The organism is Streptomyces sp. NPDC050704 (genome assembly GCF_040654355.1).
Lineage (GTDB): Bacteria > Actinomycetota > Actinomycetes > Streptomycetales > Streptomycetaceae > Streptomyces.
Map to the genome: position 1 here is coordinate 1 of NZ_JBFAHW010000091.1, position 42,933 is coordinate 42,933.

The 42,933-nt window shown below is 69.5% G+C and carries 36 protein-coding genes; 22 read left to right on the forward strand and 14 right to left on the reverse strand.

Annotated features, from left to right (window positions below; translation table 11 throughout):
• Positions 1 to 185 precede the first annotated feature (185 nt).
• The 6 genes from AB0I18_RS37605 to AB0I18_RS37630 form a co-directional block, all read right to left on the reverse strand.
• Positions 186 to 1,175: a zinc-dependent alcohol dehydrogenase family protein gene (locus AB0I18_RS37605; RefSeq protein WP_363110195.1), complete on the reverse strand. Its 990-nt coding sequence runs from the start codon at positions 1,173 to 1,175 to the stop codon at positions 186 to 188.
• The gene (locus tag AB0I18_RS37610) at positions 1,172 to 2,023 is read right to left on the reverse strand and encodes a carbohydrate ABC transporter permease (RefSeq protein WP_363110196.1); all 852 of its coding nucleotides are present in this window, start codon (positions 2,021 to 2,023) and stop codon (positions 1,172 to 1,174) included. Before AB0I18_RS37610 ends, AB0I18_RS37605 begins: the two co-directional genes overlap by 4 nt.
• Positions 2,020 to 2,961 (reverse strand): sugar ABC transporter permease, encoded by a 942-nt coding sequence (locus AB0I18_RS37615; protein ID WP_363110197.1) that lies wholly within the window; start codon positions 2,959 to 2,961, stop codon positions 2,020 to 2,022. Before AB0I18_RS37615 ends, AB0I18_RS37610 begins: the two co-directional genes overlap by 4 nt.
• Complete coding sequence (locus AB0I18_RS37620) at positions 2,958 to 4,328, reverse strand: sugar ABC transporter substrate-binding protein (protein WP_363110198.1); 1,371 nt, start codon at positions 4,326 to 4,328, stop codon at positions 2,958 to 2,960. Before AB0I18_RS37620 ends, AB0I18_RS37615 begins: the two co-directional genes overlap by 4 nt.
• A gap of 123 nt (positions 4,329 to 4,451) precedes the next feature.
• On the reverse strand, positions 4,452 to 5,222 hold the full coding sequence (locus AB0I18_RS37625) for a DeoR/GlpR family DNA-binding transcription regulator (protein WP_363110199.1): 771 nt from the start codon (positions 5,220 to 5,222) through the stop codon (positions 4,452 to 4,454).
• A gap of 288 nt (positions 5,223 to 5,510) precedes the next feature.
• Positions 5,511 to 6,335: an NAD(P)-dependent oxidoreductase gene (locus tag AB0I18_RS37630; RefSeq protein WP_363110200.1), complete on the reverse strand. Its 825-nt coding sequence runs from the start codon at positions 6,333 to 6,335 to the stop codon at positions 5,511 to 5,513.
• 274 nt (positions 6,336 to 6,609) lie between these two features.
• Between AB0I18_RS37630 and AB0I18_RS37635 the strand changes: the two genes are divergently transcribed.
• Together AB0I18_RS37635 and AB0I18_RS37640 are read left to right on the forward strand one after the other, a co-directional pair.
• A complete protein-coding gene (locus tag AB0I18_RS37635) occupies positions 6,610 to 7,560 on the forward strand; it encodes a 5-dehydro-4-deoxyglucarate dehydratase (protein WP_363110201.1) in 951 nt (316 codons plus the stop codon).
• Entirely contained in the window at positions 7,557 to 8,726 is a 1,170-nt protein-coding gene (locus AB0I18_RS37640; RefSeq protein ID WP_363110202.1) for a hypothetical protein, read from the forward strand. The genes AB0I18_RS37635 and AB0I18_RS37640 overlap by 4 nt, the downstream gene beginning before the upstream one ends.
• Here AB0I18_RS37640 and AB0I18_RS37645 read toward each other — a convergent pair.
• Positions 8,660 to 9,922 carry an MFS transporter gene (locus tag AB0I18_RS37645; protein WP_363110203.1) on the reverse strand — a complete coding sequence of 421 codons (1,263 nt, stop codon included), beginning with the start codon at positions 9,920 to 9,922 and terminating at the stop codon, positions 8,660 to 8,662. The genes AB0I18_RS37640 and AB0I18_RS37645 overlap by 67 nt on opposite strands.
• An 82-nt stretch (positions 9,923 to 10,004) precedes the next feature.
• Positions 10,005 to 10,973: an NAD(P)-dependent alcohol dehydrogenase gene (locus AB0I18_RS37650; protein WP_363110204.1), complete on the reverse strand. Its 969-nt coding sequence runs from the start codon at positions 10,971 to 10,973 to the stop codon at positions 10,005 to 10,007.
• A 171-nt stretch (positions 10,974 to 11,144) separates the two neighbouring features.
• Here AB0I18_RS37650 and AB0I18_RS37655 point away from each other — a divergent pair, with 171 nt between their 5' ends.
• The 18 genes from AB0I18_RS37655 to AB0I18_RS37740 all read left to right on the forward strand — a co-directional run bounded on the left by AB0I18_RS37655 (position 11,145) and on the right by AB0I18_RS37740 (position 32,486).
• Positions 11,145 to 11,747, forward strand: coding sequence for a TIGR03086 family metal-binding protein (locus AB0I18_RS37655; protein ID WP_363110205.1), 603 nt, complete (start codon positions 11,145 to 11,147; stop codon positions 11,745 to 11,747).
• A 101-nt stretch (positions 11,748 to 11,848) separates the two neighbouring features.
• Complete coding sequence (locus tag AB0I18_RS37660) at positions 11,849 to 12,625, forward strand: MBL fold metallo-hydrolase (protein ID WP_363110206.1); 777 nt, start codon at positions 11,849 to 11,851, stop codon at positions 12,623 to 12,625.
• A 149-nt stretch (positions 12,626 to 12,774) separates the two neighbouring features.
• Positions 12,775 to 13,431, forward strand: a complete 657-nt coding sequence (locus AB0I18_RS37665; protein WP_363110207.1) for a GntR family transcriptional regulator — start codon at positions 12,775 to 12,777, stop codon at positions 13,429 to 13,431.
• Positions 13,428 to 14,345, forward strand: a complete 918-nt coding sequence (locus AB0I18_RS37670; RefSeq protein WP_363110208.1) for a dihydrodipicolinate synthase family protein — start codon at positions 13,428 to 13,430, stop codon at positions 14,343 to 14,345. Before AB0I18_RS37665 ends, AB0I18_RS37670 begins: the two co-directional genes overlap by 4 nt.
• 32 nt (positions 14,346 to 14,377) lie before the next feature.
• A complete protein-coding gene (araD, locus tag AB0I18_RS37675; RefSeq protein ID WP_363110209.1) occupies positions 14,378 to 16,120 on the forward strand; it encodes an L-arabinonate dehydratase in 1,743 nt (580 codons plus the stop codon).
• A gap of 200 nt (positions 16,121 to 16,320) precedes the next feature.
• Positions 16,321 to 17,256, forward strand: a complete 936-nt coding sequence (locus tag AB0I18_RS37680) for a sugar ABC transporter permease (protein WP_363110210.1) — start codon at positions 16,321 to 16,323, stop codon at positions 17,254 to 17,256.
• Positions 17,253 to 18,155: a carbohydrate ABC transporter permease gene (locus AB0I18_RS37685; RefSeq protein WP_363110211.1), complete on the forward strand. Its 903-nt coding sequence runs from the start codon at positions 17,253 to 17,255 to the stop codon at positions 18,153 to 18,155. The genes AB0I18_RS37680 and AB0I18_RS37685 overlap by 4 nt, the downstream gene beginning before the upstream one ends.
• The gene (locus AB0I18_RS37690) at positions 18,152 to 19,492 is read left to right on the forward strand and encodes a pectate lyase (protein ID WP_363110212.1); all 1,341 of its coding nucleotides are present in this window, start codon (positions 18,152 to 18,154) and stop codon (positions 19,490 to 19,492) included. Before AB0I18_RS37685 ends, AB0I18_RS37690 begins: the two co-directional genes overlap by 4 nt.
• A 38-nt stretch (positions 19,493 to 19,530) precedes the next feature.
• A complete protein-coding gene (locus tag AB0I18_RS37695; RefSeq protein ID WP_363110213.1) occupies positions 19,531 to 20,706 on the forward strand; it encodes a Gfo/Idh/MocA family oxidoreductase in 1,176 nt (391 codons plus the stop codon).
• Positions 20,703 to 21,548, forward strand: coding sequence for a PmoA family protein (locus AB0I18_RS37700; protein ID WP_363110230.1), 846 nt, complete (start codon positions 20,703 to 20,705; stop codon positions 21,546 to 21,548). Before AB0I18_RS37695 ends, AB0I18_RS37700 begins: the two co-directional genes overlap by 4 nt.
• The gene (locus AB0I18_RS37705; protein WP_363110214.1) at positions 21,545 to 23,131 is read left to right on the forward strand and encodes a family 43 glycosylhydrolase; all 1,587 of its coding nucleotides are present in this window, start codon (positions 21,545 to 21,547) and stop codon (positions 23,129 to 23,131) included. Before AB0I18_RS37700 ends, AB0I18_RS37705 begins: the two co-directional genes overlap by 4 nt.
• A gap of 34 nt (positions 23,132 to 23,165) precedes the next feature.
• Positions 23,166 to 25,226 carry a pectinesterase family protein gene (locus AB0I18_RS37710; RefSeq protein ID WP_363110215.1) on the forward strand — a complete coding sequence of 687 codons (2,061 nt, stop codon included), beginning with the start codon at positions 23,166 to 23,168 and terminating at the stop codon, positions 25,224 to 25,226.
• 56 nt (positions 25,227 to 25,282) lie between these two features.
• Positions 25,283 to 26,641 (forward strand): sugar ABC transporter substrate-binding protein, encoded by a 1,359-nt coding sequence (locus AB0I18_RS37715; RefSeq protein WP_363110216.1) that lies wholly within the window; start codon positions 25,283 to 25,285, stop codon positions 26,639 to 26,641.
• 213 nt (positions 26,642 to 26,854) lie between these two features.
• Positions 26,855 to 27,655: a rhamnogalacturonan acetylesterase gene (locus tag AB0I18_RS37720; protein ID WP_363110217.1), complete on the forward strand. Its 801-nt coding sequence runs from the start codon at positions 26,855 to 26,857 to the stop codon at positions 27,653 to 27,655.
• Between the two features lie 132 nt (positions 27,656 to 27,787).
• Positions 27,788 to 29,104, forward strand: a complete 1,317-nt coding sequence (locus tag AB0I18_RS37725) for a pectate lyase (protein WP_363110218.1) — start codon at positions 27,788 to 27,790, stop codon at positions 29,102 to 29,104.
• A 2-nt stretch (positions 29,105 to 29,106) separates the two neighbouring features.
• On the forward strand, positions 29,107 to 30,216 hold the full coding sequence (locus AB0I18_RS37730; protein WP_363110219.1) for a pectinesterase family protein: 1,110 nt from the start codon (positions 29,107 to 29,109) through the stop codon (positions 30,214 to 30,216).
• 1 nt (position 30,217) lies between these two features.
• The gene (locus tag AB0I18_RS37735; RefSeq protein ID WP_363110220.1) at positions 30,218 to 31,282 is read left to right on the forward strand and encodes a pectinesterase family protein; all 1,065 of its coding nucleotides are present in this window, start codon (positions 30,218 to 30,220) and stop codon (positions 31,280 to 31,282) included.
• Positions 31,269 to 32,486 (forward strand): alpha/beta hydrolase family protein, encoded by a 1,218-nt coding sequence (locus AB0I18_RS37740; protein ID WP_363110221.1) that lies wholly within the window; start codon positions 31,269 to 31,271, stop codon positions 32,484 to 32,486. The genes AB0I18_RS37735 and AB0I18_RS37740 overlap by 14 nt, the downstream gene beginning before the upstream one ends.
• A 92-nt stretch (positions 32,487 to 32,578) precedes the next feature.
• On the opposite strand, the gene AB0I18_RS37745 is transcribed toward AB0I18_RS37740, so the two are convergent.
• A complete protein-coding gene (locus AB0I18_RS37745) occupies positions 32,579 to 33,115 on the reverse strand; it encodes a hypothetical protein (protein ID WP_363110222.1) in 537 nt (178 codons plus the stop codon).
• Between the two features lie 147 nt (positions 33,116 to 33,262).
• Positions 33,263 to 35,503, reverse strand: a complete 2,241-nt coding sequence (locus AB0I18_RS37750) for a family 43 glycosylhydrolase (RefSeq protein ID WP_363110223.1) — start codon at positions 35,501 to 35,503, stop codon at positions 33,263 to 33,265.
• 224 nt (positions 35,504 to 35,727) lie between these two features.
• Here AB0I18_RS37750 and AB0I18_RS37755 point away from each other — a divergent pair, with 224 nt between their 5' ends.
• Positions 35,728 to 36,882, forward strand: coding sequence for a right-handed parallel beta-helix repeat-containing protein (locus tag AB0I18_RS37755; RefSeq protein WP_363110224.1), 1,155 nt, complete (start codon positions 35,728 to 35,730; stop codon positions 36,880 to 36,882).
• A gap of 121 nt (positions 36,883 to 37,003) precedes the next feature.
• Here the strand turns inward: AB0I18_RS37755 and AB0I18_RS37760 are convergent, their stop codons facing one another.
• The 4 genes from AB0I18_RS37760 to AB0I18_RS37775 all read right to left on the reverse strand — a co-directional run bounded on the left by AB0I18_RS37760 (position 37,004) and on the right by AB0I18_RS37775 (position 41,105).
• Entirely contained in the window at positions 37,004 to 38,686 is a 1,683-nt protein-coding gene (locus AB0I18_RS37760) for a rhamnogalacturonan lyase B N-terminal domain-containing protein (protein WP_363110225.1), read from the reverse strand.
• Between the two features lie 22 nt (positions 38,687 to 38,708).
• Positions 38,709 to 39,539, reverse strand: a complete 831-nt coding sequence (locus AB0I18_RS37765; protein ID WP_363110226.1) for a pectate lyase — start codon at positions 39,537 to 39,539, stop codon at positions 38,709 to 38,711.
• Positions 39,540 to 39,696: 157 nt separating this feature from the next.
• A complete protein-coding gene (locus tag AB0I18_RS37770) occupies positions 39,697 to 40,542 on the reverse strand; it encodes a hypothetical protein (RefSeq protein WP_363110227.1) in 846 nt (281 codons plus the stop codon).
• Positions 40,539 to 41,105, reverse strand: coding sequence for a SigE family RNA polymerase sigma factor (locus AB0I18_RS37775; RefSeq protein WP_363110228.1), 567 nt, complete (start codon positions 41,103 to 41,105; stop codon positions 40,539 to 40,541). The genes AB0I18_RS37770 and AB0I18_RS37775 overlap by 4 nt, the downstream gene beginning before the upstream one ends.
• 272 nt (positions 41,106 to 41,377) lie before the next feature.
• Here AB0I18_RS37775 and AB0I18_RS37780 point away from each other — a divergent pair, with 272 nt between their 5' ends.
• Positions 41,378 to 42,829: an NCS2 family permease gene (locus tag AB0I18_RS37780; RefSeq protein WP_363110229.1), complete on the forward strand. Its 1,452-nt coding sequence runs from the start codon at positions 41,378 to 41,380 to the stop codon at positions 42,827 to 42,829.
• Positions 42,830 to 42,933 lie beyond the last annotated feature (104 nt).

Here is a 42,933-nt window from a genome sequence, read left to right on the forward strand (position 1 = left end):
GGTGCGGGCCCGGGCAGGGTGGGCGGGGGTCGGGCTGAAAAGCAGGGCGCAGCCCGCTTTTCAGGGGCGCGGGGAACTGCGCGACCAGCCCCACCCACCCGCACCCGACGCAACACACGCCTCGGGGTCTGGGGCGGAGCCCCAGGGGACGGGACGGGTAGGGGCGGCGGGGGCGAGATCCTCTCCTACGGCACCACCACGATCTTCCGCCCCACCCCCGACGCGAACTGCTCCAGCGCCTGGGGATAGCTCGCCAGGGGCAGGCGGTCGCTGATGAAGATGTCCGGGTCGAGAACACCCGTGGCGAAAAGCTCCGCCGCACGCTCGAAACTGTGGAGCACGGCCATGGAGCCGGTGATCGTGATCTCCTGGTTGTAGATGCGGTACGGGTCGATGGAGACCCGCGTCGCGTAGTCGGCGACGCCGAACTGGAGGAACGTGCCGGCCTTGGCCACCCGGTCCAGGCCGTCCTGGATCGCCGCCGCGTTGCCCGTCGCGTCGATCACCAGGTCCCAGCCCTGCGGCCGGTCCAGCTCGTCGGCGTTCGTGGCGGAGGCCGAGACGCCGAGCAGCTGGGCGGTGGACAGGCGCTGGGAGTTCAGGTCCACCACGTCCACGCTCGCCGCGCCCGTGCGCTTGGCCAGCTCCAGCATCATCAGGCCCATCGTCCCGGAGCCGTAGATCAGGACGTGCGCGCCGAGGCGGGACCGGAGGACGTCGTAGCCGCGGACCGCGCAGGAGAGGGGTTCGACGAGGGCCGCGTCCTGGGTGCGTACGTGTTCGGGGAGCTTGACGCAGTTGGCGACGGGGGCGACGGCGTACTGGGCCGCGCCGCCCGCTGTGGTGACGCCGATCGCGGCCCAGCGTTCGCAGAGGTTGTTGTGGCCCGTACGGCAGTAGCGGCACTCGTAGCAGTAGAGGGACGGGTCCACCGCCACCCGGTCGCCGACCGAGAGTTCTGTGACCTGGGTGCCCACTCCGACCACCGCGCCCGCGAACTCGTGGCCCGGCACGATCGGCAGCTTGGGGGCGAACTCGCCCTGGAGGATGTGCAGGTCCGTGCCGCACAGGCCGCAGGCCGCGACCTCGACGACGACCTCGCGGGGCCCTGGCGTCGGGTCCGGGACCTCGGCGACGACGGCCTTGCCCACGGACTCGATGACGGCGGCCTTCATTTCACGGCTCCCAGTGACAGGCCCTGGACCAGTTTGTCCTGGGCGGCGAACCCCGCGGCGAGCACCGGCAGGGAGATGACGAGCGACGCGGCGCACACCTTCGCCAGGAACAGGCCCTGGCTGGTGATGAAGCCGGTCAGGAAGACGGGGGCCGTCTCAGCGACGACGCCGGTGAGGACTCGGGCGAAGAGCAGCTCGTTCCAGCTGAAGATGAAGCAGATGAGGGCCGTGGCGGCGATGCCGGGGAGGGAGATGGGCGCGACTATGCGGGTCAGGATTGTGGGTAGTTTCGCGCCGTCTATCTGTGCTGCCTCGATGACGGCCACCGGGACCTCGGAGAGGAAGGACTGCATCATCCACACCGCGATCGGCAGGTTCATGGAGGTGTAGAGGATGACCAGGAGCCAGATGTTGTCCAGCAGTCCCGTGTTCTTGGCGAAGAGGTAGATCGGCAGGAGGCCCGCCACCACCGGGAGCATCTTGGTGGAGAGGAAGAAGAACAGGACGTCCGTCCACTTCTTCACCGGGCGGATGGAGAGCGCGTATGCCGCCGGGAGGGCCAGGAGGAGGACGAGCAGTGTCGACGCCAGCGATGCCACCGTCGAGTTGATGAGTGCGGGCCAGGGGCTCGCGCCGCCGCCCGCGCCGAAGAACTCGCGGTAGCCGTCCAGGGTGAGCGCGGCTCCGAAGGACGGGGGATTGGTCGCCGCGTCCTCCTCCGAGTGGAAGGACGTCAGGGCCATCCAGGCGATGGGGAGGAAGAACACTATTCCGGCCAGCCAGGCCAGTAGGCCCAGGCCCGCTCCCTTGGTGCGGCTGGGGCGTACTCGTATCGCGGTGGCGCTCATGCGCGGCCCACCTCCTCGCGGAACAGGGACGAGACCACGCGGAGCGCGAAGGTCGCGATGATGATCGAGCCGATGACGACCAGGACGCCGGCCGCGGAGGCGAGGCCGTTCTCGTGGGCCTGGTAGAAGCTCTGGTAGACGGTGTAGGGCAGGTTCGCGGTGCCCAGGCCGCCGGAGGTGATCGTGAAGACCGCGTCGAAGTTCTGGACGATGTAGATCGAGCCCAGCAGGGCGCCGAGTTCGAGGTAGCGGCGCAGGTGGGGGAGTGTCAGGTAGCGGAAGACCTGCCAGTCGCTCGCGCCGTCCACGCGTGCTGCTTCTATCTGCTGGTGGTCTCGGCTCTGCAGGCCCGCCAGCAGGATCAGCATCATGAAGGGCGTCCACTGCCAGACGAGGGATGCCTCCACGGCGAGGAGTGGGGTGTTGGAGATCCAGTCCGGCTGTGGGCCGCCCACGTAGTGGAGAAGGCCGTTCAGGAGGCCGTACTCGGGGTTGTAGAGCACGTGCTTCCAGAGCAGGGCCGCTGCTACGGGGACCACCAGGAAGGGTGCGATCAGGAGTGTGCGGACCAGGCCGCGGCCCCTGAACTTGCGGTCCAGGAGGAGGGCGAGCCCGAGGCCCAGGACGAGGCTGGCCAGTACGACGGCGACCGTCAGCAGGATCGTCGTCCAGACCGACTGGCGCAGGTCGGCGTCGCTGAGGACCTCGGAGTAGTTGCCGAAGCCCGTGAAGGAGCGGGCGTCCGGGTAGAGGGAGTTCCAGTCGAAGAAGGAGATCACCAGCGTGGCCACGAACGGGAGCTGGGTCACGGCGATCATGAAGATCAGGGCGGGGAGCAGCGGGGCCCGGGTCGCCCAGGCGCGCAGGCGGCCCGACGGGGGCTTCCGCTCGGCGCGTACGGATGGTGCGGCTACTGGGGCTGTCGTCGTGGCGGTCATCGTCCCTCGTACTCCTCGGCGATCTCCTCGGCCAGTTGCTGGGACTTCTTCAGGGCCGACTCGACGGACTGGCGTCCGGCGATGGCCGCGCTGATCTCCTGCGAGACCTTGGTGCCGAGATCGGTGAACTCGGGGATGCCGACGAACTGGATGCCGGGGGCCGGGCGCGGCTGCACCCCGGGATCGGTCGGCCGGGCCTCCTCGATGGCGGAACGGGTCACGTCCTCGAACGCGGCGGCCTCCTTGCGGTACGCCGCGTTCTCGTAGGTGGACGCGCGCTTGCCGGCCGGCACGTTGGACCAGCCGATCTCCTCGCCGACCAGCTGCTCGTACTCCTTGCTCGACGCCCAGGAGACGAACTTCCAGGCCTTGTCCGGGTTCCGGGACGCGTCCTGGATGCCCCAGGCCCAGGTGTAGAGCCAGCCGGAGCTCTTCGTCTCCTCGACGGGCGCCGGTACGTAGCCGATCTTGCCCTTGACCGGGGAGTTGGCCGACTCCAGGGAACCGGCTCCGGACGTGGCGTCGTACCACATGGCGGTCTTGCCCTGGGTCATGTTGTTGAGGCACTCCGCGAAGCCGGCCTGGGCCGCACCCGACTCGCCGTGCTCGCGGACGAGGTCCACGTAGAACTGGGTCGCCTTCCTGAACTCCGGGGAGTCGAGCCGCGCCTTCCAGTCCTTGTCGAACCACGTGCCGCCGAAGGTGTTCACGACCGTGGTGAGCGGTGCCATGATCTCGCCCCAGCCGGGCAGGCCGCGCAGACAGATGCCCTTCATGCCTGACTCGGCGCCGTCGACCTCGGCCGCGAGGTCGGCCACCTGCGTCCAGGTCGGGCGGTCGGGCATCGTGAGGCCCTCCTTGGCGAACACGTCCTTGCGGTACATCAGGAAGGACGACTCGCCGTAGAAGGGCTGCCCGTAGAGCTTGCCGTCGTCGCCGGTGAGGGACTGGCGCATGGGCTTGAGGACGTCCTGCTCGTCGTAGGCGCTGTCCTTCGCGACGTACGAGTCCATCTCGTGCAGCCAGTCGTTCCTGGCGTAGATCGGTATCTCGTAGTTGCTCAGGGTGGCCACGTCGTACTGGCCGGCCTGGTTGGCGAAGTCCTGGCTGATCTTGTCGCGGACGTCGTTCTCCGGCAGGACGGTGAAGTTCACCTTGATGCCGGTCTTCTTGGTGAAGTGGGCCTTGGTGAGCTTCTGCAACTCCATCATCTGCGGGTTGTTGACCATGAGGACGTTGATGGAGTTGCCGCCGGAGCCCGCCCCGCCGGCTCCGGCCCAGCAGCCGGAGAGCAGCGGGGTGAGCAGCGTCCCTGCGGCGGCCGCGGCGAGCATCGCGCGCGGCCTCCGTCGGCTCTGGGTTCGCATGGATCGCTCCTGGGACGTATTGGGATATAAGGGATACTGCAGGGCATGGGGGTGCCCTGCGTAGTGGGTCAGTTGGGTTTTCGGACGGTGGGGAAGCCGGTCGGGTGGGGTCGGTTCTCGGATTCAGACTCGGATGACCTGAGGGCCCTGCATGGAGTAGCGGTGGGCCTCGGAGGTGGGGAGGAGCGTGCTGGTGACGATCGCCTCCAGGGCGCTGACCTCCGCGAAACGGCAGAAGCTGACCGCGCCGAACTTGGTGTGCACACCCGCGAAGACCGTGCGCCGGGAGGCGCGGACCGCCTGTGACTTGACCTCGCTGACCGCCGGGTCGGGCGTGGTGAGGCCGTGTTCGCGGGAGATGCCGTTGGCGCCGATGAACGCCAGGTCGATGACGAAGCCGGCGAGCATCTTCGTCGTCCAGTGGTCGACGGTGGCGAGCGTGCCGGGCCGCACCCGGCCGCCGAGGAGGAGGACCGTCGTGTGGTCGGCCTCGGCGAGCGCTCCCGCGGTGGCCAGGGACGCGGTGACCACGGTGAGCGGCCGGTCCCGGGGCAGTGACTCGGCGATGAGTTGCGGGGTGAACCCCTCGTCGACGAAGACCGTCTCGGCGTCCCCGAGCAGCTCGGCCGCGGCGACCGCGATCCGGCGCTTCTCGGGCACGTGGCTGGTGGCGCGGAAGGCGAGGGTCGTCTCGAAGCCGGCGCTCTCCACGGGGTAGGCGCCGCCGTGCGTGCGGCGGACGAGGCCGTGGTCCTCCAGGGCCCGCAGATCGCGGCGTACGGTCTCCTTCGCGACGCCCAGCTCGGCGGCGAGCTCGTTGACGTCGACGGCGCCGGTGCGGCGGGCGCTCTGGACGATCTCCCGCTGACGTTCTTCCGCACTCATGGCCGACACCTCTCCGTGCTCACTGCCCGTTCGGGCCCGGTGGGACCCATGGGGGAAGTTCTACCGCCGGTGCGCGGCACTGACCAGGCCTGTTGCAGGCCCGATGGCGCCCGTATGTGCCCGTACCGTACGGCGGCCGCCCGCGTGGGACCTGCGGTGCAGCGGAATTCGGGCAGTGCGGATGCCCGAACGGCGGGGCGGACGGGCCCGTTCGGTGCCCGTCCGCCCTGTGTTCCGGTCTCGGTTCGGTGGCTCAGGTGGGTCAGTGGCGCAGGTGGGTCAGTACGGCCGGACGGGTCAGTACGGCCAGATGGGCGGGTTGGTGACGAAGTGGCCGCCCAGGCAGGCGTGGTCCGGGTTCTCCGGGTCCAGCTCGCCCTGCTCGGCGATCAGCTTCTCGGCGTACGGCTCGGAGTCGTCCCGCGGCTCGTAGCCGAGCGCCCGGGCGGTCGACAGGTCCCACCACAGGCGTGTGTTGGCCGACGAGCCGTAGACCACGGTGTGCCGGACGTCCTCGGCGGTCAGGGCCGCGTGCAGGAGGCGGGCGCCGTCGTCGGGGCTCATCCAGACCGACAGCATGCGCACGCTGGTGGGCTCCGGGAAGCAGGAGCCGATCCGGACGGACACGGTCTCCATGCCGTGCTTGTCCCAGTAGAACTGGGCCAGGTCCTCGCCGAACGCCTTCGACAGGCCGTAGAAGGTGTCCGGGCGGTGCGGGGTGTCGATGGGGATGAGCGCGCCCGGGTCGTGCGGCGCGTCGCCCTCGGGGCGCGGGGTGAAGCCGACCGCGTGGTTGGAGGAGGCGAAGACGATGCGCCGCACGCCCTCCTCGCGCGCGGCCTCGTACAGGTTGTACGTGCCCTCGATGTTCGCCTTCAGGATCTTGTCGAAGGTGGACTCCAGGGAGATGCCCGCGAGGTGGATGATCGCGTCCACGCCCCGTACGGCCTCGCGCAGGGACTCCTTGTCGCCGAGGTCCGCGGTGATCGCGTCCGGCTCGCCCTCGATCGGCAGCAGGTCGAGGAGGCGCAGTTCGTAGCCGTAGGCGGGCAGGAGCTCCCGCATCAGGGTGCCGAGGCCGCCGGCGGCGCCGGTGAGCAGGACGGTGCGGGGAGCGGGCATCCTCGGGTCTCCTTGAATCAACCGCTGTATGCGTGTACGGCATTCACATCCGTGGACACGCTAAGGATCGTGAACCGGCTGCGTCAAGTGTCGCGCGGAGCCTGCGCCGCCGCTCACGAAGTGGGGAAATCCGCGCCCCCATTGCTCCCAGAATGCGAGATCGACGGCTTGACCGCCCCCAAGGGGGCACCTTAGCGTGGATGCGTTCAGAGATATGGACGTTAATCAGAAACGTGCACGGGTGGCGTGTGCGTGCTTGCTCTAGGGAGAGCCCGTGACGTCAGCACCGTCAGCCCCCCTTGCCGCTCGGCTCGGTATCCCGAGCGGGCCGCTGTTCTTTCCCGTCACCGCGTACGACCGCGACGGCGCTCTCGACCTCGACGTGTACCGCGAGCATGTCCGGCGAGGTGTCGAGGCCGGGGCCGCCGCGGTCTTCGCCTGCTGCGGCACCGGGGAGTTCCACGCGCTCACGCCCGAGGAGTTCCAGGACTGCGTGCGGGCGGCCGTCGAGGAGACGGCCGGACGCGTGCCCGTCGTCGCGGGCGCCGGGTACGGCACCGCGCTCGCCGTGCGGTACGCGCGGCTCGCCGAGGAGGCGGGCGCGGACGGACTGCTCGCCATGCCGCCCTATCTCGTCGTCGCCGGGCAGGAGGGCCTGCTGCGGCACTACACGGAACTGGCCGCCGCCACCTCGCTCGACGTGATCGTGTACCAGCGGGACAACGCCGTGTTCACGCCGGAGACCGTGGTCGGACTGGCCCGGACCGACGGGATCATCGGGTTCAAGGACGGGCTGGGCGATCTGGACCTGATGCAGCGGATCGTGAGCACGGTCCGCGGCGAGGTGTCCGGGGACTTCCTGTACTTCAACGGGCTGCCGACCGCCGAGCTGACCGGGCTCGCCTACCGGGGCATCGGGATCACGCTGTACTCGTCCGCCGTGTTCTGCTTCGCCCCGGAGATCGCGCTGGCCTTCTACCGCGCGTACAACTCCGGCGACGACGCCACCGTGAACCGGCTGCTCGACGGGTTCTACCGGCCCTTCGTCGACCTGCGCGCGCATGGGCGCGGGTACGCCGTCTCGCTGGTCAAGGCGGGCGTACGGCTGCGCGGCCTCGACGTCGGCGAGGTGCGGTCGCCGCTGCACGAACCGACCGAGGATCATGTCAAGCAGCTCGCTCAGCTGATCGAGCGTGGGTACGAGCTGCTCCAGGAGGGCGTGTGAAGGCTTCGACCTTCGTCTACCCGTGGGATGTCAACGGCGATCCCGGCGCCGCGGCGCGCATCGCCGGGCTCGGGGTCCGGCAGGCGACGCTCGCCTCCGCGTACCACTCCACGCGGGCGCTGACCCCTCGGCACCCGCGGACCCGGATCGTCACCGCCCGGCACGCGGCCGTGCTCTACCCGGTGGACGGCGAGCGGTGGGAGGGGCGCCGGCTCCGGCCGTACGCCGCCGGGGACTGGGCGCCGGGGGACGCGTACGGGGATGCCGCCGCGGCCCTCGCGGCGGCGGGGCTCGATGTGCACACCTGGGTGGTGCTCGCGCACAACTCCCGTATGGGCGAGGAGTTTCCGGACACGTCCGTGGTCAACGCCTACGGAGACCGCTATCCGTGGGCGCCCTGCATCGCGCAGCCCGACACGCGCGCGTACCTGGTCGAGCTGGCCGTCGAGGCGGCGGTACGGCCCGGCGCCGCGGGTACGGAGCTGGAGTCCCTCGGCTGGTACGGGCTCGCACATCTGCACGCCCACGACAAGACGGCGGGCGTGGCGGTCGGGGACGCCGGGCTGTACCTGATGTCGCTGTGCTTCTGCCCCTCCTGCCGCGACGGCTATACGCGACGGGGTCTCGACCCCGACGAGTTGGCGGCCTCGGTCCGGCGGGCCCTGGAGCCCGTCTGGCGCGGCGAGGCACCCGCGGGGGGCTGGGAAGCCGTCGAGAAGCTGCTCGGCGCGGAGTTGGCGACGGCCACGCGCGCGTGGCGTGACTCCGTCGCCCGCTCGCTCCAGACGGAGGCCGTCGGCGCGGTGCGCTCGGCGGCTCCCGAGGGGTTCCAGATCCTGCTGCACGCGGACCCGCTCTCGTACCGCGTCGGCGCGAACGTCGGCGTGGATCCCGCGCACATCCTGTCGGTCGCCGACGGCGTGGTCGTGCCGTGCTCCGGAGGCCCCGAGCCGCTGACTCCCTTTGCCGAGCAGGCAGTTGAGAGGAACGTGCTGGCGGCCAACTTCACCGTGGTGAGCGGGATGGGCGGCCGCCCCGCGACACTCGGCGAGGACGTGGCGCGGGCGGTCGGCCTCGGGGCCACCGAAGTGCGGCTTTATCACGCGGGGTTGGCGTCCGACGAGGACTTGTCGCTCGTGACGGAGGCGCTCACGCGGCTCGGCTGACGCCGCAGCAGGGGCACGACCGTCACCAGCCGCACCAGCCCAAGAACCGCCAACAGCACCTGGTGGGGCACGAGTTCGACCAGGCCCGCGCCGATCGCGAGTCCCACCGCGGTCGGGGCGAGCAGCAGCGTGTTGGCGGTCGCCGTCGTACGGCCAAGGAGGGCGTCCGGGGTCTCGCGCTGGACCGCGGTGACGGCCGCGATCAGCACGCACGGGAGCCCCACGCCGACCGCCACGGCGGAGGCCAGGACCACCGTGTCGTACGGGAGCGCGCGAGCCGTCACGGCCACGGCGGTGAGCGCGATGCCGCAGCCCGCGAACCGGCGCTCGCCCAGGCGGCGCAGCAGCGGGCCCGCGGCCAGGCCGATCGCCACCGATCCGGCGCCCTGGGCGACATACAGCACACCCACGTACGCGGGGGAGCGGCCCAGGCCCTCCGCCACCGCGTAGATCGCCGCCCCGTTGAGGCCGGAGAAGAGCATCGTCGTGCCGCCGGCGACGACCAGGGGACGCAGGGTCGCGTGGCCCCAGAGGTAGCGGGCGCCTTCGGCCGTCTGTGTGCGCCAGCCGGTCGGGGCCGGGCGCGGCTTCGGCTCGTGTACGCGCAGGAGTGCGTAGAGGCCCGCCGCCAGGGCGAAGGTGAGCGCGTCCAGGAGGGCCACGCGGGCGCCCCCGTACGCCGCGTACAGCCCCGCTCCGGCCAGCGGGGCGAGCAGCTTCATGCCCTCGTTGGCCGTCATCCGGAGGCCGTTGAAATCACCGAGGAGCTGTCTGTCGACGGCCGTGGCCACCAGCGTCGACTCCGCCGCGTCGTGGACGACACCGGCCGCGCCGTAGACGAGGAGGACGGCGAAAAGGATCCACAGGGCGTCCGCGGAGTCGACGGCGAACAGGGACAGCAGGAGCGCGGCCAGGCCGAGGTTCGTCCACACCAGCAGCGGCCTGCGGCGGACACGGTCCGCGAGGGTGCCGAGAGCCGGGCCGATGAGCGTGGGCGCCCAGAGGGCGAAGACGCAGAGCGCGGCAAGACCGTCCGAGCCGGTCAGGTCCTTGACCCAGATCCCGGCCACCAGCCACATCGCCGACGTGCCGAAACCGGAGACCAGGACCCCGCCGAGGTAGAGACCCGCGTTGCGGTCGCGCAGGACGCGGGTCACCGGCCAGGTGGATGCCCCTTTGGGGGCCGATGTCGTCATGCCTGGTCATCGTGGGGCTAAGGCCCCCGGGCCGGGATCGGGCAGTTGCCCTAGAAGCGGGCAGGGGCGGCGGTCGTCGGCGTCAGACGGTGACCACGAGCTTGCCCCGAGGGTGGTCCTTCTCCAGGTGGCGGATCGCGGCGGGCGCCTCGGCGAGCGGGTACGTGCGGTCGACGGCCGGGACGATCCTGCCCTGTTCGGCGAGGTCCTTGAGGGTCAGCAGGTCTTCCCGGCGGGCGACGGAGACGAGGTTGCGGAGGTTCTGGCCGATGAAGGGGGAGAGCAGGACGGCCCGGAGGCCGCGGCTCAGGCCGCCGAAGAAGGCGGTTCCGCCCTCGCCGCCGACGATGACGAGGGTGCCGCGCGGAGTGAGGGCGCGGCGCAGGACGGGCAGCGGGCGCAGGCCCGCGTTGTCGACGATGACGTCGTAGCGGCGCGGGCCGTCGGTGATGTCCTCGCGGGTGTAGTCGATGACGTGGGCGGCGCCCTGGGAGCGGACGAAGTCCGCGCCCGTGGGGCCGCAGACGCCGGTGACCTCGGCGCCGTACATCGTGGCGAGCTGGACGGCGTAGGACCCCACGCCGCCGGAGGCGCCGATGACGAGGACCTGCTGGCCCGGCTCCGGGCGGCCCTTGCCGGTGAGGGCCTGGAGGGCGGTCATGCCCGAGACGGGGAGCGCGGCGGCCTGCTCGAAGGTGAGGTTGGCGGGCTTGAGCGCGATCTTGGCGGCCTTGGCGCACGCGTACTCGGCGAACGAGCCCTCGCAGTTGCCGAAGACCTCGTCGCCCGGCTTGAAGTCGGTCACCTTGGCGCCGACCGCCTCGACGCGTCCCGCGCCGTCCCAGCCCCGTACGGGATTCTTCGGCCTGCGGAGTCCCAGGGCGACGCGGGCCACATGGGGGCGGCCCGTCATGAGGTGCCACACCTCGGGGCCGACACCCGCCGCGCGCACCTCGACGAGCACCTCGTCGTCGCGGGGCACGGGCCGGTCGATGTCGCGCAGTTCCAGGAGGTCCGCTGATCCGTAGGCATCCTGAACGATCGCCTTCATGGCGTGGCTCCCCTTCGTGGTCCCGACACCGAACGTCCCGGATACCCAGAGCATCTCGGGGGCTCGAACGCCTGACCAGGTTCCTGAGCATGATCTCGGGAGCGGGCGCGATGAGTTTCCGTACGGCCGTCGGTCTACCCGTTGGCGACCCCGCGACCAGAGGAGCCGAACATGCCCGAAGGCAGTACGACACCGACGACTCTCGACCTGGGGCCGCAGGCCCTGATCGTCGTCCGTCTCGCGGAGGAAGTGGGCGACGAGCAGCTGGACGCCGCGACGCCGTGCCCGGAGTACGCGGTACGCCATCTGCTGGGACATCTGCTCGGGCTGGCCGGCGCCTTCCGGGACGCCGCACAGAAGAATCTCGGTTCCTCGACGGACACCGACCCCGGTTCCCGGGTGCCGGACCTGACGCCCGGCTGGCGGGTCGAGCTGCCGAAGGTCCTCGGCGAGCTGGCCGAGGCCTGGCGCGACCCGTCCGCCTGGACCGGCGCCACCCGGGCCGGTGGCGTGGACCTGCCCGGCGAGGTCGCGGGCATCATCGCCGCCGACGAACTCGTGGTCCACGGCTGGGACCTGGCCCGTGCGACCGGCCAGTCGTACGCGCCCGACGCGGCGGCCCTGCGGGCGGCGTACGAGGTGCTGTCCCCGACCGCCGACGACCCGGAAGGCGGCGGCCTCTTCGGACCTCCTGTGCCGGTGCCGCCGGGAGCGCCCCTGCTGGACCGGGTGATCGGACTGAGCGGCCGGAACCCGAGCTGGCCGAGCAAGTAGAGCCCCGGCCACCGCCTTGGGTCAGACCCCGGCCACCGCCTTGGGTCCGGCCCCGGACAAAACACCAAGCCCCGGCCCCGCCGGAACCGTACGCTCCCCGCATGCCCCTCACCCTCACCACTCTCGGCACCGCCTCCCCGCACCCCCGGCCGGGCCACCCCTGCTCCGGCTACCTGCTGAGCGGCGGCGGCGCCGAGGTCTGGGTGGACGCCGGTCCGGGGACGTTCGCCGAGTTGCAGCGGCACACTGATCCGGCGCGGTTGACGGCGATCTGGATCTCACATCTGCATGCCGACCACTGCGCCGACTTGTTGGCTGCCGTGTACGGGCTGGCGTACGGCGGGCTCACTCCGGACGCACCTATTCCGGTTCATGCGCCCGAGGGTTGTGGGCAGCGCCTCGCCGGGTTCTTCGGCAAGCCCGATCCGGGGTTCCTGAGCGGGATCTTCGAGTTCAGGGACCTGGTCGACGGAGATGAGGTGCGGTACGGCGGGCTGCGACTCACCAGTCATGCCGTCGTGCACGACACCGAGGCGTACGGGCTGCGGGCCGAGTGCGAGGGGAGGGTCCTCGCGTACTCGGGGGACAGCGGCCCGTGCGAGGCGCTCGTCGAACTCGCCCGGGGAGCCGACCTGTTCCTCTGCGAGGCCGACATCGACCGGCATCGCGAAGGCGAAGGCGAAGGCGATGGTGAAGGCAGGCAGGTCCACCTGACTCCGGAGGACGCCGGCGCGCTGGCCCGGTCGGCGGGAGTGGGTGAACTGCTTGTCACCCACGTCGGCCCCACCCTCACACCCCAGGCTGCCACCGCCCGCGCCGCGGCCGTGTTCGGCGGCCGTACCTCCATGGCCCGTGAAGGCGACGCGAAGGTCGTCTGAAGATCATCTGAAGGTCAACCTCAGCTTCTTTTGTCAGAAGCATTGACGAAACATCGGGCGCCCTCCTAGCTTCATCGCGTCGTACTTCGTACGTCATATATGAGACGCGATACGCGAGATCCGATACGCGAGATCCCCGAGAGGCGCGCATGACCTCTGTGCCCACGCCGATCCCCTCCCGCACGCAGTTCGTGCTGGAAGGGATCAAACACCGCATCCTCACCGGGCAGTTGACGCCCGGTCAGGCCCTGGTCGAGACCGAGCTCGCCGCGCAGTTCGGGGTGTCCAAGACCCCGGTGCGGGAGGCGCTCAAGACCCTGGCCGGCACCGGACTCGTCGTGATGAACCAGTACAAGGGCGTCACGGTGCGCATGGTGGACGCGGACATGGCGCGCGAGGTGTACGACGTACGGCTGCTCCTGGAGCCGGAGGCGCTGCGGCGCTCCGTGCAGCGCGGAGTCTCCCTCGACACGGCCCGCGACGCGCTCGAACGCGCGGACGGCGCCACCGACACCGCCCAGCGCTCCCTCGCCAACCGCGAGTTCCACCGCGCCCTGTACGTCACCTGCGGCAACCCGCTGCTCGGCCGGATGCTCGACGAGGTCCGGGACCAGGCCGCCCTGGTCTCCGCCGTCGCCTGGGCCGCCAACCCGTCCTGGGAGCGCGAGGCCACCGAGCACCGGGAGATCCTGCGCCTTGCCCTCGACGGCGACTCGGACGGCGCGGCACGCGCTCTGCACTCGCACATCGCCTCGTTCGTGCAACGGGCCTTCCCCGAGGCCCAGGGAAAGGGTGAGCAGGAATGACCGCGACCACGACCACGTTCGAGGCCCAACGGGCCGCTCTCGCCGACGTGGTGGCGATCCCCGTGACCCCGTTCGCCGAGGACGGGACCATCGACCACGAGGTCTTCCGGGCACTGCTGCGCCGGGTGCTCGACGGCGGCGTCCGCATCCTCACGCCCAACGGCAACACCGGCGAGTTCTACGCACTGAGCCCCGAAGAGCGGCGCACGGTCACCGAGTTGACCATCGACGAGGCGGGGGAGCGGGCCATCATCCTGGTCGGGGTCGGGCACGACGTGCCGACCGCCGTCGCCTCCGCGCGGCACGCCCGCGAGCTCGGGGCGCAGATGGTGATGGTCCATCAGCCCGTGCACCCGTACGTCTCGGCGGGCGGCTGGGTCGACTACCACCGGGCGATCGCGGAGGCCGTCCCCGAGCTGGGCGTCGTCCCGTACATCCGCAACCCGGTGCTCGCCGGCGCCCGGCTCGCCGAACTGGCCGACATCTGCCCGAACGTCATCGGCGTGAAGTACGCCGTACCGGACGCGGCCCGCTTCGCCGCGTTCGCCCGGGACGCGGGACTCGAGCGCTTCGTGTGGGTGGCCGGGCTCGCGGAGCCGTACGCGCCCTCGTACTTCTCGGCGGGCGCGACGGGCTTCACGTCGGGTCTGGTGAACGTCGCCCCGGCCGTCTCGCTGAACATGATCGAAGCGCTTCGATCCGGCGACTACGCGGGCGCCATGAAGGTGTGGGAGCAGATCCGCCGCTTCGAGGAGCTGCGCGCGGCCAACGGCTCGGCCAACAACGTGACGGTGGTGAAGGAGGCCCTGGCCTCGCTCGGCCTGTGCCGCCGCGAGGTCCGGCCGCCGAGCAGGGAGCTCCCCGAGTCCGAACGGGCCGAGATCGCCGTCATCGCCTCGGGGTGGTCCATATGACCGGCAGAAGTGAAACGACCGGCGGTAGCGAAATGACCGGCGGTAGTGAAGTCCCCGTCGCCCCAAGAGAGTTGCGCAGCCATCAGTGGTACGGGACGGAAGGGCTGCGCTCGTTCAGCCACCGAGCCCGCACCCGTCAGCTCGGCTACCTGCCCGAGGAGCACCTGGGCAAGCCCGTCATCGCGATCCTCAACACCTGGTCCGACATCAACCCGTGCCACGTCCACCTGCGGGACCGGGCCCAGGCGGTCAAGCGGGGCGTGTGGCAGGCCGGCGGCTTCCCGCTGGAGTTCCCGGTGTCGACGCTCAGTGAGACCTTCCAGAAGCCGACCCCGATGCTCTACCGCAACATGCTCGCGATGGAGACCGAGGAACTGCTGCGGTCCTATCCGGTGGACGGGGCCGTGCTGATGGGCGGCTGCGACAAGTCCACGCCCGCGCTGCTCATGGGGGCCGCCTCGGCGGATCTCCCCGCGATCTTCGTGCCCGCCGGGCCCATGCTGCCCGGCCACTGGCGCAACGAGATCCTCGGCTCCGGCACCGACATGTGGAAGTACTGGGACGACAAGCGCGCCGGACTCATCGGCGACTGCGAGATGACCGAACTGGAGAGCGGGCTCGCCCGCTCGCCCGGCCACTGCATGACCATGGGTACGGCGTCCACGCTGACCGCGGCCGCCGAGGCGCTCGGGGTCACGGTCCCAGGCGCCTCCAGCATCCCGGCCGTCGACTCCGGGCACGACCGGATGGCCGCGGCCTCCGGCCTCCGGATCGTCGAACTCGTCCGCAAGAACCGGAAGTTGTCCGACATCCTCACCTCGGAGGCCTTCGAGGACGCGGTGACGACCGTGCTCGGACTCGGCGGTTCCACCAACGCCGTGATCCATCTGATCGCCATGGCCGGGCGCTCCGGAGTCCGGCTCACGCTCGACGACTTCGACCGGATCGCGCGTACGGTGCCGGTGCTCGCGAACGTACGGCCCGGCGGCCAGAAGTACCTGATGGAGGACTTCCACTTCGCGGGCGGGCTGCCCGGGTTCCTGTCGCGGATCACCGATCTGCTGCACCTGGACCGGCCGACCGTCTCGCACGACACGCTGCGCGAGCAGCTCGACGGAGCCCTCGTCCACAACGACGAGGTGATCCGGCCGCGCGACAACCCGGTCGCGGACGAGGGCGGCGTGGCGGTCCTGCGGGGCAACCTCTGCCCCGACGGCGCGGTCATCAAGCACATCTCCGCCGAGCCGCACCTGCTCAAGCACACCGGTTCCGCGGTCGTCTTCGACGACTACCGGACCATGCAACGGACCATCAACGACCCGGAGTTGGGCATCACGGCGGACACCGTGCTGGTGCTGCGCAACGCCGGCCCCAAGGGCGGTCCCGGCATGCCCGAGTACGGGATGCTGCCGATCCCCGACCACCTGCTGAAGCAGGGCGTACGGGACATGGTGCGGATCTCCGACGCCCGGATGAGCGGCACGAGTTACGGCACCTGCGTGCTGCACGTGGCGCCCGAGTCGTACATCGGCGGGCCGCTCGCGCTGGTCCGCACCGGCGACACCATCACGCTCGACGTCGATGCACGTCTGCTCCGACTGAACGTGGACGACGACGAGTTGGCGCGGCGCAGGGCGGAGTGGACCGCGCCGCCCGAGCGGTACGAGCGCGGCTACGGCGCGCTCTACAACGAACAGATCACCCAGGCCGACACCGGCTGCGACTTCGCCTTCCTGGCACGGCCGGGCAAGGTGCAGGACCCGTACGCGGGCTGAGGGACAGGCGCACCGGCCGACGGACGAGCCAACCGGCGTCCCTTTCGGCCGAGATCACGCACGATCACGCACGACCACGCACAGCGCTCCACCGAAGACCGGCCAGATAGCAAGCGCTTTCACAGGAGTGAACCGGAACGAACAGAACGCCCAGCAAGAGCGCACAGCACCACCCGCACACCCCGAGAACGGAGACAGTCATGGCACAAGCCGCAGCCGTGGCGAAAAAGCCCGCGCCACCCCGGCGGCGCCGTGGCTCAGCGACGCCCCGCAAACTCCCGTATCTGCTGATCGCCCCGGCGGGACTGCTGATGCTGGGCTTCATCGCCTACCCGGTGCTCAGCGTCTTCTACTACAGCCTGCAGAACTACAACCCCACCAAGCCGTGGCGGAACGGCTACGCGGGCTTCGACAACTTCGTGCACGCCTTCACCGAGGACCCGCTGTTCTGGGACACGCTGGTATTCAGCGCCAAGTGGGTCGTCGTCGAGGTCGGTCTGCAGCTGATGTTCGGGCTGGCGCTCGCACTGATCGTCAACCAGACCTTCGTGGGACGCTCGCTCGGCCGCGCGATGGTGTTCTCGCCGTGGGCCGTCTCCGGTGTGCTCACCTCCGCGATCTGGGTGCTGCTCTACAACTCCCAGACGGGCATCACCCGTTACCTCGCCGACATGGGCATCGGTGACTACGGCACCAGCTGGCTGTCGGACACCTCGACCGTGTTCTCCGCGGCGGTCGTCGCGGACCTGTGGCGCGGTGTCCCCTTCTTCGCGATCCTCATCCTCGCCGACCTCCAGTCCGTCTCGAAGGACCTGTACGAGGCCGCCGAGGTCGACGGAGCCAGCCGCTTCCAGCAGTTCTTCCACATCACGCTGCCGCACCTCAAGGACGCGATCATCCTGTCCACACTGCTGCGCGCGGTCTGGGAGTTCAACAACGTCGACCTGCTCTACACACTCACCGGCGGCGGGCCGGCGGGCGAGACGACGACACTCCCGCTCTACATCGCCAACACCAGCGTCGACGCACACAACTTCGGCTACGCATCGGCCCTGACCACGGTCGCGTTCGTCATTCTGCTCTTCTTCTCGATGGTCTATCTGAGGCTGAGCAAGTTCGGAGGTGGAGAGAAGTGATCACCAAGGACGTCGAGATCAGCCCCCCGGCGGCACCCGCCCCGGTGGCCGACGAGCCGCCACAGCGCCCGGGCAAGCGCAAGCGCGCCTGGGACGAGGCCCCCCGCTGGCAGATCTACCTCCCCCTCGGTATCTACCTGGTCTTCACCCTCATCCCCTTCTACTGGATCCTGCTCTTCGCCCTGCGCAAGCCCGGCTCGACCTCGCTCGTGCCGTGGCCCATGACCTTCGAGCACTTCGAGAAGGTGTGGACCGAGCGCAGCTTCGGGACGTACTTCGAGAACAGCGTCTACGTCGGCGTCGCCACGCTCCTGATGACCACGCTCGTCGCGCTGGCCGGCGGCTATGCCCTCGCCCGCTTCGACTTCAAGATCAAGCGCGCCTTCATGCTGGCGCTGCTCTGCTCCCAGTTCGTACCGGGCGCGCTGCTCCTCGTGCCGCTGTTCCAGATCTTCGCCGAGCTCCAGATGATCAACTCGCTGGTCAGCGTCATCATCGCGGAGACGGTCTTCCAGCTGCCGCTGTCGATGATCCTGATCAGCGGCTTCATCCGGAACGTGCCGTACTCCCTGGAAGAGGCCGCCTGGGTCGACGGCTGCAACCGCTTCACCGCCTTCCGGGTCGTCGTCCTGCCGCTGCTGCGGCCCGGCCTCATCGCCGTCGGTTCCTTCGCCTTCGTGCACTCCTGGAACCACTTCCTGTTCGCCCTGATGTTCCTCAGCAACCAGGACAAGCAGACGATCCCGGTCGGCCTCAACAGCCTGATGAGCGCCGACAGTGTCGACCTGGGCGCGCTCGCCGCCGGCGGCATCATCGCGGCCGTGCCCGTTGTGATCGTCTTCGCCTTCATCCAGAAGTGGCTGATCACGGGCTTCAGCGCCGGGGCGGTGAAGGGATGACCGGGATACGTACCTTCCTGCCGCGTACGAGGAGAGCGCGCCGCGGTCTCCAAGTCACCCTGACCTGCGGGCTGTTGGCAGCAGTGGGCGCAGCCGCTCCGGCCAACGCCGAGGCCCGGGACATCAGCCGCGAGACGCTGGCCCCGGGTGACGGCTGGGCCGCCGCCGACGGCGGTACCACGGGGGGTTCCGCCGCCGACGACGCTCACGTCTTCACCGTCCGCAACCGGGCCGAGCTGGTCCGCGCCCTCGACGGCGGCAGCTCGACCCCGAAGATCATCAAGGTCGCGGGGACGATCGACGCCAACACCGACGACGCGGGCCGGCGACTGGACTGCGACGACTACGCGACCGGCGGCTACGGCGTGAAGAAGTACCTGGCCGCGTACGACCCACGCACCTGGGGTTCGGCCAAGCCCGCCGGCCCGCAGGAGGAGGCCCGCAAGGCCTCCGCCGCCAGGCAGGCCGAGCGGGTCGTGCTCGACGTCGGCTCCAACACCACGATCGTCGGACTCGGCGACAAGGCCGTACTGAAGGGCGCCGGCCTCCAGGTGAGCAACGCGGACAACGTCATCGTCCGCAACCTCGAACTGCGCGACGCCTACGACTGCTTCCCCGTCTGGCAGCCCAACACCGGCGGCCTCGGCGACTGGAAGACGGCGTACGACACCCTCTGGCTGCGCGGTGCCACCCACGTGTGGATCGACCACGTCACCGCCTCCGACAAGGGCCACCCCGACGAGGACGAGCCGACCTACTTCGGCCGCAACTACCTGCGCCACGACGGCCTGTTGGACATCACCAACGCCTCCGACCTGGTGACCGTCTCCTGGAGCCGGTTCGCCGACCACGACAAGGCGATGCTGATCGGCAACGGCGACACGGCCACCGGCGACCGCGGCAAGCTCCGAGTGACCCTGCACCACAACGAGTTCGAGTCCGTCGTCCAGCGGGCCCCGCGGGTCCGCTTCGGACAGGTGCACCTCTACAACAACCGGTACGTCGTCCCGGAGGACGTCCACGACTACCGCTACTCGGTCGGGGTCTCCACCGAGTCGGCGATCCACGCCGAGAACAACGCGTTCACCACTCCCGGCCACGTCGAGGCCGCCGACCTGGTGAAGAGCTGGAACGGCACGGCCCTGCACGCGTCCGGGACGCTCTTCAACGGCTTCCCCGTCGACCTGCTCACCATCTACAACGCGTACAACTCGGGCAGCGAGCGCGACCTGACCGCCGACGTCGGCTGGACGCCCACCCTGCACGGAAAGATCGACAGCGCCGAGCGAGCCGACCGCGAGGTGGCGCGCGACGCGGGAGCGGGGAGGATCCGATGAACGCCGTCTCCGGGGCCGCAACCGCTTCCATGGGGTCCATGAACTCCATGACCTCGCACGAAGCTCCCCTCCCCGTCGTCCTCGCGGGCGCCCGCGGCCACGGCCGCTGGCACCTGGAGAACATCCGCCGCCTCCAGGACAAGGGCCTGGTCCGGCTGGCAGGCATCTGCGAGCTGACCCCGCTGACCGCGGACGAGCTCGGCGGCTTCGCCGAGCCCGGCGAACTCCCGGAGCAGTCCGCCGACTTCGGGGCCCTGCTGGACTCCACCGGCGCCGTGATCGCCGTGATCTGCACGCCGATCCCCACCCACACCGATCTGGCGCTGATCGCCGCCGCCAAGGGCGTACACCTGCTCCTGGAGAAGCCGCCCGCGCCCTCGTACGCCGAGTTCCGCCGCATGGCCGACGGGGTCGCCGCGGCCGGCGTGGTCTGCCAGGTCGGCTTCCAGTCGCTGGGCTCGCACGCCGTGCCCGCGATCCGGGAACTGGTCGCGCAGGGCACGATCGGCCATGTGTCCGGGTTCGGCGGGGCCGGGGCCTGGGCGCGCGCCGAGGACTACTACCGCCGGGCGCCCTGGGCCGGACGCCGCCGCCTGAACGGGGTCGACGTCCTCGACGGCGCGCTGACCAACCCCCTGGCGCACGCCGTCGCCACCGCCCTGGCGCTGGCCGGCACCACCCGCGCCGAGGACGTCACCGGCATCGAGACCGAGCTGCTGCGGGCCAACGACATCGAGTCCGACGACACCTCCTGCGTCCGCGTCAGCACCACGAGCGGCGACCGGATCACCGTCGCCGCGACCCTGTGCGCCGAGCACCCGGACGAGCCGTACGTCCTCGTGCACGGCACCAGCGGCCGGATCACCTTCTGGTACAAGCAGGACCGCGTCCTCGTCCAGCGCTCGGGCCACGGCCCGGAGGAGATCTCGTACGGTAGGACCGATCTGCTGGAGAACCTCGTCGAGCACCTCGAAGGCCGGGCCGACCTGCTGGTCGCGCCGGACGGGACGGGCGCCTTCATGAAGGTCGTGGAAGCGATCCGGCAGGCACCGGACCCCGTCGCGCTGCCCGACGACGCCTGGTACCTCGTGCCCGAGGAGAACCGCCGGGTCGTCCGGGACATCGACGGACTCGTCGCGGCCGCCGCCGACACCCTCGCCCTCTACTCCGAGCTGGGCGCCTCGTGGGCGCTCCCGAAAGAGGTGAGCACCTGATGAACAACGACTCGCTGATTCTGCGCGTCGCGGGCCGTCCGGTCGGCCGTTACATCACCCGGCCCGAGCTGCCGCCGAAGCTCTCGCCGCGCCCTTACCTCCACCCGGTCACCACCCTGGCCGGCACGGCTGTCACGGAACTCAGCCCGGCCGACCACCTCCACCACCTCGGCGTCGGTGTCGCCGTTCCCGACGTCGAGGGGCACAACTTCTGGGGCGGGCGCACCTATGTGCGCGACCAGGGCCCCACCGAGCTCGACAACCACGGCGCCCAACGGCACTCCGCGTTCCAGATCCGTGACCCCGACGGCTTCGTGGAGGAACTGCGCTGGGTGGCCGCGGGCAACGAGCTGCTGCGCGAGCGGCGTACCGTCGCGGCGGCCGAACTCACCGACGTGGCCTGGGCGTTGGACTTCACCTTCTCGCTCACCAACACGACCCCCGAGCCCCTGTCGATCGGCAGCCCGGCGACCAACGGACGTCCGGGCGCGGCCTACGGCGGCTTCTTCTGGCGGGCCCGCAAGGAGGCCGAGACACCCGCCGTGTTCACCGCCGGCACCGAGGGCGAGGAGGCCGTGCACGGCGCGCGGGCCGACTGGCTCGCCCTCGTCGGCGCCGACTGGACGCTGGTGTTCGCCGGGGCCACCGAACAGACCCGGCGCGACCCGTGGTTCGTACGGACCGGCGAGTACCCCGGTGTCGGCTCGTCCCTCGCCCACGAGGAGCGGCTGCCGATCCCGGCCGGGGAGACCGTCGTACGCCGGGTCGTCACCATCGTCGCCGACGGCCGCCTGGACCGCGGCGAGGCGGCGGCGCTCGTCCGCAAGGCGGTGAGCCCATGAGCACGCATACGCGAGGCGGTGAGCCCGTGAGCGCCCAGAGCGGCTCCCCGTTCTCCGCCGACCTCGGCGACGGCACGTACCGCAACCCGGTGCTGAACGCCGACTGGTCCGACCCCGACCTCATCCGGGTCGGCGACGACTTCTATCTGGCGGCCTCCAGCTTCGGCCGCGCCCCGGGCCTGCCACTGCTGCACTCCCGCGACCTGGTCAACTGGACGCTCGTCGGCCACGCGCTCCAACTCCTGGAGCCAGCCGCCGAGTTCAGGAAGCCGCGGCACGACTGCGGAGTCTGGGCACCGTCGTTGCGCCACCACGACGACCGCTTCTGGATCTTCTGGGGCGACCCCGACCACGGCATCTTCCAGATCAACGCCCCCGAGATACGCGGCCCTTGGACCAGGCCGCACCTGATCAAGGCGGGCAAGGGGCTCATCGACGCCTGCCCGCTGTGGGACGAGGAGACCGGCGAGGCGTACCTCGTGCACGCCTGGGCCAAGTCCCGCTCCGGCGTCAAGAACCGGCTCACCGGCCACCGGATGCGGCCCGACGCCACCGGACTGCTCGACGACGGCAAGCTGATCGTCGACGGTGACCGCATACCCGGCTGGTTCACGCTCGAAGGACCGAAGCTGTACCGGCACGACGGCTGGTTCTGGATCTTCGCCCCGGCCGGCAGCGTCGCGACCGGCTGGCAGGGCGCCTTCCGCTCACGCGACTTCTTCGGTCCTTACGAGGAGCGGATCGTCCTGGAGCAGGGCGACACCGACGTCAACGGCCCGCACCAGGGCGGCTGGGTGAGCACCCCGTCCGGCGAGCACTGGTTCGCGCATTTCCAGGAGCGGGGCGCGTACGGGAGGGTCGTCCATCTCCAGCCGATGCGCTGGGGCACGGACGGCTGGCCCGTGCTCGGCGACGAGGGCGCCCCCGTCGCCGTACACAGGAAGCCCGATCTGCCGGCACAGCCGCCCGCCGCGCCCGCCACCGACGACGACTTCCCCGGCGGACGGTTCGGCCGGCAGTGGCAGTGGACCGCCAACCCGCAGGACGGCTGGGCCACCCACCACTCGGGCGACGGACTGCGGCTGGCCTGCGTACGGACGGTCGACGCCGACGATCTGCGCAAGCTGCCGAACGTGCTCACGCAGCGGCTGCCCGGTACCGCCTGCACCGTCGAGGTGGAGCTGCGGCTCGACGCCGAGGAGCCGGGCGCCAGGGCCGGACTCGCCGTGCTCGGCGACGCGTTCAGCTGGATCGGACTCCAGCGGGGCGCCGACGGGACGGTCCACCTCGTGCACCGGTTCGGCGAGTCCGTCGCCGAACGCGAGCGGGACGCCGCCCATCCGCGGACCGCCCCCGAGGGGCGGGTGCGGCTGCGGATCGGGATCGGTGCGGGGGCACGCTGCGGATTCGCGTACGACCTCGGCGACGGTCACGGCTGGCAGCCCTCCGGGCCGGTCTTCGCCGCCACCCCCTGGCGCTGGGTCGGCGCCCTGCTCGGTCTCTTCGCGCTCGCGCCGACCGGCGGGGGACACGCCGGGGCGGCCACGTTCACGCAGTTCCGCATCACCGCACCGAACGACTGAAGTCACGTCACCTGTACGCCTGTTGGGAGCCGCAATGACGCACCTCCGTAGCAGCAAGCGCTTGCCGAGACCGGCGGCGGGAGCGGGCTCCGGCTTTGGCAGAGCCCTGGTCACGGTCGCCGCCCTGGTGGCCTCGCTGGGACTGGGCGCCATCACTCCGGCCAAGGCCGCGCCCGCCGAGGCCGCGCCGGTCACGGAGACGAAGCCGGTCGCGGAAACGGCGATGGCGGCGGAAACGACGACGGCGGCGCCCCGCTGGACCGACAAGGCCCATGGCTTCGCCTCCCTCGAAGGCGGTACGACGGGCGGCGCCGGCGGCAAGGTCGTCACCGTGACCACCCAGGCCGACCTGGAGCGTTACGCGGCGGCCGAGGAGCCGTACGTCATCCGGGTGGCCGGCACGATCAAGGCCGAGCCGTTCGGTGCGAACGTCGTCGTGGCGTCGAACAAGACGGTCATCGGCGTGGGCACGGCCGGCGAGCTGGTCCAGGGCGAGCTGAACCTGAAGCCCGGCACCCACAACGTGATCATCCGGAACCTGACGATCCGGGACTCGTACGTCGAGGGCAACTGGGACTGCAAGGACACCGACTTCGACGGCATCCAGATGGACACCGTCCACCACGTCTGGATCGACCACAACCGCTTCTCGCGGATCTGCGACGGGCAGCTCGACGTCCGCAAGGACAGCGAGTACGTCACCGTCTCCTACAACCGCTTCGAGAACAACAACAAGACCATCGGCATCGGCTGGACGCCGAACGTCAAGACCCAGATCACCATCGACCACAACCTCATCAGCGCGACGAAGCAGCGCAATCCTTCCGCCGACAACTGCGCCTACGCGCACCTCTACAACAACTACCTGACGGCCCAGGCCGACCCCGGCGACCCGGTGTGGACGTACGGCAACTGGTCGCGCGGCAAGACGAAGATGGTCATCGAGAACAGCTACTACCGGGACGTCCAGCACCCCTACCAGGCGGACGCCACCGCCGAGTTGGTGCAGCGCGGATCGATCCTGAAGAACACCACCGGGCGGCAGGAGGCATGGGGCACGGCCTTCGATCCGAAGGACTTCTACGACTACCGGCTCGACCCGGCGGCGGCCGTACCCGCGCTCGTGTCGAAGTTCTCCGGACCGCAGAAGAAGCTCGGCACCGACACCGTCCTGAACGTCCCCGCCGACTACCCGACCGTCCAGGCCGCCGTGGACGCAGTGCCCGAGGGCAACGACTCCACCGTGACGATCCGGATCGCGCCCGGCACGTACCGCGAGAAGGTGTTCATCCCCGCGGCCAAGCCGAACGTGGTGCTCCAGGGGACCGGACGGGACCGCTCCGACACGGTGATCGTCTTCGACACGCCCGCCCAGTTCGGCGGCTCCACCGGGAGCGCCACCGTGCGGATCGCGGCGAACGACGTCACGGCACGCAACCTCACCTTCAGCAACGACTTCGACGAGGCCGCGTACGAGTACAGCGGCGAGCAGGCCCTGGCGATGAAGACGACGGGCGACCGGATCGTCTTCGAGGACACGGCCTTCCTGGGCAACCAGGACACCCTGATGACCGACAGCCCCAAGCTCGACGTGATCAGCCGGGTCTACGTCCGCGACTCGTACATCGAGGGCGACGTCGACTTCATCTACGGACGTGCGACCACCGTCATCGAGCGCTCGGTCATCAAGGCGCTCACCCGCGGTTCCACGACCAACAACGGCTACATCACGGCCGCTTCGACCTGGAAGGACAACCCGTACGGGTTCCTGATCACCAGGTCGAAGGTCGTGAGTGACGCGCCCGCCGGGTCCTTCCACCTCGGCAGGCCCTGGCACCCGGGCGGCAATCCCGACGCCGTCGCCCAAGTCCTGTTCCGGGACACCGAGTTGCCCGCGGCGGTCAAGTCCTCGCCGTGGACCGACATGGGTGGCTTCCCGTGGCAGGACGCGCGCTTCACCGAGTACCGCACGTACGGCCCGGGCGCGACGGTCAACGCCGACCGTCCGCAGATGTCGGGAGCGGAGGCGGCCACGCACACGGTCGCCGACTACCTCGCCGGGACCGACAACTGGGCACCCCACGCCCGCCACTGACCCCCACAACGTCACCACAACCCTCGTTGGATCCAGAAGAAGAAGAGAGCCGACCAATGAAGATCAGCAATCACCGGAGCAGCAAAGGCGGGCGCCGTTCGGCCGCCGTCGTCGCCCTGAGTGCCGTCCTCGCGCTGACCGCCACCGCCTGCGGTGACGACGGCAGCGGGACCGCGGGCGACAAGGGCGATGAGGGCAGCGGCAAGGGCAAGATCGTCTTCTGGGACAACAACGGTGGTGTCCGCACCGACATCTGGAAGGAGATCATCGCCGACTTCGAGAAGGCGAACCCGGACATCGACGTCCAGTACGTCGGGATCGCCTCCACCGAGTACCAGTCCAAGGTCGACACCTCCATCCAGGGCGGCGGTCTGCCGGACGTCGGCGGTGTCGGCGCGGCGATGATCGCCGCGATCGCCGCGCAGAACGCGCTGGAGCCGCTGGACGACCGTCTCGCCAAGTCCTCCCTCAACGGCAAGCTCAACGAGGACATGGTCAAGTCGCTGAAGTCCGCGGGCGACGACGACAAGCTGTACTCGATCCCGACCTCGGCCAACAACGGTGTCCTCTACTACCGCACCGACCTGTTCAAGAAGGCGGGCCTGGACGCGCCGACCGACTGGGCCAAGTTCTACGAGGCCGCGGAGAAGCTCACCAACGAGGACAAGAACGAGTTCGGCTACACCATCCGCGGTGGCGCCGGCTCCATCGCCCAGGCGCTGGACGCGATGTACGGGCAGTCCGGCATCACGTCGTTCTGGGACTCCAGCGGTGAGAAGACCACGGTCAACGACCCGAAGAACGTCGAGGCCCTCGAGAAGTACGTGGCCCTCTACAAGAAGACCACGCCGGCCGCCGACCTCAACAACGACTTCACCAAGATGGTCGCCCAGTGGGACTCCGGCACCATCGGCATGCTGAACCACAACCTGGGCTCCTACCAGGATCACGTGAAGGCGTACGGCACCGACAAGTTCCGGGGTATCCCGCAGCCCATCGGTCCCGGCGGCAAGCGGGTGCAGGTCTCCAACCCGGTCGACGGGCTCGGCATGTTCAAGAGCTCCAAGAACAAGGAAGCCGCCTGGAAGTTCATCGAGTTCGCCACCTCGAAGGCGGAGAACTCCAAGTTCAACGAGTCGGCGGGTCAGGTCCCGGCGAACACCGACGCCGCGAAGGACGCCTGGGTCTCCGAGGCCGAGCCGACCAAGCTCGCGGCCGAGGCGCTCAGTGACGGCTCCACGACGATCGTTCAGCTGCCGTACTACCTGCCCGACTGGGGGACCATCTCCAAGACCGACAACGAGCCCGGCTTCCAGAAGGTCGTGAACGGGTCGATGAGTGCCAAGGATTTCCTGGACACGATGGCTGAGCAGCTCAACACCGCGCAGGCGGAGTGGAACGAGCAGAAGGGCTAGTCGTATGTGAGCTGCGGGTCCGTTGTGGCTGGTCGCGCAGTTCCCCGCGCCCCTTACGGGGCCGCTCTTGGGGCCGGTGGCGGAATCATGTGGTCGCGTTTCCGCCGCCGGGCCCCTACCCCCTCACGCCTGAAACGACTGAATCCCCCCACAGCGAAAGGCACCACCCCCTGCACGAACCGCTTGATTCCCCGGCCTGAAAGGCACATCGTCGTGTCACTCACTCGTAGACAGGTCACCACGGCGGCGCTCGCCGCCGTTCCCCTCGCCGTCGCGGCGACGGGTCCCGCAGTCGCCTCCCCGCAAGGACGCCGGCCCGTGCGCACCCTCTACATCGCCGGCGACTCCACCGCCGCCCAGAAGTACGCCGCCGCCGCGCCCGAGACCGGCTGGGGCATGGCCCTGCCGTTCTTTCTGCACGAGCGGCTGAACGTCGCCAACCACGCGGTGAACGGCCGCAGTTCGAAGAGCTTCATCGACGAGGGCCGTCTCGACGTCATCCTCGAAGCGATCCGGCCCGGCGACCTGCTGCTGATCCAGTTCGGCCACAACGACTCCAAGTCCGCCGACCCCACGCGGTACACCGAGCCGTGGACGACGTACCAGGACTACCTCCGCCAGTACATCGACGGCGCGCGGGCCCGTGGTGCGCGGCCGGTACTCGCCACGTCCGTGGAGCGCAGGAAGTTCGACGCCGACGGGGTTGCCGTGCCCACGCACGGCGAGTACCCGGCGTCGATGCGGGGCCTCTCCGAGGAAGAGGCCGTGGCGTTGGTCGATGTTCAGGCGCTGTCGATCGCGCTCTGGCAGGAGCTTGGCGTCGAGGAGACGAAGAAGTACTTCAACTGGACCGCTACCGAGCAGGACAACACCCACTTCAATCCGCCGGGGGCCGTTGCCGTGGCTCGGCTGGTGGTGGGTGGGTTGTTGCGTCGGCGGGTGCTGGTGCCGCGGGATGTGCGTCGGCTGGATGACGTGATTCCCGAGTCCTGGATCAGCTGGCCCGAGTCGTAAGCGATTCGTCGGAAGACGGGCCGTAACTATCGGCTGTCTGTAGCTGCGGGCCTGTTGTGGCTGGTCGCGCAGTTCCCCGCGCCCCTTACGGGGCGCTATTGCCTCTCTCTGCTTTGAAAGGGACCCGCACTCATGCGTACTCGTAGCTGGCATGCCCATGTCATGACATCCTTTGTTGGGTGTACCGCTCTCGTTCTTGCCGTCACCGGCACCGTGGGCACCGCCCAGGCCCAGTCGCAGGGCCGTGACCTCGGTCGTGAGGTTCTCGGCGCGAACGACGGGTGGGGCTCGGAGGGGGCCGGTACCACCGGTGGCTCGGCCGCTGCCGCCGAGCACGTCTACACCGTCACCAGCTGGGCGGAGTTCCAGGCCGCACTGAAGGCCGGTGGGGACGCGCCGAAGATCATCAAGGTGAAGGGCATGATCGACGCCGTCTCCGAGGGCTGTGAGGCCTTCACCACCGGGGGGTACGACCTCCAGCAGTACCTCAAGGACTACGACCCGGCCGTCTACGGGAACGACAAGGTCGCCATGGGACCGCAGGAGGACGCGCGGGTCGCGTCCATGGCCAACCAGAACGCGCAGATCAAGGCCTTCATCCCCAGCAACACCACCATCGTCGGCGTCGGGAAGAACTCCGGCATCCTCGGCGGCAGCCTCCAGATCTTCGGCGTCTCGAACGTCATCATGCGCAACCTCACCATCGAGGCCCCGCTCGACTGCTTCCCGAAGTGGGACCCGACCGACGACGACAACACCGGCAACTGGAACTCCGAGTACGACACCGTGGTCGTCTACGGCACGGACCACGTGTGGCTCGACCACAACACGTTCACCGACGGCCGCTTCCCCGACAGCGAGCGGCCCGTCTACTTCGGCAAGGTCTTCCAGCAGCACGACGGGCTGACGGACATCGTGCGCGGCTCCAACTACGTGACCGTGTCCTGGAACCGCTACGAGAACCACGACAAGAACATGCTGATCGGGAACGGCGACGGCCTCGCCGCCATCGACGCCGGCAAGCTCAAGGTCACCATGCACCACAACCGCTTCGACGGGATCCTCCAGCGCTCCCCGCGCGTGCGGTTCGGCCAGGTCGACGTCTACAACAACCACTACGTGGTGAACAAGGAGCAGATCTCCGACTACTACATCTTCGGCGTCGGCATCTCCTCGCAGCTGCACGCCAGCGACAACTCCATCTCGCTGCCGGCCGGCGCCAGTGTCGGCAAGGCGCTGAAGAAGTGGAACGAGTCCCCGCTGACCGCCAAGAACAACTACGTCAACGGGAAGCTGACGGACCTGATCGCCGTGCACAACGCCGAGATCCCCGAGGAGACCCTCCAGTCCGGTGCCGGGTGGACGCCGACCCTGCGTACGAAGGTCGACTCGCCGCGGGCCGTGCCCGGCATCGTCGGCGGCCGCGCGGGCGCCGGGAAGGTGTGCTGAGCATGGGCGCGCCAGTAGCCGGCCGCCGGGCGTTCGTGGTCGCGAGCCTCGGGGCCGCGCTCGCCCTGGGGGCCGGCGGCAACGCCCACGCGCGTGGGCGCTCGCCCTTCGGGAGATACGGCTCGCCGTCGGCCCGGCTGAGCGAGCGCACCCTGTACGTGGACGCGGGCGGCGCCGGTGACTTCACCACCGTCCAGGCCGCGGTGACCGCGGCGAGCGGCAGTGGGCACACCCTGGTCATCGCTCCGGGCACGTACCGCGAGACCGTCGCGGTCGGCGCCGACCGTACGGAGATGACGTGGATCGGCGCCTCCGAGAACCCGCGTGACGTGGTCGTCGTGTACGACAACGCGGCCGGCACCCCCAAGCCCGGCGGCGGCACCTACGGCACGACCGGCTCGGCCACCACGACCGTGCAGGCCGCCGGGTTCACCGCGCGCTGGATCACCTTCGCCAACGACTGGCTGCGCGCCGACCACCCGGGCATGAGCGGTACCCAGGCCGTCGCGATCAAGGTGCAGGGCGACCGTTCCGCCTTCCACCACTGCCGGTTCCTGGGCCACCAGGACACCCTGTACGCCGACTCGATGGCCCGCGAGACCTTCGCCCGGCAGTACTTCGCGCACTGCTACGCCGAGGGCGACGTGGACTTCGTCTTCGGCCGGGCCACCGCGGTGTTCGAGCAGTGCCACTTCCACACACTGATCCGTACGGACCTCACCTCGGCCCCTTACGGCTTCGTCCTCGCGCCCTCCACCGTGGGCGCCAACCCGCACGGCTACCTGGTCACCCGGAGCCGGGTGACCAGTGAAGCCCCGGACGCCTACTACAAGTTGGCGCGTCCCTGGGTGCCCAGTTCGGACACCACCGCCCGCCCGATGCTGACCGTGCGCGAGACCCGCCTGGGCGCCGGCATCGACGCGGTGGCGCCGTACGCGAACATGTCGTCCTCCTACCCCTGGCAGGACCAGCGGTTCGCCGAGTACCGGAACACCGGCCCGGGCGCCGCGGTCACGGTCCCGGAGAACCGGCCCCAACTGACGGACGCGGAAGCCAGGTCGGCGACGCGTGAGGCGTATCTCGGGGACTGGGCTCCCTGGAAGGACTGCTGAGATGCGCCGCCGTACGCTCCTGACGGCGGGGGCGGGGGTGCTCACCGCCTTCTCGGCGCTGAGCGCCACCCCCGCCGTCGCGGGCCCCGCCCTCGCCACCGGCCGCCGGGTGCTGCACGTCCGTCCCGGCGACTCCGTCCAGGCCGCCGTCGACGCGGTCACCGGCCCCGGCCGGACGATCGTCGTGCACCCGGGCACGTACCGCGAGGTCGTCAACATCCCTGCTGATAAAGCCGACTTAACCCTGTGCGGCGCCACCCGTGACCCGCGTGACGCCGTCATCGTCTACGACAACGCCAACGGGAAGCCGAAGCCCGACGGCTCCGGCACGTACGGCACGGCCGGCTCCGCCACCTTCACCTCGGCGGCGCCCGGGCTGACCGTGCGCGGGCTGACTCTGGCCAACGACTGGCTGCGCGCCGACCATCCGGAGATCACCGGGACGCAGGCCGTCGCCGCGTACGTCACCGGAGACCGCTCGTTCTTCGAGCGGGTCCGTCTCCTCGCCCACCAGGACACGCTGTTCGCCGACACGAGCGCGCTCGCCGCCTTCGACCGGCAGTACTACCGCGACTGCTATGTCGAGGGCGACGTGGACTTCGTGTTCGGGCGGGCGCGGGCGGTCTTCGAGCGCTGCCACTTCCACACGCTCGACCGGGAGGTGGCCTTCAGGCCCGAGGGCATGGTGTTCGCCCCCGCCACGGCACGCGCGAATCCCTACGGCTTCCTGGCCCTTCGGTCCCGGATCACCTCCGGCGCCGAGGACGGCGCGTACAAGATCGCCCGGCCGTGGGTGCCCTCGTACGAGACGACCGCCTGGCCGTCCCTCGTCGTCCGGGACACCTGGCTCGGGCCCGGCATCGACGCCGTGGCGCCCTACATCAACATGCGCGAGGCGTACCCGTGGCAGACCATGCGCTTCCGCGAGTACGCCAACTCCGGCCCGGGCGCGGTGATTTCGGTGCCCGAGAACCGGCCTCAGCTGAGCGGGGACGAGGCGGCGACGCACACCCGGCGTACGTACCTCGGGGACTGGAGGGACTGGAGGCCCCATGGGCGCGGGTGAACTCCCGGTGGGGAGGCGGGCGTTCGTGGCGGGAGCCGGAGCGGCGGCGCTGTTCGCCGGAACGGGAGCGGGAGCCTCTCCGGCCCAAGCCGCTCAAGCCGCCCGAGCCGCCCAAGGCGCTGAAGCGGCCGAAGTGATGGGCATCGTGGAAGGCAACCTCCCCGACTTCTACCCCGCCCTCAAGGACGAGCTCGACTTCCCTCTGGCCTGGGGGAAGTCGCCCGTCCGCGACTTCCGCACCTGGCGCCGCACCGCCCGCGCCAAGGTCGAGGAGCACCTCGTCGTGCCCCGCGACCGCACGGGGTTCGCCCCCGAATTCGGTGACCGAGCCGAAACCGACGGCTACACAAGGGAGTTGGTCACCCTCGACCTCACCCGCCACAGCCGGGTGCGCGGCGCCCTGCTCACCCCGCACGGCACCGGCCCCTTCCCGGCCGTCCTGCTGCTCCACGATCATGGCGCGAAGTTCGACATAGGGAAGGAGAAACTGGTCCGGCCCTGGTACGACGGCGAGGCGCGGCTGGCCTCCGCGCAGGCGTGGGCGGACCGGCTCCTCAGCGGGCGGTTCGTCGGGGACGAACTGGCCCGGCGCGGATACGTCGTGCTCGCCCTGGACGCGCTGGGCTGGGGCGACCGCGGACCGATCACGTACGAGCAACAGCAGGCGCTGGCAAGCAACTTGTTCAACCTCGGCTCGTCACTCGCCGGGCTGGCGGCCCGCGAGGACGTGCGCGCCGCCCGTTTCCTGGCCGGCCTCGACCGGGTGGACCGGCGGCGCGTCGCGGCCCTCGGCTTCTCCATGGGCGGCTACCGGGCGTGGCAGACCGCCGCGCTCAGCGACGACATCGCGGCCGCGGCGAGTGTCTGCTGGATGACCGGGCTCAAGGAAATGATGGTGCCCGGCAACAACACGCTGCGCGGACAGTCGGCGTACTACATGCTCCACCCCGGGCTCGCCCGGCACCTCGACATCCCCGACGTGGCGAGCATCGCCGCGCCCAAGCCGATGCTCTTCTTCAACGGCGGCCTGGACACGCTGTTCACCGCCGACGGGGTACGGGTGGCGTACGACAGGCTGCGCGCCGTCTGGCGCTCGCGCCACGCCGGGGAGCGGTTGCACACCAAGACCTGGCCCGACCTCGGCCATGTCTTCGTGGACCGCATGCAGGACGAGGTCTTCGCCTGGCTCGACACGAGCCTCTGACCCGCGTCTTTGCGGTCACCGTCACCGCAGGCCCGGGGCCGACCCTGCCGGCCCCGGGCCCCTCACCTCGGCGGTTCCCTGGATCCCGGGGATCAGGCGATGTCGCCGGAGGCCTTCTGCTGCTCACGCTGCAGAACGGGCTTCCAGTACTGCGACAGGGACGGCGGGCCGCCCCACATCGAGGTCGGCAGCACGTACACGTCGTTCGATACCACGTTGTGCCGCAGGCCGAGGGCGTAGTCCGGGTAGATCTTCGGGATCAGCGCATAGCAGTCGGCGTCGTGCGCGACCTGTTCGCTGCCGTGCACCTTGCGGATGATCCACTGCTCCTTGTCGGTGCCCTTGGGCTCCTGGAGTCGGGGGTGGTCCTTGGCGTGGATGCCCGCCGCGAGAGTTCGGCCGTTCTCGAAGCTCTTGATCAGGCAGGTGTCGGACGCCGAGGAGACCGGTTCGATGTACCAGAGGTGCCCCAGCTGGCCCTTGACCGTGTTCACCGGGTCGAGGTTCCACGTCTGAATCGACTGGCCGATGTTGTCGTTGTAGTTGTCCGTCAGGAGATACGTGCCGGTGATCTCGTGGACGAACATGAACGGGCCGTTGACCGTGTTGCTCATGATGGGATCGGGCATGGTGTCGCCCTTCCACTCGCAGGACAGTTGGTGCCCACACGTGCGGGATCTCATGGCTCGGCCGAACCGCTTCCGCTGTCGCGAAAATACTGCTGTGCCGGGCGGTCGGACAGACCGTTTTCCGCCGCCCGGCCAGCGGCCCCGGTCCTAGTCCTTGCGTACGGGCCTGACCGACTCCAGGGTCGGCACCACCGGCAGAATCGTCCCGTCGGCCGCGAACCTCATGCGGTCGATGGTCGTCTCCCGGTGTGTGCCGTCGCCGCCCGCCCGGCCGGGCCCGTTCAGGCCGAACCGGTGGTAGACGATGTACCAGTCGTCCGTGCCGGGGGTGTTCACCACCGAGTGGTGGCCGGTGCCCTTGATCCCGTACTCCGGGCGCTTGGACAGGATCGTGCCCCGCTTGGTCCACGGGCCGAGCGGGGATGGCCCGGTGGCGTAGGCGACGTGGTAGTTCTCGCTGCGGGTGTCGTCCTCGGACCACATGTAGTAGTAGGTGCCCTGGCGCTTGACCACGAAGGCGCCCTCACGGAAGTTGTCCGGGGTGATGTCCTTCACCTGGGACACGTCGAACGACACCATGTCGTCGTTCAGCGGTACGACGTAGCCGTGCCCGTTGCCCCAGTACAGATACGCCTGCCCGTCGTCGTCCGTGAAGACGGCCGGGTCGATCATCTGGCCCTGGAACTGGCCTCCCTTGGCGACGAGCGGCTTGCCCAGCGCGTCCTTGAACGGTCCGGCGGGGGAGTCCGCGACCGCGACACCGATCTGCTGCTCGGCGCAGAAGTAGAAGTAGTACTTCCCGTCGCGCTCGGCGATCGCCGGCGCCCAGGCGTTCTTGTCCGCCCAGGACACGTCGGGCCCCAGGTCGAGGATCTCGCCGTGGTCCTTCCAGTGGACCAGGTCCTTCGACGAGAACGCCTTGAACTTCGTGCCGCTCCAGCCGGGGAAGCCGTCCGTCGTCGGGTAGATCCAGTAACGGCCGTCCAGGTACTGGACGTCGGGGTCGGCGTACAGCCCCGGCAGGACCGGACTGCGCGTCGGTACCGCCTCGAACGTCCAGGTGCGGGTCGTGCCGTCGGCCGCGGTCACCTGGTACTTCTGCGGCTTGCGGAAGTCGCGCCGGGTACCGGACCGCGGGCTGACCCGCGCGCCCTCACCGGCCCACACCTTCGGTGCGAGCCGCGAAAGATCTGCGTCCGGCCGCATCGGGAGCACGACCTTCGAGGACTGCTCGGTGACGACCGCGTACCCCTTCTGGCCGCTCACCGTCACGTCCACCACCGACGTGCCGCTCTCCGGATACGCGGCGAGCAGCCGGTCGTACTCCGCCTGCGTGACCGGCATGACCGTGCCGTGCCGCGGACTCGCGGGCAGCTGGTAGTCCTTGGACATCGTCCACTTGCCCGAGTCGAGGTCGGTCGTCTCGAAGGGGACGTAGCCGCGACCGCCGTACTCGTCGATGAACAGGTACCACTTCTCCTCGGTGTTGGCCTTGAAGACCGTCGGGCCCTCGCCGCGGTCGATCGAGCCGCTGCCGATGCAGTCCGACACGAAGTCGTACGAGGTGTCCGTGAGCGAGGTCGACTTCTCCGCGGTGATGAACTTCGAGCAGGGGGTGGAGGAGGTGGGGTCCCGCTCGTCCTTCGTGTAGCGGTGGTAAGTGCCCTTGTGCTGCACGACCGTTGAGTCGATCACCGAGTAGCCGGGGTCGTTCCAGACCTTCGGCTCGCTGAAGGTGCGGAAGTCCTTCGTGGTCGCGTACATCATCTTGTTGTACGTCGAGCCGGTGTGGTCCGGGTCGTCGTCGGGGTACAGCTTCGACGCCCAGAAGACGACGAACTCGCCGAGCGACTCGTCCCAATAGGCTTCCGGCGCCCAGGTGTTGCCCGCACTGTCCGGGGAGACCTTCACCAGGCGCTGGTCGGTCCAGTGGACCAGGTCGGTGGACTCCCAGACCATGATGGACTTGCTGCCGTGGCGCTGGACCTGGTCCCAACTGCCGCTGGAGTTCTGGAACATCTTCAGGTCGGTCGCGATCATGTAGAACTTGTCGCCCTCGGGGGAGCGGATCACGAACGGGTCGCGCAGGCCCTTCTCGCCCAGGTCCGAGGTGAGGACGGGCTTGCCGGCGTTCAACTCCCGCCAGTGCAGCGGGTCGTTGCCGCGGCTGAGGGCGTAGCGGATCTGCTCGCCGTCCGCGGTGCCCTCGCCGGTGAAGTAGGCGAAGAGGTACCCGGCGTACTTCTGTTTGGTCGCGTCGGTCACGGCGGTCGCTTCGGTCACGTGGGGTGCTCCGGGTTGGGCTGCCGGGCTCGGTGGGGCGGCGAGCAGGCTGAGGAGGAGGGCGAACAGCGGGATCAGGAGCGTGCGGGCGGTGCGGGGGCGCATGACACATCCTGTGGGGGTCTGGTGGTTTCTGTTGGGATGGACTGCCCTCGGAGTGTCACCAGTGGCGGACGGTGCGTCAATCGGTGGAGGCGGGGCCGGAGCGAGCGAAAGTTTCGATTCCTTTCGTACGTGACCGGCAACCTATGCCGACCATGGCGGCGACCAACGAGCAGAAGCGGGCCAGGCCCGCCTCCCGTCCCCGATCCCGAGGAAAGGAACGCCCCGTGCTGCTGAGCACCGGACGCCACCGCAGAACCCGCACGCTCTCCATCGCCGTGGCGGTGGCCCTCTCGTCAGGGGCGTGCGGCTTCTACCTCGGCCTCTCGCCCGACGGAGCGAGCGCCGCCGGTTCGACGGTCACCGTGTCCACCACGGCACAGCTGGAGTCCGCGGTCAGGAACGCGGCGGCCGGCACCCGCATCGAGGTGCGCGGCGGCACGTACTACCCGACGCGAACCCTCAAGTCGTCGGCGAACGGCACGAGTTCGGCCCGGATCACGTTCCAGGCGCACGGCGACGAGAAGGTGCGGATCGACGGCTCGAAGCTCGCCGCCGGCTCCTGGCTCGCCGGGATCTACGGCGACTACTGGACCGTCCGGAACATCACCTGGCAGAACTCGCCCGCCCAGGGCTTCGTCGCCACCTCGTCCGTCGGCGGTGTCTTCAAGAACCTCGTCACGGCGAGGAACGGCGACTCCGGCTTCACGCTGCGCGGCGACGGCACGACGGACAACCTCGTGCAGAACCTGGACAGTTACGGCAACTACGACGCCGCGACCCACGGTCAGAACGCCGACGGTATCGCCGTGAAGTTCGGCTCCGGCACCGGCAACAGGGTCACCGGCGCCCGTCTCTATGACAACGCGGATGACGGACTCGACCTGTGGCAGTTCTCCAGCCCGGTCACCGTCGAGCACTCCTGGGCGTACGGGAACGGTGAGAACCGGTGGAAGGACCGGGCCTTCGAGGGCAACGGGAACGGGTTCAAGCTCGGTGGTGGGGGTGTTTCGGTGGGGCATGCCGTCCGGCACAACGCGGCTTGGGGCAACACGCTGCACGGGTTCACTGAGAACTCCAACACCGGGGCGATGTTGTTGAACCGGAACACCGCGTACGGCAATGGTTCGGCCGGGTTCTACTTCGCCTCCGGCAAGGCTCGGCTTGCCCGGAACCTCGCCGTGAGCAACAAGGGCGGTTCCTCCAAGCTCGGCTCGTCCACGGTCTCGGCGGCCAACAGCTGGGACGGTGGGGTTGTCACGCCGGGCTTCAAGTCCGAGGACGCGTCGACGACGGGTGCCTCCCGGCGGGTGGGCGGGGCTTTGCCTGCGACCACGTTTCTTACGACCGGCTCTGACGCGATCGGTTCGATGATGGACTGATCGGTTGGCGACCGCGGGTCCGTTGTGGCTGGGCGCGCAGTTCCCCGCGCCCCTTACGGGGCGTGAGCGCCCCCGCCGCTGACGAACCGGCGGGGGCGCTCTTCTGTCTGGCCGAGGGGGGTCAGGCCAGCAGATCTATGCAGTCGATGGACGTGCCCGGGCTCAGGTAGCCGGAGCCGGTGGAGCCGCTGACGATGTTCAGCTTCAGGACGTTGTACTGGCTGGTGTCCGACTTCCAGGCGGTCGCCGGCACGTTGTAGGTGAAGGTGTGGTTGTTGCCGCGGTACGAGCCCGTGGTGAGCGAGCGCGTCGCGGGCTGCTTCGGCGCCGTGGGGATCGCCGAGACCCAGTCGTTGACCGTCACCCGCGGGCGCCCGTTGATGAGGGCGGTCGTCACACCGACGCGCAGGGTGTGCGCGGCGGCGGCCTGGGCGGCGGTCAGCTTGAAGTAGACGAGTATGCCGTCGTTGACGTCCTTCCAGATGTACGCCGGGAAGGACGCGGCCTCGTCGCCGCCGCCGATGGTGACGTTGCCGGTCCACTTCGTCGCGCGGACGTCGGACGGATGCGCGTACGTCATCAGCTTGGCGTTCTTGAACTCGCCCGGCGTGCCGTCCCAGTCCCCGAGCCGGAAGACGGTGTTCGCGGTGCTCGGGTCGTCGCTGATGGTGATGCTGTTCAGGGCCGTCGAGCCACCCGCGGTCACCTTCACCTCGCGGGTGTGGACCGCGAGTTCACCCTTGAAGACGGTCAGCGTGTACGTCCCCGGAAGCATCCCCGGGCAGGTGAAGGCACCCGTGCCGGAGGCGGCCTTCGCCCAGTACTGGGCGTCCGCGTTGGCGAAGCCCACCGTGTACGGATGGTCGGCGTCCATGCCCTTCAGGCCGACGCCCGCCACCTTGCCGCGGCCCGCCTTGCCGACCCAGCCGCTGATGCCGAGGCCGTCGACCCACGAGGTGTCCAGGTTCCGCGCGAACAGCGACGAGGCGGGCGTACCACCGTCGGTGAACCCGAGGACGTACGGGCCCTGGAGGCCGAAGCGCATGTCCTCGGTCTGCGACTGGTTGTAGTGCAGGATCTCGTACAGGCCCACGCCGCCGTCGTTCGAGTGGCGCAGCAGCGAGCGGTAGAACGGGCCGCCCGAGGCCTTCTCGTGGTTCGAGCGGATCATCCACAGACCGACCGAGCCGGTGGTGTAGCCGACGTGGTCGTAGTCCATGACCCGCAGGCCCGAGTAGTGCTTGGAGCGGGTCTGGCCGTTCGACTTCTTCCAGACGTCACCGGCCTCGATGATCGTGTCGGCGGCCTCCACCCAGGAGTCAGGGCCCTCGTTGGGGAAGATCCCCGCCTTGATCCTGGCTATGTAGCGGGTCGCCGTGAAGGACGTGTCGGCCTTGTTCGTCCACAGGTAGACGTTGTTCTGGCCGCTGCGCGCCGCGTAGTAGTGCTTGAGCGTGCCGTGCGCGACGCTGACCAGGACCGTCGCCCCGGACTGCTTGATACTCACCGTCGAGGCACCGAGGCCCGACTCGACGTGCGAGTGCTTGCCGCCGTAGCCCTCGTACTCCTTGCCCTTGTAGACCAGCGACGTCAGGTCGCCCGTCGACTTGGACACCTTGAAGACGAGCGAAGCGCCCGTATCGATCACGTAGTTGGAGCCGTCGTCCGTGTAACCGAACGTCGCGGCCGACGCCGAGGAGAGGAGCCCGGTGCCGGCCACCACCGCGGCGCCGGTGCCGGCCGCGCCCACGGCGGACGCGGCCAGCAGCCGGCGACGGGTGAGGTGCTTCTTGTGCGTGCTCAAGTGCGGTGCTCCTGGTGCTGGGTCACTGGTACGTGAGGTCGGAGGTGGTGTAGTTGCAGTGTGTTCCGTCGGGACCCGAGCCGTTTTCCTTCGGCTCGGCGCCGGTGTTGTTGCCGATGTACTTCTGGCACGGAACGATCTTCTTGCCGCTGTCGCCGACGATCGTGACCTTGCGCAGCGCGGCCGTGTCGCCGTAGTTGGTGTTGATGCCGACCAGGCGCGAGCCCGGTGCGGTCACCTCGATGGTGTTGAAGATCGAGGTGCGCTTGTACTGCGTCGAGCAGTTGCCGCAGGAGCGGTAGAGGGTCTTGAAGTCCTGTGCCGCGAACTTCGAGACGACCAGCTTGCCGCCGCCGTTGTGCTGGAAGATCTTGTCGGAGGCCTTCCTCGCACCGCCGCCGTACACGGTGAAGACGGCGGAGTTGCCGCCCCGGAAGGTCGCGGCGTCCTCGCCGACGTCCTCCCACCAGACGTTCTGTAAGTTGCAGGTGCCCGAGCAGTGGATGCCGTCGGCGCCGGGCTTGCCGATGATGACGTTCTTCAGCGTCGCGCCGTCGGCGAGCTTGAAGATCGGGTCCTGACCCTCCTCCTGGCCGTCGCCGGCCAGGTCGCCGCTGCCGTAGTAGCGCTTCATGCCGCCGTCCCTGGTCCCCGACACGGGGATCGTCGAGGAGACGGCCTGACTGCCGTTGGCGGTCGGCCAGGTCGTCGCGGCGCTCGCCGACGACGACATCATGGAGCTGGTGACGATCGCGGCTCCGGTCAGGGCGAACGCGGAGACGCCGCCGATGACGGCGCGCTTCCGGCTGACCCTGCGACGGTGTTGTGCACGGTGTTCCACGCGAGAAGTCATGTCCCGATTCCTTCAAGTGGGGAGGAGACCTTGCGTCTCCTGGTCGCCACCCGGCAGGAAGGGGTTGCCGCGCTTCGGAAGTTTTTTGAGCGAGGACAGTCAGAACGCCGACAGCGAGAACACTGACGGCCGGAACGCCCGGAACGCCCGGGGAGTTCTAGGAGTCCCCGTCGTCGCTGTCGTCATCGTCGCCGGTGCGAGCGAAGTCGCCCGCCACGCCCAGCTGTTCGCCGTCGGTCTTCGCGGCGGCCGAGTAGCGGTCGCCCCCGGCGTCACGGCCGCCGCGGTCGTGGTCGTACTGCCCGGCGAACACGAACTCGCCCTTCGGGACGGTACGGCCCGGCTTGAGCACCCACGTGTAGACCAGGAAGCCGTCCCGCTCCTCGACCGTCTGCGTGAAGTCGGCCTCGGGCAGTGAGCGCCAGGCGCCCGTCGAGGTGACCCCGCCGGTCTGCGCGATCCGCAACTCCACGGTGAGCGCGGTGAGTTCCTCGCGCGCCTTCACGGTCACGTTGCTCTGCGCCCAGAAGTCGTTGCTGTGCGGGTCGACCGAGCCGTCCGACCACAGTGGGCCGTCCTCCTCGCCGGCGTCCGCGGGCGGGAGCGGGGCGGGATTCTGCGGCTTGGCCGTGGGGGAGGCCGGTGCGTTCGAACTGGCCGGCGGGGCCGACGGCTTGGGCGGGTCCGGTGGGATCGGGGCGCGGCTGGTGGCCTCCGGGGACGGGTCCGGGGTCGGTGTGACCGCGACCGTCTGATCGGCCGGTTCGTCCTTCACGGCGGAGGCGACCGCGTAGCCGCCCACGGCGAGTACGCCCGCGGCCGCTGCCGTGGCGCCGATGACGCGGAACCAGCCGAGCGCCGGCGACCGCTGGAAGGAACGCCGGGAACCCTTCGCGCCGGCCATGCCGCGTTCGACGCGGGCCAGGATGTGCGCGCGGTCGGGCTCGTACGCCTCGGCCGTGTCCCGCAGCCGGGCGCGCAGGTCCTCGTGCACGTCCTTCATCGTTCCCTCCCCTCGGTTCCACCGGCGCGCAACGCCGCCGCGTGCATCCGCCGCGGGGCCTCCTGGGGACCCAGCAACCGCTGCAGCTCCGCCATTCCCTTCGACGTCTGGCTCTTCACCGTACCCACCGAGACACCGAGGGCGAGCGCGGTGTCCTTCTCCGAAAGATCGAAAGCATGCCGCAGAACGACGCACGCCCGCTTGCGGAACGGCAGTCTGCGCAGGGCTTCCTGGACATCCACCATGCCGGGTATGTCGGGGTTCTCGGTCTTGTCCTCGCGCTGCGACCAGAACAGCGTGATCCGTCTGCGCTCACGCACCGCGCTGCGGATCCGGCTGCGGGCCATGTTGGCGACCACACCGCGCGCGTACGCCACCGGGTGGTCCGCGGCACGTACCCGGTCCCAGCGGTGCCAGAGCGCGAGCAGCGCGTCCGCCGCCAGATCGTCGGCGGCGTCCGACTCGCCCGTCAGCAGATGGGCCAGGCGCGCCAGTTCGGCGTAGTGCCGCTCGAAGAAGTCGTGGAACTCCACGGAGGCGGCGTCGTCGACGACAGTGCCCACGGGCGACCTCTCCCTGTTGCTTCCGTGCGCGGTACTGGCTGACGGCTCTCACCGGCGCGTGCGTATACGCCCCTGTGTTGCGTCTGTGAAGGAACAGTGTCCCTGTGGGGCGAGATCCGAGAGAGTATCAGGCACTCGTACAGCGCTTCGAACGTCGTGTGGCAGGCCGAACTCGATTCCGTAACACGGAGAAAACCTGATAACGGTTCAACGCGGGAACAATCCAGCCAGCATCCGCACACTCAGCACGCAGGTCGCAAGGAGCATCCGTCATGTCCGAAACACAGAAGGTGGAAGACCGGCCGAGCGCCGGACCACCCCCGGCGAACAGCGTCGACAAGTTCTTCAAGATCTCCGCCCGGGGCTCCACCTTCGCCCGTGAAGTACGCGGCGGCTTCGCCACGTTCTTCACGATGGCCTACATCCTTGTCCTGAATCCGATCATCCTGGGCAGCGCCAAGGACAAGTTCGGCGAACAGCTCGACAACGTCCAGCTGGTCACCGCCACCGCCCTGGTGGCCGCCGTGATGACCGTGATCATGGGCGTCGGCGGCAACCTGCCGCTCGCGCTCGCCGCCGGTCTCGGGCTCAACGCCGTCGTCGCCTTCCAGATCGCCCCGCTGATGAGCTGGGACGACGCGATGGGCCTGATCGTCCTCGAAGGCCTGCTGATCTGCGTCCTGGTGGTGACGGGCCTGCGCGAAGCCGTCATGCACGCGATCCCGCAGCAGCTCAAGCAGGCCATCAGCGTCGGTATCGGCCTGTTCATCGCCCTCATCGGCTTCGTCGACGCCGGGTTCGTCACCCGCATCCCGGACGCGGCGAACACCACGGTTCCGCTGCAGCTGGGCGGCACCGGCACGCTGGCCGGCTGGCCCATCCTGGTCTTCTGCCTCGGGGTGCTGCTGACCATCGGACTGCTCGCCCGCAAGATCAAGGGCGCCATCCTGATCAGCATCGTGGCCATGACGATCCTCGCGATCATCATCAACGAGATCGCCGACATCGAGAGCTGGGGCCTGACCAACCCGAAGGTCCCCGACGACGTCGTGTCCTCACCGGACTTCGGGCTGTTGGGCGACTTCAGCCTGTTCGGCGCGTTCGGCGAGACCACGGCCATCACCGTCGTCCTGCTGATCTTCACGCTGATCCTGTCGGACTTCTTCGACACCATGGGCACGGTCGTCGGCGTCAGCGCCGAGGCCGGGCTGCTGGACGAGGACGGCAAGGTGCCCAACCTCGGCCGGGTCCTGCTGATCGACGGTGCCGCTGCGGTCGCGGGCGGCGCCGCCTCGGCCTCCTCCTCGACCTCGTACATCGAGTCGGCGGCGGGCGTCGGCGAGGGTGCGCGCACGGGCTTCGCCAACCTGGTCACGGGCGGGCTCTTCGCCCTCGCCCTGTTCTTCACCCCGCTGCTGACCATCGTCCCGCTCCAGGCGGCCGCGCCCGCTCTCGTCGCGGTCGGGTTCCTGATGATGACCCAGGTCAAGCACATCGACTGGGACCGCTACGACATCGCCATCCCCGCGTTCCTGACGATCGCCGTGATGCCGTTCTCGTACTCGATCACCAACGGCATCGGGGCGGGCTTCGTCGCGTACGTCCTGATCAAGACGGTCCTCGGCAAGGCGAAGGACGTCCACTGGCTGCTGTGGGGCGCGTCGGCCCTGTTCCTGGTCTACTTCGCGATCGACCCGATCGAACAGCTGGTGGGCTCGAAGTAGTTCGCGGGGGGTAGTTCGTCGGGTGCGGACCCGTCGTGGCTGGTCGCGCGGTGCAGGAGCCGGAGCCGGAGCGCTTCGTCATGTGTCTTGGGCTTGGCCATGGC

What these genes read in the sequence shown, in the direction of transcription:
- AB0I18_RS37765 (WP_363110226.1), bottom strand. Translation starts at nt 39,539, where the DNA reads ATGACTTCTCGCGTGGAACACCGTGCACAACACCGTCGCAGGGTCAGC.
- AB0I18_RS37735 (WP_363110220.1), top strand. Translation starts at nt 30,218, where the DNA reads ATGCGCCGCCGTACGCTCCTGACGGCGGGGGCGGGGGTGCTCACCGCC.
- araD (WP_363110209.1), top strand. Translation starts at nt 14,378, where the DNA reads ATGACCGGCGGTAGTGAAGTCCCCGTCGCCCCAAGAGAGTTGCGCAGC.
- AB0I18_RS37630 (WP_363110200.1), bottom strand. Translation starts at nt 6,335, where the DNA reads ATGCCCGCTCCCCGCACCGTCCTGCTCACCGGCGCCGCCGGCGGCCTC.
- AB0I18_RS37740 (WP_363110221.1), top strand. Translation starts at nt 31,269, where the DNA reads ATGGGCGCGGGTGAACTCCCGGTGGGGAGGCGGGCGTTCGTGGCGGGA.
- AB0I18_RS37710 (WP_363110215.1), top strand. Translation starts at nt 23,166, where the DNA reads ATGACGCACCTCCGTAGCAGCAAGCGCTTGCCGAGACCGGCGGCGGGA.
- AB0I18_RS37620 (WP_363110198.1), bottom strand. Translation starts at nt 4,328, where the DNA reads ATGCGAACCCAGAGCCGACGGAGGCCGCGCGCGATGCTCGCCGCGGCC.
- AB0I18_RS37695 (WP_363110213.1), top strand. Translation starts at nt 19,531, where the DNA reads ATGAACTCCATGACCTCGCACGAAGCTCCCCTCCCCGTCGTCCTCGCG.
- AB0I18_RS37780 (WP_363110229.1), top strand. Translation starts at nt 41,378, where the DNA reads ATGTCCGAAACACAGAAGGTGGAAGACCGGCCGAGCGCCGGACCACCC.
- AB0I18_RS37725 (WP_363110218.1), top strand. Translation starts at nt 27,788, where the DNA reads ATGCGTACTCGTAGCTGGCATGCCCATGTCATGACATCCTTTGTTGGG.
- AB0I18_RS37750 (WP_363110223.1), bottom strand. Translation starts at nt 35,503, where the DNA reads ATGCGCCCCCGCACCGCCCGCACGCTCCTGATCCCGCTGTTCGCCCTC.
- AB0I18_RS37650 (WP_363110204.1), bottom strand. Translation starts at nt 10,973, where the DNA reads ATGAAGGCGATCGTTCAGGATGCCTACGGATCAGCGGACCTCCTGGAA.
- AB0I18_RS37610 (WP_363110196.1), bottom strand. Translation starts at nt 2,023, where the DNA reads ATGAGCGCCACCGCGATACGAGTACGCCCCAGCCGCACCAAGGGAGCG.
- AB0I18_RS37655 (WP_363110205.1), top strand. Translation starts at nt 11,145, where the DNA reads ATGCCCGAAGGCAGTACGACACCGACGACTCTCGACCTGGGGCCGCAG.
- AB0I18_RS37770 (WP_363110227.1), bottom strand. Translation starts at nt 40,542, where the DNA reads ATGAAGGACGTGCACGAGGACCTGCGCGCCCGGCTGCGGGACACGGCC.
- AB0I18_RS37715 (WP_363110216.1), top strand. Translation starts at nt 25,283, where the DNA reads ATGAAGATCAGCAATCACCGGAGCAGCAAAGGCGGGCGCCGTTCGGCC.
- AB0I18_RS37615 (WP_363110197.1), bottom strand. Translation starts at nt 2,961, where the DNA reads ATGACCGCCACGACGACAGCCCCAGTAGCCGCACCATCCGTACGCGCC.
- AB0I18_RS37665 (WP_363110207.1), top strand. Translation starts at nt 12,775, where the DNA reads ATGACCTCTGTGCCCACGCCGATCCCCTCCCGCACGCAGTTCGTGCTG.
- AB0I18_RS37680 (WP_363110210.1), top strand. Translation starts at nt 16,321, where the DNA reads ATGGCACAAGCCGCAGCCGTGGCGAAAAAGCCCGCGCCACCCCGGCGG.
- AB0I18_RS37670 (WP_363110208.1), top strand. Translation starts at nt 13,428, where the DNA reads ATGACCGCGACCACGACCACGTTCGAGGCCCAACGGGCCGCTCTCGCC.
- AB0I18_RS37730 (WP_363110219.1), top strand. Translation starts at nt 29,107, where the DNA reads ATGGGCGCGCCAGTAGCCGGCCGCCGGGCGTTCGTGGTCGCGAGCCTC.
- AB0I18_RS37645 (WP_363110203.1), bottom strand. Translation starts at nt 9,922, where the DNA reads ATGACGACATCGGCCCCCAAAGGGGCATCCACCTGGCCGGTGACCCGC.
- AB0I18_RS37705 (WP_363110214.1), top strand. Translation starts at nt 21,545, where the DNA reads ATGAGCACGCATACGCGAGGCGGTGAGCCCGTGAGCGCCCAGAGCGGC.
- AB0I18_RS37605 (WP_363110195.1), bottom strand. Translation starts at nt 1,175, where the DNA reads ATGAAGGCCGCCGTCATCGAGTCCGTGGGCAAGGCCGTCGTCGCCGAG.
- AB0I18_RS37690 (WP_363110212.1), top strand. Translation starts at nt 18,152, where the DNA reads ATGACCGGGATACGTACCTTCCTGCCGCGTACGAGGAGAGCGCGCCGC.
- AB0I18_RS37745 (WP_363110222.1), bottom strand. Translation starts at nt 33,115, where the DNA reads ATGCCCGATCCCATCATGAGCAACACGGTCAACGGCCCGTTCATGTTC.
- AB0I18_RS37660 (WP_363110206.1), top strand. Translation starts at nt 11,849, where the DNA reads ATGCCCCTCACCCTCACCACTCTCGGCACCGCCTCCCCGCACCCCCGG.